We start from the raw sequence: 47,573 nt of genomic DNA on the forward strand, positions 1-47,573 counted from the left end.
TCCTTCTATCAATGGCTAAGTTTTAGTCTGAGATTGACAAAAAGCGCTCCTAGAAATAGGGGCGCTTTTTGTTTGGGGAAAATCTAATTTAACACTACTAATGCTTTGCAAAAGTTGGCTTACAGTTTACTTAAATAAATTTTTATCTGACCCTTTATGGACAACGACAAAAATTATTGAGATAGTTATAGAGTTCGCGAAATAAGGGACATTTTTTCTGGACTTCATTTGGATCGATTTCCCTCAATAGCAAAGGAGTATGATCTCCTTTAGAAAAGCGTGCTTTATCGCGATCGAGTTCATCTTGAACACTTGACTCAATTAAATATTCTGATAGTTTTTCTCGACAGCAATCTTTTTCAGCATCGTATTCACTAAATGCTTCTGGATTCTCAAAAGAAACTTTTCTTTGTGTACTTAGCCACCAACGCATCCGTTCATGTCTTTTGCCTCGACGAAAATCTGAATGTTTAGCTATTGAATTATTCCAATCAGCAATAATCCAAGCTTCGATTTCCGGCGCGGCAAACCCAACAAATTTTTCGATGTCAGCACATTCGGGTATTTTTGATAACTCTACCAATATTTTTGATTTTTGTGTCTGAGAATCGCGACAATCCAAATCGTCAAAAACTAAAATCAAGTCGCATTTATTTGCTTCCGCTTTTAAGGCGATCGGTAATTCTTGCTTTATTTGCTCGATTAAGCTTTGACCTGTTCTTCCATAACTACCTGCTTTATTAGCTTTAGGGCCGGGTTTTTGGCGAACTGGTGTTTTTCGTTCAAATCTACAGCCCGGAAAAGTTTTTTCTAAAAAAGGAAAGAATCCTCTAACCTCAGCCTCACCGCCACCAGAGAAAACCCACACTACCACGGCCATCCTCCAATACTTGGATCGCCAACACGGTATAAGTCGCCCAATTGCCATCCCTCTTCAAGTTTTGGCTTCAGCAGTTCTTTTGAAAGAGATTTGACTGAGAAATACGTTCTGTTTTCGGGATAAAAACAAAGAACATTCTCTAAACGATCGGTAAAGTGATCTAAAAGGTCGGGACTATGTGTGGTAATAATTATCTGAGTTCTGGTGGCAGCTTTTTTAATCCACTCAGCTAAAATTGGCATCCACGAGACGTGCAATCCTAATTCAGGTTCATCAATGACTATCAAAGAAGGAAGAAGTGGAGAATGTAATATAGTTGCCCAACAAAGCATCCTGACAGTTCCATCCGACATTTCATTTAGGTAGAATGCTTCATCATCAATACCTTCAAAATACCATTCTACAGTGAGAGATAGGCGACCCGAAGGTAAAGCTCTAAGGCGACGAGTTTTTGGCAGGATGGACTTCATTGCCTCGTTAATGCTATCTTCAAAATTGATAGATTTTTGGTTTAAATTGTACAATACTAAAGGCAGATTATCTCCCGATGCAGATAAGTAAATATCACTGCCACCTATTTTAGGTTCGGCGGTTATAATTGAATTCAAATTCATGTTATTGGCATTATAAAATTGCCATTTTGAAATAAATTCAATTAATTCTCTTCTAATTTTGTAAATAGGTGTAGTTTCTGGTGGTAATAGACTATTTTCAAGCAGTGTCGGAATTGTCAACAAACCAAAAGAATTGGTAGGAATGTTATCTAAAGGTTCAAACTGAGTTGGCTCTTGACCGAGAGACTTGTAAACAGATAAAACTCCTTGCCCTAATTCTCTGTTATGCAATTTATAGTAATAGAAAGGTTGCCTGCTGGAAGTTTCCTGCAAATCTTCTCCGCCATATAGATATTCTTCAGAGATGCTCGCCCTTACTTTTTGTCTATCGGTATAAAGTTTGAAATCAAGAATTGCGCTGTCTTTTTGAAGATTACCAGTGTGGTTAATTTGCGAAAAACAGCAAGCTATACTGACCTTTGCTGGACTTTCAACATTGACATCTAAAATTCTACCACCACCAATTTTAGAAACAGCATCCTCAAAACTACTCACGTCCCGATTTGCGTCAGGAATAGCTATTAGGCAATCTTTTAAAAATTTTAAACAACTGATGAAATTGCTTTTGCCTGAACCGTTTGAGCCGATAAATATATTAAGGTTGTTTAAATTTACAGATGGATCTAAGTGCAGATTTTTATAATTCTTTGTTGTCAAAAATCGAATAATTGGTTGATTCATACGATCGCTCCGGTTATACTTCAGAAAGTTAGGGCAGGCAAGATGCCTACCCTACAAAGGTAAAAAATTAATTTTTTACCTTTTAACTCTCGATTTTGGATTAGCCGTTACTGAACAAACTTCTTGAATGCCAGAGTCACGTTGTGGCCGCCAAATCCAAAAGAATTCGACAGCGCCACATCAACTTTTAGATCGCGGCTTGTATGAGGAACATAGTCCAAATCGCACTCAGGATCGGGATTTTCCAGATTAATTGTCGGCGCGATTTTGTCATTGGCGATCGACATTACCGTCGCCACCGCCTCAATTCCCCCAGAACCGCCCAAAAGATGACCGGTCATTGACTTGGTAGAACTAATTGCTACTTTGTAAGCATGGTCTCCCAAAGTCTTTTTAATCGCCTTGGTTTCCGTAGAATCGTTGGGAAGCGTGCTTGTGCCGTGAGCGTTGATATAGCTCACCATATCCGGCGTCAAACCCCCATCCTTGAGCGCTAAAGCCATGGCCCGCGACGCACCCTCTCCCCCCGGTACCGGAGAAGTCATGTGATACGCATCGCAAGTTAAACCGTAGCCGACGATTTCTGCGTAAATCTTCGCGCCACGCGCCAGAGCGTGTTCCATTTCTTCTAGAATCAGAATGCCAGCACCTTCGCCGACGACAAAACCATCACGATCGCGATCGAACGGACGGCAAGCATGAGTCGGGTCATCGTTGCGAGTCGAAAGCGCCCTCGCCGCAGCAAAACCCGCCACGCACAAAGGTGTCACCGCAGCTTCTGTACCGCCGCAAATCATGGCTTGGGCGTAACCCGCCTGAACTAAGCGAAACGCATCGCCCACGGCATTCGACCCGGCAGCGCAGGCCGTCACCGTGCAAGAGTTTGGCCCCTTAGCACCCGTTTGAATCGCCGTCAGGCCCGCGGCCATATTCGCAATCATCATGGGAATCATAAACGGGCTGCATCGATCGGGGCCGCGATTCAGATAAATCTCTTGCTGGTCTTCCAAAACCTTCAGGCCACCAATGCCAGTGCCAAGAATGACACCCACCTGTTCTGCGTTCAGGTCATTAATCTCCAACTTCGCATCAGCAAGAGCTTGTTTGCTCGCTGACACCCCAAATTGAGCAAAGCGATCCATCCGCTTTGCTTCCTTGCGCTCTAAATAGTCGTGTGGGTCGTAACCCTTCACCTCTGCGGCAAAGCGGCAGTCGTGCCGCGACGGGTCGAATAAGGTGATCGGGCCTATACCATTCTTGCCGGCAAGCAACCCGTCCCAATATTCGGACAAGGTATTGCCGATCGGTGTAATCGCGCCGAGACCCGTGATAACAACGCGCTTACGCTCTAAATTTGTCATGATTTCAGTTTCAAAAAATTAAACACCCAGAACGCAGAACTAAAGAGGAGTTTCCAGTTTTATAACTTCTCTCCTCTTAGGGGAAAAAACAGGTATTTTATGCTTTTGGAGCTGCAAGTTGGCTGCTGATGTAATCTACACAAGCTTGAACCGTAGTAATTCCTTCGGCTGCTTCGTCGGGAATTTCAATATCAAACTCTTCTTCCAAGGCCATTACCAGCTCTACTGTATCTAAGGAATCTGCTCCTAAATCGTTAGCAAAGTTGGCTTCGGGCTTGACTTCGCTCAGCTCGACTTCCAGTTGCTCTTTCACAATTTTCTGGACTCTAGTAAAAATGTCGTCTTGGCTCATAACATCGTGTCCTCATTGGTTGCTGCGTATCTAATCTTATCCGAAAGGGGGATCTGCAGGACAAAGGCTGGCCGCTTTTCTAAGTGACACGGGCCAGGGACAATTGGGACACGGACGATCGCAGCAACTCTAGGACTGTTATGGGGTGGCGATCGCTATTTGAATAGTTCTGGAGGCATAAACTCTATCTGGCGGTGCACACCGTACCTTACCGCTACCAATAGTGTTGCAAAGCAATTTTTGCGTCCCGGACTGATTGAATGACTATCTGCAAGAGATCATGCCCTAGTGACTGCTTGTCCCCTAGAAATTCTCAAAAGCAACGCCCAAACGCATACGATCCGTCTTGCTTTCCTACTTGCGCTCGCACTCAGATAACCTCAACGGACTCAATGGAAGTATCGCATCTGTACATCGCATCTGTACAACGATGGAGTTTGCCTACGCTGCGTTCCCGACAAACACAAACCACCTCTTAGCCCCTATTTAGCGCCTGCTGCACCATGTACTCCCCGAGTTTCCCGGATGCGCCTACGATAAAAACCTACACATAACGGCTGAATTGAGCGGCAAACGAGCGCCTCGATCTCAACACCAAAATATCACTTTTGTCAGAGCCAAGGATATGTTATACACCCATCACTTCACAATTACTTATGTTTCGCGATCGCCCATAGCTTCTCTGGACTCAACAACGGAGCCAACCATCTTTGCTTTTGCTTAATCTCGGCTGAAAAACGACAAATTTAACAGGCGCGATCTGTTCCGCCTAACGGTGTGCTTGAGGGGCTGTCAAAACCATTGCATCTACACCACTGACTTTCCCCAGTCGGCTCCAAGCGAATTGTTAGAAAGCTTAACATCAACTCTACTTACAAGATCAGAGATTGCACTTTGTCCATCAATTGTGGATGATTCCCGTCATTTCATGGATTTTCAGGAAGAAGCGCCTCCATATATGGGGCAATATAATTGCGACCTTTTTCGATATAGTACTTTGTAAACAGAGATTCAAACTCCTGTTTTACTAATTGAAGTGCAGCATTCAAACGTGGGCGACCGTATACTAAAAACTGAGCCGTCGAATAGGCATAGTATTCTTTCTCTTTACCGACAATATTTTTCTTGAAGGCATCTTGGTAAAGCCCACGTCCCTCCTCAATCAATTGTTGAATGGATGAAGTAAAATGAATCGACTCTCCACTTGGGAAGTCGATTTTTTTATCTTGAATAAATCCAATCACCTTCTTCATGCATTCACGGGTTTGTTCAACTGATAAGCATCCCTCATCTTTTCTTCTAAATCCCCATTGAGTGCAACCATTTGTAACTTCAAGAACTCGTAAAATTGCGAGGTTATCAAGCTCTTTTGAATCGATTTTCTGCAATTCATGAATATGATGCTCAATCCGTTTACTAAATCCGTGGAAATCAGTTTCAAAATACTCTTTGAGCTCTTCGATCATGGCTAACTGTTGCCAGTCGAACCTTATTGAGTTTAACATTATTGAATTCCCTCCAAATCATTCATGTTTAGGCAGTATGGGCGGCTAAGGACTACCTCATTCCGCTCAAAATTGTCATTTTTATCCTAGCCATACTCAAACGTTTTGAAATATCGATCGTAGCTTGCCCGATCATCAAAACTTCAAGAACGCCTTCTTGAAGTTTTGATTGAACTCCTCGGCAATACCTCTGTTGCCCTCGATATTTGTGAGGAGCTTTGTAAATTGTGACGGCTTGGGGGAATTGTGCTTGACCCGACTGCATGATTTGACATTTTGGGTGAGATGAAAGCAGTATCATAAACTACCGCTATGTCTGGAACCAGATGATTTTGCAACTACCGACAGCATTGAAGTACAATCGCACTGATAACCCAGCAAGCTAACGGTGTAGTTCAGCCACCTTGGCTTATTTACTCTTGAATCATAACACTCTAATGGGTCGGGTGTAACGATGTGTTATGCTCGATCGCCTAACAATTACTTATGCTAATGTGCTCGCCCTTCGCCTTTGCGAACTGGCAAACTTAGTAACTCATTTTTGCTTGCCCAGCAGCGATCGCAGATACATAACTTTGACGGTGCGATTGATTCCAGTGTCTAGACGAACCATCAGCGATGGGATTTTTCCAAAAGCGCCTTCAGCAAATTAGCGCGATCGCCCCGCCACCAACCTGAAAACTGCGTTTCATCTGTGCCTTAAAAGAGGGGGGCTTTCACGCTAGTTTTCTGTAAGGATATGGAGAGGAGAAACGAAGCAGGAAGCATCCCGACCTCCAGCGCTCTCGTTTCTTTTCCCTTGCCTTTTCTCCCCTGCAGAAACGATTATGCCATCCCCAAATCTCAAATATGCTTATTTTCCCGGTTGTGTCGCCCAAGGAGCCGCCCGCGAACTTTACCTGTCTACCCAAGCACTGACTCAAGCGTTGGGGATTGAACTGGTGGAACTAAAGAAAGCTTCCTGCTGCGGTTCTGGCACTTTCAAGGAAGATTCGCAGTTACTCGAAGATACTGTCAACGCCCGCAATATTGCTTTGGCTGAGGAACTTAATCTGCCTTTACTCACGCATTGCAGCACTTGTCAAGGGGTAATCGGTCATGTGGACGATCGCCTCAAGGAATCTCAGAAAACCGATCCCAACTACATAGAAAAAGTCAACGGTTTACTGGAAAAACAAGGCTGTTCGCCTTATCAAGGCAGTACCGAGGTGAAACATCTGTTGTGGGCGATCGTGGCAGATTACGGGCTCGACGAGGTGCAGAAGCGTGTCACCCGCAAGCTGTCGGGTTTGAAGTGCGCGTCTTTTTACGGGTGCTACCTGCTGCGAGCTCAGGATAAGCTGCTTTACGATGACCCGCACCAACCGGAATCGATGGAAAATGTGTTTCGGGCGATCGGGGCAACTCCGGTTTACTATCGAGGGCGGACGCAGTGCTGCGGCTGGCCGTTGGCGAGTTATGCCACTAACCAATCTTTTCAGATGGCAGGCAAACATATTCAAGATGCTCTTGACAATGGCGCTGATTGTATGGTAACGCCTTGCCCGCTTTGTCATTTAAATTTGGATTCGCGACAGCCGGAGGTAGAAAAAGTAATCGGGCGCAAATTGGGTTTGCCGGTGCTGCATTTACCGCAATTGGTGGCTTTGGCTTTGGGTGTGGAACCGAAAAAACTAGGACTCGATCGACATATTGTTTCCACAAAGCCCGTGTTAGAAAAATTAGGCTTTTAGTCGATCGATTTGCACAGATTTGTAGTAAAGAAGTCCGTCCTTGATAACTCCCCTCTAACCACAGACTTGCTCAGTAGGAACCTACTTTGATAAGACTCTCCGCGTGAATAACTGTGAAGTTTTGTCGCTTTTTCGCGAAGTGCTTCCAGGCACTGCGGTAGACTAACCTTTAATTCTCTGTGCAGGCTATAGCGGTGGCACCTCGCCGTCAAATCTGTTCACTCGCAGAGGCAGCAAATTTTTAGTGACTCGTTGGGAGCCTTTATTCAATGTCTCATTCAGTCAAAATTTACGATACTTGCATCGGCTGCACTCAATGCGTCCGCGCTTGTCCGACTGACGTTTTGGAGATGGTGCCCTGGGATGGCTGCAAAGCAGCTCAGATTGCCTCATCTCCCCGCACCGAAGACTGTGTAGGCTGCAAGCGGTGCGAAACTGCTTGTCCCACCGATTTTCTGAGCATCCGGGTTTACCTGGGAGCAGAAACCACTCGCAGTATGGGTCTAGCCTACTAAATATCGATCGACACGCCGATCGAATTACGGGCACAAAAGAGGGGGCGATTAAATTGCCCCCTCTTTTTTGTCGCGGAATCTGCATTCGGGGCCGGAAGAAGGTAAAAATGATAAAACTTGAGTTTTATTGCGATCGCTAAGCAGGAGTAGTACGTTAAATGTGCGGAATCGTTGGCTATATCGGCACGCAAGCAGCAAGCGAGATTTTGCTAGCAGGATTGGAGAAACTAGAATACCGGGGCTACGATTCAGCGGGCCTCGCTACCATCTCCGAAGGAGAAATTACCTGCATCCGAGCAAAGGGCAAATTGCACAACCTCCGGGAAAAGTTAGCAGAGATAGACTCTCTGGCTCCCATCGGCATCGGACACACCCGCTGGGCAACTCACGGCAAACCAGAAGAATATAACGCTCACCCTCACCTAGATAATAGCGGGCGAATTGCGGTAGTTCAAAATGGAATTGTCGAAAATTATCGCGAGTTGCGGGAAGAATTGAAAGCGAAGGGACATAAATTTGTCTCCGATACCGATACAGAAGTTATCCCTCATTTAATAGCTGAATTTTTGAAAGAAGCAAGAAGGGAGAAGGAAGAAGAAAAAGATAAAAAAACAGAAAAGATTGCTGATTTATCGTTTTTGGAAACGGTTTTAAATGCGGTAAATAAATTAGAAGGAGCTTTTGCGATCGCCGTTATCTGTGCAGATTTTCCAGAGGAAATAATTGTCGCCAGACAGCAAGCTCCTTTGGTGATTGGGTTTGGTGCTGGTGAATTTTTCTGCGCTTCCGACACGCCGGCCTTAGTATCTCACACCCGCACTGTTTTGTCCTTAGAAAATGGCGAATTGGCAAGGCTAACTTCGATGGGAGTGGAAGTTTACAGCTTTGCAGGGGAAAGGCTGAAAAAAAGCCCGCGCATCCTTGGTTGGAGTCCGGTTTTAGTCGAAAAACAAGGCTTCAAACACTTCATGCACAAGGAGATTTATGAACAGCCCGCCGTAGTCCGAGCTTGTTTGGAGGCTTATTTAGACAGCGATTGGCAGCCAGGAAATCCGAACTCTCCCATCAATCTCAACTTGCCCAATGAACTTTGCGCCGATGTCGAACAAATTTCAATTCTCGCCTGCGGAACGAGCTGGCACGCCTCGCTAATTGGCAAATATTTGTTGGAACAATTAGCTAATATTCCGACTGCGGTGCAGTACGCTTCTGAGTACCGCTACGCACCGGCACCGCTGACAGCAAATACTTTAACTATTGGGGTAACTCAGTCGGGAGAAACGGCGGACACGCTGGCTGCTTTGGGGATGGAACAGCAGCGCCGCGCGGGTTTTACTGATAAATTCCGGGCGAGAATGTTAGGCATTACTAACAGAACCGAAAGTTCGATCGCCCACATGATGCCGCAGGTAATCAACACCCACGCCGGTATAGAAGTCGGCGTTGCTGCGACTAAAACTTTTGTCACTCAGTTGATGGCATTCTATTTCTTAGCTTTGGATTTGGCGCACCAGCGGCAAACAATCAGCACTGAGAGATTGGCAGAAATTATTACTGGTTTGCGCCAGTTGCCGGCAGAAATTGAGAAGTTTTTGGAGATTCAAGAACAGTATGTGGAGGAATTGTCCCACCAGTTTACAGACACCCAAGATTTTATCTTTTTGGGGCGGGGAATTAACTTTCCGATTGCTTTGGAAGGGGCGCTGAAACTGAAGGAAATTAGCTACATTCACGCCGAAGGATATCCGGCGGGAGAGATGAAACACGGCCCGATCGCCCTTTTGGATGCGAAAGTGCCTGTAGTGGCGATCGCCATGCCCGGAAGCGTCTACGAAAAGGTGCTTTCCAACGCTCAGGAAGCCAAGGCCCGCGACGCCCGTTTAATTGGCGTTACGCCGAAGCAAGGTGTGGCGGAAGCCGACATTTTTGACCACGTTTTGCCCGTGCCTTTGGTGGATGAATTGTTGTCACCGATTGTAACAGTGATTCCGCTGCAATTGTTGGCTTACCACATTGCAGCGCGTCGAGGTTTGGATGTGGATCAGCCACGAAATTTGGCGAAGTCGGTGACAGTGGAATAAAGGAAGTCATTAGTCAGTAGTCATTAGTCAGTAGTTGGTTATTGGTTGTTGGTTGTTCGTTCTAATAACCAATAACCTATGCCCGATGCCCGATGCCCGATGCCCAATGCCCAATGCCCAATGCCCTATTCCCTATTCCCTCTGGCTGACTCCGCAAATTGCGGCTAACAGCAACCAGCTTGTAGTATTGAGTCGGAAATCAAACAGCGTCACGTCTACAGTGTTAAAAAGCGTACAGGCGGCGAAGGCTAATAAATAACTGAAAAAAATTAGGCGATCGCCTGAATTTTCCTGTTGACAATTCACCCGATTCGTGCTGTGTAAAATAGAATTTTTCTCAGTTTCCTCTGCGTCTATTTTTTCCTGCTTAATATCCCCAGGAAAATGCGGCCAATTTGCCAGCAGCAAAACACCCCTAGCCAAAACCCAGCCAACTAAACCAAACAACAAAAGCGTTGCCGGTATTCCCGTTTCCGCAGTCAACATTAGTATCAAACTGTGAGGATGACCAAGCCATTCTTGCATCTGAGCTTGATAGAGAGGCGTAAAATTTCGCAATCCCCAACCAGTCCAAGGACGCTGCTGCGTCATCGACCAAGCAAATTGCCATTGAGTAGTTCTCAAAGTAGCTGTCGGCCGATTTGGGAACATCTCGTCGGTGAGTCTAGCCCAAAAGAAAGCAGGGACAATTCTTCGCAAATACTGCCGTAATGGTTCGGGGCCAAAGGCAGACAAAAAAACTGTGCTAGCCACACTAAAAACCGCAGCTAATATTTTTTTATAACCCGCATAAAATGCAAAAGCCAAAACTGCAAAAACTGCCAGCCCCCAGGCATTGCGAGAATTAGTAAAAATCAAAGCAACAGCATTTCCCACCACGGCCAAACTTAAAAATAGGAATCGGTAACTGGGAATCGGTAATTGGGAATTGGGAATTGGGAATTGGGAATTGGGAATCGGTAACTGGGAATTGGTAATTTGCAATTCATTAATTATTTCCTTCTGCCTTCTTCCCTCTGCCTTCTGCCTTCTGCCTTCTGCCTTCTGCCTTCTGCCTTCTTCCATCCACAGTCCCAGTGCTAAAATAAAAGCAATTGTCAGATAGCAAGCTAAAATATTAGCGTACATAAATACAGAAGCCATACGGCCGGGGGGATTGCCTTGGGGTTCGAGTACCCAGCCAAAAACAGGCTGCAATTGAGCGATGCCGCTCCAACCGAAAAATTGCTGTCCCAGGCCTAAAATTATCACTGGAATTGAACTAATTACAATCACCCAAGACAATTGCCGCAATTGAGGCAAAGTTTGAATTAAACTGCTGAAAACGGCAAACAATATAAAGAACGGCAAGAAATTGTATAACCCTACAAAAGCCTCGATACGGTTGTTAGCAAAAACCGCTGTGATGACTAGCAGCGCGCTCAGAATTGCGAATCCTCGATTCAACGGGCGGCGACTAATTTGACGGAACTTTTGCTTGCAAGTGCCGGCCAATCCCAGGAATAAACCTAAAGCTCCCAAAATCGGAATTAAGGGAAAAATCAGCATCCCCAATTGGGCGAAATTCCAAGGAATTTGCAGGCGGGGATCTGGATGTTTTTGGAGGCGAGACTTGAGATTTTCTGCTGTCTGTTTGGCCGCTAATTTCAACCGATTTTTGATATTCACCCACACTCCCAATCTCAAATCTAAAATCTACAATCTACCATCGTTAAGCTAGTTCCCAAACGCATTCCGATCGCGTTAATCGAATTTGAGCTAGGGCAAAAATGGTCGGGATAATGCGGCCGTAGTTCGTGGAAATCGATCGCCAACCCAAATCCGCGAAAAACCAAGTCCACATCACCGGGCCGAGAAACGAGAACACGCTGCGCGTCGCACCGTAACGAGCGGCACTCACAGCCATACCGCGCCGCGCCGTCTGAATTGCGACATAATTTTGAAACTGGGTTGCTGCAGTTGCAGTGCCTGTAAGCACTCCTTGTTTTGCCATTTGATAGGTGGCAAAATGCAGCGCAAATTGATTGGCCATTAGTTTGAGCAGCATTGGTTTTAAGATGGAACTAACAGCTAAAGCGCTGCCCCCTTTGAACAGTAAACCCAGCGGGTCTTTTTCAGCAGTAATTGGCAGGGGTTCTGAGAGTTTAGAATCAACGATCGCTCGCTGTACGCGCAGTGTCAGCGCTTGCTGTTCGTCTGCTGGTAAACGCTTCCACGCGCGGCCCATTAAGTGCAGAAATACTTCTGCCTCTAAGTCGGTGGTTGACAACTGTCTGGGATAAGGGATTTTGAGATAGCGACAAACTTGAATTAGTGCTTGTCTGTAAGTTACTTGTTGGGTTCGCCCTCTGAGTACCGTCAACCCGTCTGCTGCAAGATAGCGAAACCGCTGTTCTACGGCGTCGAGCCATGCTTCGCGATCGCGACTTTGTACATCTATCGGTGCGGGGGTTTGCACGTAATCTAAAGGGTTAAACTTGCGGCTGAACAGAAGTTCTGTTAGTTGCTGCAATTCTTCTTCTGTTGTTAATTCTAGTGCTGCTCTGAGTTCGTCCAAAATTTTGCCCTCCCGTATACGATTTTAGATTTTAGATTTTAGATTTTAGATTTTAGATTGCTGCTGGTTGACAACCCGTGGGATTTAGGATTTACCTACAGTGGCATTTTTTATCGGGTCTTAATCATGGATTCGTGCTGTCCCTTATTCTACTACCGGGCGCAGGACGATCGGCAGGATTTGCACAGAAGATCCGACTGCTAGAAGCTATAACCTCAGCAGCTACATCGATCGGCGGACGCGCATCTCAATTTTACAGTCAAGTTTGGTGTCCCACCGATCCTAAAAATACAATTTGGATGCCCAACAGCAAACCCGGAACCCCTCGGTACGTCTGCAACCCCGCAGCTTGAGGAGTCAAACCGTCGCCATGAACGCCCACTATTTTATTCGCTATAAAGAAAAGAAAAATAATTTAGTGTAGTTCTGTTCAAAAATGTCAGTTAATCCTATAATGAGTTTGGTTTTTTTAGAACAAAGTAAATGATGTCTTCTTCTGTCGCACCGTCTTTTTTGCAGGGATATTGGCAAGATACTTTCAATCTCAAGCAGCATTTACAGGATTTTTTAAATTTAGATTTAGAAACAATTGAACAAGAGCTCGCTGTCGGTCAACAATCCCTAAAAGAAATAGGCCATCGGGATTTTGATTGGGAAAAAGCTAGCGAGTTTTATCGCGATCGAGTCGGCCAAGCTTACCTATTTGACCTCGGAGCTTGGCATATGTCCAATCAGGATTACATAGGAGGTACTTTAACATTAATATCAGATATGGCTGCCGGTCGAGTTTTAGATTTTGGCGGCGGTATTGGCACTCATGCTATTGCAGCAGCTCTTTGTCCTCAAGTAGAACAAGTAGTCTATTGCGATCTTAACCCCATAAATTGCAATTTTGTTCAAAGCCGAGCTGCTAAGTTAGGATTGAGTGAGAAAATTTCCTGTTGTCTGGAAGTATCGCCGACGGAAGTTTTCGATTCGATTATTTGTTTTGATGTAATGGAACATTTACTAAAGCCAAGTCAGCAATTGATGGATTTTCACAAAATGCTGGCTCCGTCAGGGAAGATTATCCTTAACTGGTATTTCTTTAAAGGTTTTAATCAAGAATTTCCTTTTCATTTAGAAGATAAGCAAGAGATGAACACATTTTTTACTAAACTTCAGTCTAATTTTATGGAGGTTTTTCATCCTCATTTAATCACCGCTCGTTGCTATCGCAAATTAACTGCAAGTTAAGAAATCATCTTAAGGCTTATTTCCTAGAAAAAGTCCGGTAAGTAATGTATCTGAAAGTCCCATTATGTTCGATGTTGCGGTGATTGGTGCGGGTATGGCGGGGCTGAGTTGCGCTCAACGGTTGCGTCAAGCTGGTTATTCTGTGGCTGTTGTTGAGAAATCTCGCGGGGCGGGGGGACGTGTTGCTACCCGCCGCGTACAGGGTGCTAGGGCAGATCACGGGGCGCGGTATCTGGAACCGCAGGGGGATGCGGTGCAGGGGTTAATTGAGGTTTTGGTCGATCGCCACATCCTCAAACTCTGGACTGATACTGTCTGGGAATTCAGACAGGGAAAACTTTCTGCTATTCCTCGCTGTTGTTATGTCGCACCTGCGGGTATGAATGCTATCGGTAAGTATCTGGCCCAGGATTTAGAGATTTGGTTTGGCCGCCGCGTACAAGCTATTTCTACTACAGATAACCAAAGGTGGCGTCTTTCCCTAGAAGTCACTGACAGCAATTTAGAGATACCTCAAGAATTGATTGCTAAGGCTGTGGTTGTGGCAATTCCTGCACCTCAAGCTTTAATGTTTTTGAGTTCGGAAATCGGTTTTCAATCTGATTTTCTTGACAAATTGCGTTCTGTGGAGTACGAGCCTTGCATTACGGTTATGGCTGGCTATCCTGCGGCAAAACAGCAAGATTTAAGTAATCTAAATCTGCAGTGGAAATCTGTTTCTTTTCCCGATAATTCTGATTTAGCTTGGGTTGGTTTAGATAGCAGCAAACGGCTCGATCCGCGGCTGCCGGTGTTTGTGGTTCACAGCAGCGCAAATTTTGCCGATCGCCATCTAGAATCGGCCGATTTGCCAACAGTCGGTCAAGAATTGCTCGATCGCACTTCTGAATATTTAATCCCTTGGCTGAAACAGCCGGAATGGTTGCAGGTTCACCGCTGGCGCTATGCTTTTTGTCGAAATCCTTTGCCTGTTTCTTGTTTGGTGGCTGATGGGAATTTGCCACTGGTTTGTGCGGGGGATTTGTGCGGGGAAGGTCAAATAGAGGGTGCTTTGCGATCTGGTTGGGCGGCAGCTAATTGGGTGAATTCTCAGTTGCAGGATTTGCCGTTAGATTCAAGCCTAAATTGGTAATATGGCTACAATTAAGGTATCAATTTTGCCTCTAACGCTATGGCCATCCCGTCTGGGTTTAGCCCCGAAGATTACCTTGCCCTCGAACATGATAATACCGTCCGGCATGAATAACGGAGGTCAATCGATTTTCGATTTTCGATTTTCGATTTTCGATTGAAGCATTGACTTGCGCGAGATAAATACGTTCGGCAAGTTTCATCGGATACAGGTTTTTTATTTCTCCACGGATGAATCCGGGGGATTGTATCCTGGATGCTTTCGGTCAGGAAGAAGGAATAAGGAAGTTCGGCAACGGATTCGCTCGACGGATGTAACGGATGTCAGGAAGAAGGAAAAAGGAAGAGGGAAGAAGGAAGAAGGGAAATGCAATGATTTCAGCAGTCAAGAACGTCGCTGGTAATCGGCCGCAGTTACTACTTCTTCCTTCTTCGTTCCGCTAGAGTTCTGAAAAATTAATCTATCGACATACAAAAAAAGGGGGAAATGGTGTAAAATCCCACTTTTCCAAATTGTTACTTTTGTGCTGTTTCCTGTTGTTGTAAGTCTTGTTCTTGCATCTGCAATAACTCGGGAACTGTTACGAAACTGTACCCTTCATTTCTCAATCGAGCAATAATATCAGGCAAAGCTTTTACAGTTCTTGCTCGATTGCCGCCGCCGTCGTGCATCAGCACAATGCCGCCCGAATTTGCCTGCCTCATCACGTTGTCTATCAAAGATTCCGTAAGGGTGCGCCAATCAAAAGAATCAGCAGACCACATCACAACTGCATAATTTTTCTTTTGAGCATAAGCTGTCAATCCATTGTTTAAAATGCCTCCTGGCGGGCGGAACATCGATGTTTGGATGCCGGTCAAGTCCTCAATTAAGGATGAAGTGCGATCGATCTCGCGAGCGGCACCGTCTTCGTTATACTGAAGGTATTGATGGTTCCAAGTGTGATTGCCGATCGCGTGACCGGCGGCTGCGACCTGTTGGCCTATTTCGGGAGAATTTTTTAGGTATTTTCCTACCCAGAAGAATGTAGCCTTAATATTATTTTCCTTGAGAATATCTAGGATTTGTGTAGTTGTTTTCGGCCAGGGGCCGTCGTCAAATGTCAGGGCGATCGCCTTGCGCTGGGAGTCGAGTTTCGCGTGACGAAGGGTTGTACCTTGAAACTGATCCGGTACGGCTGATTGAAATCGGATTGCTTGCAATTGGGTTAGAGTATTTTGGGAAAATTCAACTCGACGGGCGATCGCCTCGGAGAACTTATTAATATTGGACATCGGCGGTTGTTCTGGCGACTGGGATACGGCCAAGACTTGCGCCTGAATCGGTTGCAATGGCTGATTGGCCCGCAAGTTAATCGGCCATGTCACACCCAGCAAAAAACTTCCTGTTGCTGCCATAAAAGCAACTATTAAAGTTTTTCGCCGCCTCCACAGCAGTTTCAATTTTGTCACGTCGTTCTCTCCTTCACACCTTGTACAGTTAATTTGAGATTTTATGTTGATATCAAGTTAATCCACTTAAGAGGATAATCTTAAATTGGACAGTCAGTAAAAATGCTACTGGAAATAACCGATCGTGGGGAAGTCCGCCCGGATAAAAAAATTTAAGATTTGTGTGCCAGAAATGCCCTAATCCATGAAAACGCGGGATGGGTGAACTTTTTCCCCAGCTAGGGGGACGGCGCTCAAATCGGATTAATGGCACGATATTCTTAGGGACTGGGCTGGCTTCGACCCGCGTCCCTACCTGACACTGCAAGTTGGTTTAACGTCAGATGTTGCACTATTGTCAATAAGCTTTTTAGGAACAGGCTTTTCGGCCTGTTCCACAAGAAAATCTAGTCTTTGTGGAACAGGCCGAAAAGCCTGTTAAGCGAGAATAGTGCAAGATGTGAGTTTAACCAAATTTGATATGAGGGCGATCGCCCGCCCGCCACTCCTAAAATTAATTTTTAGGGCCAGTTCTCTCTTTGTACAAGCCGACAATCCGATCAATAACTTCAGCAACAGTCAGATTGTCTGTTTGAATTTCCACAGCATCTGCCGCTTTACGCAAAGGTGCAACCTCGCGGGTGCTGTCTTTTTCGTCCCGCAAGGCGATGTCTTGTTCCAATTGGGCCAAGCTAATATTAGCCCGATCGCTATCTTTAAGTTCTAACAGCCGCCGGCGCGATCGCTCTTGTACCGAAGCCGTCAAAAAAATCTTCACTTCCGCATCGGGAAACACGTTAGTGCCGATATCGCGGCCTTCTGCTATAATTCCGCCTTTTGTGCCGCAGCGCCGCTGTTCCTCCAGCAGAAACTGCCGCACGGCGGGAATTGCCGCCATTTCCGAGACGCGGGATGTCACTTCCAAACTGCGAATTGCCTCGGTTACGTCTTCGCCGTTAATCTTCAACATCTTTGATGCGGGATCGAGGTTGTATTCTAAATAACTGGAACTGATTAATTCGGCGATCGCGCATTCGTCGGAAATCGGCGTGTCTGTTTTCAAGGCCAGCCAAGTCAGCGCCCGATACATCGCGCCGGTATCCAGATAAAACAAGTTTAAAGCTGTTGCTGCAAGGCGAGTTACGGTAGATTTGCCTGCTCCCGCCGGGCCGTCGATCGCCACAATGGGCCGGCGGTTCCTGAGAATTATATTGTCAATCAAACGAGTAGAGCCAACTCTGGCGGCCACGGCTAAAAGTCCGGCTGTTTCCACAACCTGCAAGGGCGTCAAAGTGTGGGGATCGACGAGTTCGGCGTATTCGAGCTTGACTGCGGGCTCTCCTGCGACTGCTGCGTGGGCTGCGGCGAGTGCTGCTGCTGCGGTGCGGTCGCCTGAAGAAAAAGTTTTCGAGGCTTGTTGCAGGGCGCGGTAGAGTACGGAGGCTTGCTGTTTTTGCTCTGCTGTTAAATACTGATTGCGAGAACTCATTGCCAGTCCCGACTCTTCGCGGACGATCGGACAAGCGACAATCTCTACAGGCAAGTTAAAATCAAAGACCAGCTTCCGAATAATTGCTAGCTGCTGGGCGTCTTTTTGACCGAAATAAGCTTTTGTCGGCTGCACCAAACTCAAAAGTTTAGTAACAATTGCCGCGACGCCTTGAAAATGACCGGGCCTTGCTTTGCCGCACAAAACAGATGTCATCGCCGGTGGCGGCACTACTTGAGTTAAGGATGAAAGGTGAATCTCTATCTGTTTTTGGGCGGTTTTCTCTGTTTCTGTGTGTGAAGCGAAGCTATCCCGTAGGGAATCGACTGCTTGATGGCCGAACATTTCCGTTGCTGAGGGAGCAAATATGGCATCAATCCCTGCTTGTTCGCACAACAGCCGGTCTTGCTCGAAATTCCGAGGATAATCTTGAAAATCTTCTGTCGGCCCAAATTGCAGCGGGTTGACAAAAATGCTGACCAGGGCGATCGCATTTTCTTGCCTTGCCCGCTGGATCAAGCTCAGATGCCCTGCGTGCAAAGCTCCCATCGTCGGCACTAAACCGACTGTCAAATGAGGTGCAGCAGACTTTTGTAAATTTAAGTAGCAGCGAAGTGCTGCAATGGTAGTAAACAGGCGCACCGGTAGAATCTCCTGAAGGCATTCGGCAGAATGCAGAGTTTATTTGTCAGAATTTGTTCGAGTTGACATCTGGCACCACCGTCAAGAACAGGCTTTTCGGCCTGTTCCACAAAGAATAGTGCAAGATGTCAGTTTTATCTCACATCTTGCACCCTTCTCAATTACTTGTTTAGGAACAGGCAAGATGCCTGTTCCACAAGAAAACTCATTCTTTGTGGAACGGGCATCTTGCCCGTTGTTGACAATGGTACAAGATGTCAGTTTTATTCTACTTTCTGCCTTCTACACTGCGGATAAGTTTTGTATTCTGCCTTAGACTACCGTTCAGCGTCCACCAGTTGTTTGCTGCGGCGGTTCGATCACTTCGATTTCCACTCTGGCTACGCCACTGCTGATCATTCCTAGCACGTTGGCGGCGCCGGCGGACAAGTCAATGAGCCGATCGCCCACATAGGGGCCGCGGTCATTAATGCGGACGACTACAGTGCGGCCGTTGTCGAGATTTCTCACCATGACTCTCGTTCCAAAAGGCAAATTTGGGTGGGCTGCGGTCATATCATTTTGGTTGAAACGTTCGCCGCTGGCGCTGAGGTTGCCGTCAAATCCCGGGCCGTACCAGGAAGCCCAGCCGCTAAGCCGCACTTGAACTGGGCCCAGAGACAGCACGGAGCGTTCTGGTTGGGGTTTGCCTGCGACTTCTTCCAGGGGTGGGGCGTTGCCCAGAAGTCGCCGGAGGCGATTGGTTGCTTGCAGGGCGTCTCGGCTAAAGTTGCTGGTGGTGTCGGGGAGGATGGTTTCGGCGTTGATCTTTACCAAGTCCTCGCCGTTTGCCTGGATAATGTAGCGATCGCCTTTTTCCCACTTAACGGTAATGCTGTTGGGATCGATGTTGTTGCGGGCTAGCTGATTGAGTCTTGCTGCTAAGCTTGATGCCCGCCAAACTGGATCGGGTTCTTGGTTGCTAGAGTTGCTGGCAATGTTTCCGACTTTGGGATTTTCTCTTGCGCCCGCTACTTTTGACGGACTGCTAGCACCGACTTGGCTGTTGCCAGTTTCTCCCAAAGGGGTGTTTGTTTCCGGATTGGCGTTCAGAAAGGTGATGACTGGAATGTTTCGCACGTAGACTGTCGCTGCTTGTCGCCCGCCTAAGTCGTGGGGCTGAATTTTGGCGATCGAGTCTCGGGCAATTTCAGCTCTTGCTTGATACTGATACTGTCCGACTTTTTGCGCTTCGACCCGAGTAGCGTTTAACTGCCGGGACGGTTGGGTGGCAATTACTTGCTCGGAAACCTGAGAGTTTTGGTTGTCGGCACCTGTGGCTTGTGCGTGACAAGAGGATGCCGTTCCTACCATAGGAACTAACAGGACAGCGAGTAGACCACCAACAAATTTTTCCTTCATACGTCCATTTTTGTGAATAGCCATTGCCAACCGAGATTGGAGGATTGGCCATTTGGCGGCGGGCGTCAAGGATTTCTCTCTTGCCCTTCGCCATTCCCCCGTGAGTCAAAGCAAAGTATCCGGGTGCGTTTTTGCTTTAATGCTTCCGCCCCAAAAAAATTGGCGGAAACTTCCCTGACACTTGACAACTCATACTCGATTCGCAATTTGTGTTTTGTTCACGAACTGCAACAGACTACCACAAACTTTTGTGCTTGGGGATCGCTGGGATCGCGATTTTCACCAAATCTTCATCAAATCTTCTCAAAACCCTCTATCATAAAATCCTTTAGTTCCAAGGCTTACAGCCGTTTCAGCCATTACGGAAAACTTTACAAAACTTTACAAAACTTTAGTGTATTTTGTGGGCTGCCGAATGGCTAGTCTTAAAAAAGCTGTTTGTCAACTGTTATGGGAATAAACTAAAAATTAGAAGAAATCGATTTGGCGGACTTATGGATTATCGAGAAGCAGGTGTGGATGTTGAGGCGGGCAGAGCTTTTGTCTCGCGCATCGGGAGTATGGTTAAGAGCACGCACCGATCGGGAGTTTTGGGCGGATTCGGCGGGTTTAGCGGGTTTTTCAGCGTCCCGGAGGGCTTAAAAGAGCCGATTATGGTTTCGGGTACTGACGGCGTTGGGACTAAGTTAAAATTGGCCCACAATCTCGATCGGCACGACACGGTAGGTATCGACTTGGTGGCGATGTGCGTCAACGACGTGCTGACATCCGGGGCCGAACCCCTCTTTTTTCTCGATTATTTAGCCACGGGAAAGTTAAATCCCGAACAATTAGCTGCGGTGGTGGCCGGCATTGCTGACGGTTGCAAGCAAGCGGGCTGTGCTTTACTCGGAGGAGAAACGGCAGAAATGCCCGGTTTTTACCAAGCGGGTGAGTACGATTTGGCCGGTTTTTGTGTGGGAATTGTCGAAAAGAGCAAATTGTTGGACGGTTCGCGGGTGCAGGTGGGAGATGTGGCTGTGGGGCTGGCAAGTTCGGGCGTGCACAGCAACGGTTTTAGTTTGGTGAGAAAAATTGCGGGCGATCTGGGTTTTGATTGGCATTCCCAACCCGAAAAGTTAGGTGGCAAAAGTTTAGGAGAAGTGCTGTTAACTCCGACTACAATTTATGTTAAACCAGTCCTCGAAGCAATTAAGAGCGGTCTAGAAATTCACGGCATGGCTCACATTACGGGCGGCGGTTTGCCGGAAAATTTGCCCCGCTGTTTGGGAGTTAATCAATCTGTGAAAATTGACAGCAATAGCTGGCCAAATTTGCCCATTTTCCAGTGGATTGCTGAAGCGGGCGAAGTTGCCCCAGCAGATATGTTCAATACTTTTAATATGGGGATTGGGTTTGTGCTGTTGCTCGATTCGAGGGAAGTAGAACAGGCTGTTAAATGGTTTGAGTCTCAGGGAATTGGTGCTTGGGCGATCGGGGAAGTGATTGAGGGGAAAGGAGAATTGATCGTGGATAATTAGTAAGAAGCAATCGCAGGGGGTGAAGATTGCTTGGCTTTGTTTTATGCGTTAACAGACAATCTCAACCTGCCTTCATCTGTGTATATCTGCGGTTAAATTTATAATTATGAAAGTAACCGCAGAGGACGCAGAGGACACAGAGGAAGAAAGAGAAAAAGGAATTCACAACAGATGACTCGTTGCTACAAATTTAAATGAAAGTGAAATAAGCTGTTGTGCCTTTAAATACGGTATAATTCAAAACTAATTCCGTGAATTAGTGTAAAATTTTACCCAGAAGGTTTAAATTAATTGAACAGCTATACTATTTATTACATCGACTATAAAATGAAGGATTGTTAATTGTTGAAGTGAGAAAATATCAAAAGCCAAGGTAATGTTTGTATCACAGTTTAAATAAAAAACACCTGATTAGGCTTGTACCTGACTCAAATTTTCCAAAAACTCCTGCACAACTAGATCCGGTTCTTCGCTGCATCGGGTAGGATCGTAATGTTTGACAAGACTGATGCCAGAATCTATGAAAAGCTGGCACATTTCATCTTCTGTTGCGTTTGGATGGGATGATCCACTGTCAATTTTCAGTATCCCTAGCTTGTTTTGGTGGAAGATCAGAAAGTCAGCTTGTTGGTTTTGTCTGCAGGCGGGTGTTGTCAGTCGCAGTTGGGAGTTGGGGATGAAGAGAGTGGAAGTGCGATCGAGTATTTCGGCAATTTTCACTTGTGCGTCGGAGTGAAAGCAAAAACCGTTCCAGTCAATTTCGTTTTCTGATCCCGATAATTCAGTTTCACTATCAGCATTTATTATTTTATCTAAATCGGTTTGAACATAATCAGCTTCATTTAAGTTTGCGAATAATCTAGCTCCACTTAAGTTTGCTCCGCTGAGATTAGCACCGCTGAGGTTAACTTCTATTGTCAGATTTCGCTGTAGATTCACTGAAGTTTTTCGTATTTTTCTGTTTATTTTGGGTTCAGGTCGTACTCACTTTTTTCACTTGTGTGGGATCGCGATCGCCCTCTAGCCCACGTCAAGGTGGTGAAGAAAAACCTCAAAACCTCGAAATTTCGTTGCGGGCGAGCGGGAATAACAAGATTGATTACCGATCGCAATACAGCTAGGATGACGTAAATACGTCGTTAGGGCAGCCCCTGAAGAGGAGCGCACTCAGCTAGCGGGCTGGCGATCTCATCATATTGGAAAACTGTCCGGAGTATTGTCAATGGCAATAGCATTAAGTGGTAGTCCCAAGGATTTCATTTATGGAGGAAGCAGGTTAATGTTTAAATTGTTGCAAAAAATAATGATGAGTGGAAATAACACATCACAAAATATTGACAGACAGATCAAGAATGCCACCATAGAAATCACCAAAAATACAGTTAAATTTGGTTCAGATGTCTATCAGTTTCGTAACGTCACAGGTTTTGGCGTATGCCCTGTTCGGACCTTTAAAGTGCCAGTGCCATTGATTGGGTTATTCTTTATAGTTGGCTTTTTTCTATTTGTTTTTTATACTGATGATCGTGGAGAAAAAAGTGCAGGATTCGCTATGATATTTGTCACATTTCTCGCATTTCTTTATAATACGTTTTGGCCACTAACATACGGTCTTAAATTATACCTAAATTCAGGTTCTCCATTGCCAATATTTGTTACCAGTGATATGCGAGGGTTAAAAGGAGTAGTTTCAGTCTTATATGATTTCATGGAAAGCCATGAAGAAGGTCGTTATGTAGTCTATTCAAACGATAACTCGATCAAAATAGAAGGAGGTATTGGAGGTAATTTCATAGGACGTAATGCTATGGGAGATGTAATAAATAAGATATAAAGGTGCTGTTCTATTGAACCACATTTGAATTACATTCAAGATCGATCGTCAATTAAACTAGGAAAAAATCATGGAAGAACAATCGAAAAATTATGTTGGTGGCAGTGTTGGAGGCAACTTCATAGGAGGAAATTCTACGGGAAATGTATCAAACATTATCAACGAGTTACCTTCATCCTCTGAAGCCGATAAACCCGGAATCAAAGAGTTACTTACCCAACTCCAAGCAGCAATTGAAGCCGATCCAAACTTGATTGATGACGACAAACAGGATGCTTTAGAACAAGTAAAAGAGTTAGCTGATGCTGCTCAAAATCCTAATGATCCAGAAATGAAGAATAAAGCCAAAACAGCAAATAGGATGCTCGGACGAATTATAAAAAGTGTACCACAAGCCACACAATTCCTAGAATTCTGTAATAATCTACTGCCATTGATTACTAAAGTGTTTGGGTTTTAGTAAGCGATCGCCTTTCAGCAAACGCGCCAAATAATTACGATCGCACTTCTTCTCCTCCCTTGTTCGCAGCATTCTGTCAATTATAGCGATCGAGCTTTTTGAAGTGCGATCGCTCCCACGTCCTGTACCACATAAACAGTTATTTGTCAACATAAACATACTTCCCCAAAACCGTCAGCGGCATCATCTCCCCGCTGCCAAGTAAATCAATTGAAACCCCATCTCGACTCAATATTTTAAACACTTCTTCGTCATCTTTTATCAAACTAGCATTTAATTCAATAACTTGACCTTCTTCCCTCATTACCTCCAACAAATCAGAAGTAGATACTTGAAATATTTCCTGATTATTACACCGCGTAGTCAAGCAATTGCCGTAACTGCCCGTAGCTTCAATATCAGATATTGCCCATTGCTTTAAGAGATAATTTTTGTCTAAATACCCAACGATTTTTGCAACTCTCAATTCCATTTTTTTTTCTGCTTCGCAGCAAAGAGTCACAGCCCATTTTTGACCGATATTATAGCTAATAGCCGACTTTTCAGATTTCATAATGCTTCTGGGATTCTACGTGAATCTACTCGCTTAATTCGATCCTTATGTCCTGTCGAACTCTCGCGATATCTCGGCCGGGGCGGGTTTTTGAGATTGTTAATTATTGGCAGGTATTGTTGGTGAACCCGCCCCTACAAGAACTAGGGTAAATTGGTCGAACATAATATTACTTAATCAAATTGTTCGAGGGCGATCGCTCACTCTTCAGACTCAGATTCAAAATCCACACGATCGTAAATATCACCTAACCGCATCTCAAACTCCACGCAACTCAATCTCAACACCGAATCAGCACCATCATACTCAGACAAAACCCACTTATTATCATCGGTCTTACAAAAATGTTCGACGTGCATCTCGTATTGATCTATCAAAACATACTCTCGAAAAGTAGGAATCGTGCGAAAAAGTTTAAACTTCCCGCCCCTGTCATAATCCGCCGTCGATTCGGATAAAACCTCAGCCACCATCACCGCATTAGTAATCGTATCTTTCCTACCCTCAGCAAACTCCAACTTACCCGCCACCAACATCACATCAGGATAAGTATAAACCCGCTTCGACGGTATCCACAAACGCAAATCGTTGATAAATACTCGGTACGGTTGTCCTTTGGTAGCAAAATTTAATGTCCCATAAAAATTGCCAGCTATTTGATTGTGATTCGGTGTTCCGCCTGTCATAGGGATTATCCTGCCATCCTGATATTCACTTCTAAATTTTGCCCCCTCTTCCAGCATTAAATACTCTTCTGGAGAGTAATAAATCTGTACTTTGTCCTCAACTTTGTCTTCAACTACTTCGGCGCGAATTTCTATTGATGTTGTCATAGTACATCCTCGGACGATCGTACTTACAATGATATAGCATATGACCTGTGTATGTAGTACCTATAATCTGATGGCAAGTAAGGTGCGTCGCTATCTAGAATCTGCAAGTTATATCGAAAATCTCGCAGCGACGCACCCTACGGATTAACTACTCCGACCTTCATAACCGGGTTTTTTTCCCGAATCTGCGATGATCTAACGAAGTATTTCGTAAAAAACCCGGTTTCTGAGCCTCCATGAATCGAAACTACAGCTCACAAATCCTCATCTTGTGTTTCCATTACCTCTCCTTCAAACTCAAAACCCCGCTCCATACCATCAAAATACTTGTCAAAATTAGGCTTGATCCACAGTGCAGCTTCCCCGTGTCCCAACTCCACAGCTTTATCAATTACCTCCTTCCAATCCCTCAAAGAAAATCCCGTCGCTTCCATCGTCTTGAAACAATCCCAAACAAACTTTGGCACCGATACCGGTGACACCGCATACCTCAACAATTCCTCTGCACCCTCGGGCGAAATAATCACATTATTCTCAACCCAAATCATACCCACATCTTCTTCTCTTTCCCCCTGCCAATTCACTTCGCCATTTAAAACATAACCCCAAGGTTTAAGAAAATTGTCGATCAGATACTGCAACCATTCGACATAATCATAAAACTTTTCTACGCCGCTCCATTTAATCCCCCCGCCGTCAGCAGTAGGAATCCACTTACACCACAATCCGGGCTGAGTCTTCGGCGGGCGGTTGTAATTAACAACAGAAACTTCGGAGTCTTCATCCCATTTTTCATTGACAAAATAGCAGCCTTCTTCGCCCACAGGCAAACCCACCGCTGTTCTCGCCGGATCGGGAATACTTTGCAAAATCGCCGGATTTCTCTTCATCCGTCGAGTGCGAGAAAACTCTAATAAGTAAATAGCTTCGCTGTCTAATAACCGTTTATTTAAATGAAATATTCCGTCAAATATTGTAGTGTATCCCATGATTTCTACCTATTATAAATGTATGGTTTAGTTTTTTTTTACAACAAAGTTTATTGTGTGTGGAACGGGCTTCTAGCCCGTGGCTAATCTTGGCACAAAATGTAAGTTTAAGCTCGTATGTTCAAATATTATAAAGAACGGGCTCTCCGGCCCGTTCCACAAGAATCTTGAGTTTTTTGGGTAACGGATTGCAACCCTACTTAGTCTTGTCCAAAGTCCGCGCCTCCAACCAAATAGGAATTGCAATCCAAGCAACTGCTAACAGCAAAGCAAATACCGCAAATTGAGCAGCCCAAGCTACCAATTTTTCTAAAGACACAACTTGTCCCAAGAAGTAGGATAAACTTACCATTACAGATGCCCAGCTTGCAGCACCCAGAACATTGAACAGCGAAAATTTCCAAAAAGGCATTTCTGCAATACCTGCTAGGGGGCTAGCAAAAATTCGCAGCAGTGCGATGAAACGGCCCAAAAATACGGCTTTAGCTGCATTTTTGCTAAACTGTTCTTTTAAGTCAAACAGTTGTTCTTCTCGAAAGCGGAAAAATTGTCCCAGCTTCAGCAGCAGCGGCCAGCCGCCGTACCTGCCGATCGCATAACCAAAATTCCCGCCCAATGTAGCACCAGCGATCGCACTGCCGAGTACATACCAGTAATTCAGTTCCCCACTGCCAGCTAAAAACCCGCCAGCAATCGTAATAGTCTCGCCTGGAAGAGGAACTCCCAGATTTTCCAGCAAAATTCCCAGAAATACTGCCCAGTAGCCGTAATCACGCGCAAACTGCTGAATAGTCTCTAACGATAAAAACTCAAAAGACATTCGATACTGCCTTCGTAAACTTTTGCAAAGCTCAATACATTTATATATTGGCTCGATTCAGCCAATAGTGCAATCTTTCGCTGTGATGAAAAACACACTGTTGTCGCGATCGCTGGCCCAACTAAAAATTAGGCTTTCAGGCATACTAGATGAATAGAGAATTGTTGCAGTTGCGTTCCGCGCGATCGCCAGCCAGTTTTCCTCCTAAATTTATCACAACGGCTCTCCCCACCGATTCCCACAAGGGCGATCGCCAATCCTAAAACATACGCTGAAATCCCCTGAGTCTCTTAAGAGAGTCAGCAACTAAACAAACTTATTCATACTTTACGATCCTAGGATAACTGCTATGGAATCTCCCAACTTCAACCCACCCATCGTCCTTCAACCTCACAACTGCCTCGACTCCCAAGCCGGCAGCCTCCTCCAGCAACAGCTAGCCGAGATTGTGCCCGATCGCCACAAACTCTGGGTAATAGACATGGCTGCCGTAGATTTCATCGACAGTTCCGGGATCTGCGCCTTAGTCGGCGGACTCAACGCCGCCCGCCACCGGGGATGCCGCCTCGTCATCTGCAACCTCTCAGCGACAGTCAAGCTAATTTTTGAAATTACTCAACTCGACCAACTCTTTGAAATCTTCGACAGTTTCGAGCAAGTTATCTCCACTGAAACTCCGGCTTTAGTTGCTTGATTAAAATGAGATACCGAGTTTAAATCTCAAGTTTCCCAGAGACTTCAAGCAACCGCAGAGTGAATCTCAATATCATAAATAGGTTTATTTGTCAAGCAATACCAATGACAAAGAAATAAATCCGGCACTTGAACGCCGACAGAAGCGATCGCAGGTGCAGCAGGAAAAGGCAAAAGTCGATCGAAACAAATCCTTTCCCCTACAAACCCGAACTGCATCAAATAAGTCGCTGGCGGCGCATTTAAAAGATTCAGCAAGCGGTAAGCCAACTCATACAACTGCTGTCGCCAAACATCCGACAAATGCACCGGTTGAGAGTAACTCAACTCGCCAGACTGCTTAGAAGGTTCCCCACCGATCGCCTCAGCATACAGTGGGCCCTTTGCCGTCAACACCACAGGCAGCCAAAAATTGCCACCGCCGACGGGAAAAAGCAACTCCTGGGACACTCGATCGCGCGCTGCGGAAACATTGCTACAAAATCGAAACACATCTTGAGCAGGAAAAACCAGATTTTCTGGCACATCCAGCGTCAAAGGACAAACGATCGCCCCACCCGGAGCGATCGCGCCAGAATCGAGTTCAGAAACCCCACAGATATTGACTTCAGTTAAAGGATCAGATTGAGCGATCGCCGCGGAGAGACTTGCGGCCGAATCTTTCTCACCACCCGCCACAATCAAAACCTTAGACATTGCCAAAGCTCGGCATTTGAATTCCCCGATCGTCCGTTTCATCGACGCTCGGCAGATCCAGGCCCTTAGCCTTGCGGCTCCGCACCGCGAGACGGTAAGTTACGCTTTGCAACTCAGTGTGCAACTGACGGTTTTCCTTTTGCAATTGATCCAACTTTTCCTTAATCGGATCGAGCCGCTCGGCAAACTTCTGGCGGTAAACCCCCGGCAATTCCTGCACTACCTGTTCTAGCATCCGAGAGCGATCCGTCAATTCTTGCACCGACTGCCGCAGTTGGTAAACCTCAGCATCCCGTTCGGCGATTTGTTCCTGATAAAAACCCACCTGTTCTTCAACAGCTTGGAGTTGTTCCCGCATTGCCTGCATTTGAGCTTGGTGGCGATCGGAAACTTCCGGCGCCGGCACAAAATTAGAATTGCCCTTCACCAGCCGGAAAAGTTCTTGAGACAACTGCTGCACCAATTGGTCGCGCATTTGCAGCTCTTCGGTGAGACGAGATACCTCTGATTGCAGTTCTTTTGAGCTTACAAGTTTAGTTTGATTCATAAGAATGCTCGGTAAGTGGGAAACTCAGAGGCTTTAGCCCTGAGAGGTAAACGACACGGGCGGTTTCAATACATTCGACGGAGTTTATCCTGAGCGAAGCCGAAGGGCGAGCGTGACCACAGCCTTGAATCCGCTTTCCCCTCCGGCGAGGGGTAGAGGGGTATAATTACCCCTCTGTGGAGATATGGTTATCTCCGGCTCCCTTTCGGGGTAATGTTCGCTTCGCCAATGTTATAAGAGCTTGTTAAGCTTGCAGCACTGCCTCAGTGACCTTAAGGCTGTTTAACTACAAGCGACAGAGCGGAAAACTAGCGTCGCATTCTCCGGTGTCGTGACCCAAATAACGTAGACCTCTAAAGTCTTAGGCTGGTCAGTACAGCTTGCTCAATCAGTCGCGACCAAGCTCAGTCCCTTTAGGGCTGGGTTACTGACAATGACTCTCAGCTTTTACGATTAAATCTAGTATATATCTGCTATTTAGAATATCTTTCCATTACCACAGAGGCAAGAGGCACTTGGCAATTTTTGAGCTGGTTGCGAGAGTTTGATGCTCGATCTTTACCACAACCGAGGCGATGGATCAACCGTTCGAGAGATCAACGCTCAACTCCAATCTCATTAATCGCAGCCGAAAGCACTTTGCCAGCTTCGTCCACGGTGCCGCCAAAACAGATAATGCCGTCCTCGTGACCGGCCATCGCCAGAATTTTGCGATCGGCCAAATTCTCCTCCTCAAAAAGTCTAAACATTTCTAAGGCCATCTGGGGAGTGCCGTAAGGTATTTCTTTTCTAGTAGTAGGAATCTTAAACAGCAGTTGCTGCCATAGCTTAGGATTGTGGACATGAATTATCCCGCCCACCTCCTCTCTCTGAAGGTACAGGGCCGCGTGAGTTAGGGACTCCGACGAAGCTTGTACGGGCCCCCGGCAGCCAAGGTAATTTTGTTCTAAGTTAAATTCGGTAACAGTACAGTATGATTCTGGCCCCAGATTCCTCAAGTGTGCAGTCTGGGTTCCCGAAATCACGAATTGGCAAGAATTACCGAGTCTGACACTGACGTTGCCAAACCCTATGCCATTTTCGTAGACGCCAATTAATCCCCAAGAGTGGAGCCGATCGCGCCAGTCCATCAAATCTGTTATGTTGGTGGCAGCTACAGGGCCTGCCTCTTCCCAATCACAACGGTACTTAACGACTCCTTCATCCATTTTTTTGTTTGATCGGACACTACTGTGACACGACAGAGTTGGCTGAAGCTGAGACTTAATCGAACTTGTCAAGAAGTTGTCAAACAGCTTTTTTTGCTTGCTGCCTTATGTCTCCGTGCATAAGTGCCTTAACTAATCTACATTCCAGTGTCGCCGTAATTAGCTACCGACATTAGCAAAAAGTAAGCTAGGAAAGTTGAACCAATTATTCCAAAAATCATGATTTAGCCTCTAGGTGATTACAAAAGTTCAATATGAAAATGTACCCTTTCAGTCGGGGAGTTTGATTCTAGGCTTTTGCCCGATCGAGTTTCTGATGTGAAACTACATAACATCCCTGAATCGCTTATTGTTCTATACTACAGCATTTCTACTGAGTTGAGCTCTACCTTAAGAAATATTTAAGGATAAAGTACCCTTAATCCGGTAAGTCCGGTAAAAAGCAACCGTAGATTTACTTATTTTTTATAAGTGTACATATATTTAAGAAAAAAGCAAGCGGAACACAAAAAAAATATTTTTTAGCCAGTCTGGGACGCACTGGCACAATCTTCGGGTGTTCTACGTTATTCAACACCTCTGTCGATCGAGCAATTTTTAGCTCCGGGGCATCCTACAACCTAAGAAACCGGGTTGAGCCTAATATTATGTCACGTAAAATCACCGCAACGCCAGCTCGCGTCGGCGGGTTCACCAAAATCTGTAGTAGTAGTATAAGTTATAGATCCGGTAAACCCGCGCCTACCTAGAGGGGGATAGTCGATCGACCGAACCTGATATAAGTCCTATTAACTGAGATGTTGCACCATTCTCCATTAGTCTTTTATGAACAGGCTTTTCGGCCTGTTCCACAAGAAAATTTATATTTTGTGGAACAGGCCGAAAAGCCTGTTGCTGACAATGGTGCAAGATATCAGATTAAGAAAAAAACAAGCCGATCGAGCAGTGATGACTCGATCGGCTAAATTTTTCTGGGAAGCGCGATCGCCCCCAGCCCTTTAAATGTGGAAGTGATACAAGATGCTGCCGTCGTCTTTAATTTCGCAATTGGCATTAAAAACTTCAGCTTGTTGGTTCAAAAAACGCTGAGCGACATCCGGCGACAGCCGCGTTTCCATCGCAAACCGCACCAGAGTGATTTCGCCCCGGCCTTCTTTGATCAATCGGTACAAAGCACTTTGGAGCCTTTCGCTCTCTTCTCGCTGAAAAGCTGCTTTGTACCTCCAATCCGCCACAGAAGGAATCAAACCGCGGCTGACCAAAATTGCTAGCAGCAAGCCAATTCCCAAAATCAGAGGCACTGTCGGATCGCTCGTAGGCGTCGCCACAATTTGCGGCACTGTAGCGGCGGCCAAACTGCTAACCATTTCTTTTTCCGACGCTTGCGTATCCGCCATTGCAAGCTGAGTTTTGTTGTAAAAGTCTTGCTGAAGCTTCATTTGCTGCAACAGACGAGCGCGCTCTCTTTCGTATTGGTCGAGTTTTTGCTGAGCTTGTTTCAGGTCTTGAGTGACTTGTGCCAAGCGTTGGTTGAGTGACTGATTGACTGATTGCCACCGATATCTGTTAATCAGGCGGCTTTTTTCAACCATGCCCTTCATCAACATATCCGCCGTTTTGATTGCTTGCTCCTGATCTAGCGAGCGATACCCAACCACAATTTCTAGGGGTTGTTCCGGCTTAGAAATTTTGACAATAGCATTTTGTCGAACTTGCTGGGGCGACAGCTTAACTGCATCTGCCACTGCTTTGACAACATTATCTGCTAGGAGAACCTCCGGGGTGAGTTGCTCTCCCTGCTTGAGAATTGTCGTGCCCGTGGTCGAAAATTTGACTGGCGGATTATTAGAACTGAGAGTGCCTTGAGCCATGAATCCGGGGGGCGGGGCGAGGCGGTAGGCCAGGGCGCCTGAAATACCCATAATTACAGCAAAACTGCCTAGGGCAATCCATCTGTATTGATGTGCTGAAGATCTAAAACGTAAATTTCCCATTTTGATAGTCAAGTCATAACATTCGCTTGCCGCAGCTACTGCCAAACGCCAGAGCGATCGTTTCTTTCTGGTTAGTCAAATTGACTGCTGAAAATTTTCTCAGTTTGTACCTAAAAGCTATTAGCTTTTGAGAGTTGTCAATATTCATGAGCCCAAAAAACCGATCGCGCTTTTATTTGATCCGAGCTATAACTTCAGTTTTTGTCCTTAATAATTAATCTGTAACAAGGCTTCTGGAAGTCTACTGGCCTCAGACTAGCACTCAGGCGTGCGAGAGCCTCGCCTCCCCGTGTTTGTTGACATTCAAAACTGTCTCCTTTTCACCCTTGGCAATCCTCCAATTATCTTACGTCTTGGCGTCTTGCGGACGCGGTTGAAGAATAAAAAAAACCTTAAATAATCTGCCTAAAAACTTAACAAGCAAGAATTATACCATGCACTTAAGAGTTTGCTGCGTATTCAAAAAAATTGTGGAGCTGGTTTCGCCCCAGATCCACATATTCACATAACAATTATGGTTCGATCGGTTGATGGTTCGATCGCTCTGGCAAGGGCGACTTTTCAGAAGCCGATCGGCAAAATCAGACCCTCGCGGGCCATGACAGCCTTCGGAAAAGCAATTTGCACATCTTCGGCGATGCGATCGAGAAAATCGTCTGTGTGAGCCGGATCGTGGTGAAAAATCACCACTCGTTTCACCCGCGCCTCCTTAGCCATTCTCACCGCTTCCTGCCAAGTCGAGTGTCCCCAACCCACCTTCGGAGACTTGGGGTTGTGATATTCCTCGTCTGTGTACATCGCATCGTAAATCAGCACATCAGCGTCGAGGGCTAAATTGTAGACATTCTCATCTAGTCGATCGGGAAAATGCTCAGTATCCGAACAATAAACCACAGATCGTCCCTGCCAAGTCACCCGATATCCCATAGCAGTATTCGGGTGATTCAGAGAACCCGTCCTAATCTCAATATCGTCCAGCATCATCGTCTGGTTGTGATTGAGTTCGTAGAAATTCAAATCTGCCTGCAAACCCATCAGCGGCACCGGCGAATTCGAGTGGAGCACCCGTTCAACGAAGTGCCTTTTCATGCAATCTCCATCCGGCGGAGTCGCGCCGTAAATATCAAAGCTATTGCCGCGGATGAAAGCTGGGGCGAACAGCGGGAAACCTTGAATGTGATCCCAGTGATAGTGAGTAAAAAACATATAAGCTTGCACAGGCATTTCTTGCACCAACTGGTCTCCCAGCATCCGCAAGCCTGTTCCGCCGTCAAAAATCAAGCGTTTGCCAGCGACTCGCATTTCCAAACAAGAAGTATTGCCGCCGTAGCGAACAGTTTCCTGTCCGGGTGTCGGAACACTGCCCCGCACGCCCCAAAACTGTACTACAAAATCATCTATACCTTTTATTGATTCGGAGGGTTGAGGGCAATCAAGGGGATTTGCCGCTACTGAGGACAAGCTGATTTCCATTTTAAAATTCAGGCTTTAAGGTTCCACATTGTCCGTGATGGCGCAGCAGATGGTCGCACAACACTAAAGCTACCATTGCTTCCACCATTGGCACAGCTCTTGGCAAAACACAAGGGTCATGCCGTCCCTTGGCAGCCAGCAGCGTTTCTTCGCCTTCTCGGGTAACGGTGCGCTGCTGCTGGCGAATTGTCGCAGTCGGCTTGAATGCCGCCCGCAAAATTATATTTTCGCCGTTAGCAATGCCACCCTGAATTCCGCCAGAGCGATTCGTCACTGTACGAATTACACCCTTATCATCAGTATAGTATTCATCATTATGTTCGCTGCCCTTGAGCAGAGTCCCGGCAAACCCGGAACCTATTTCAAAGCCTTTGCTGGCGGGCAAGGACATGATGGCTTTGGCCAAGTCGGCTTCGAGTTTATCGAATACGGGCATTCCCAGCCCTTTTGGTACATTGCGGGCGACGCATTCGACTACACCGCCGATCGAATCTCCGCTGTCGCGAACTTTTTCGATCAGTTCAATCATTCTTTCGGCACATTCGGCATCGGGACAGCGAACGATGTTGCTTTCTACTTGTTCTAAGGTAACAGTGTCCGGGTCGGCGACACATTCTAAGTCTTTGATGCGTTTGACGTAGCCGACTATTTCTACTCCTGCTGCTTGTTGGAGAATTTTTTTGGCGATCGCCCCTGCTGCTACTCTACCTATTGTCTCTCTCGCCGAACTGCGACCTCCGCCTTGCCAGTTACGAATTCCGTACTTAGCATCGTAGGTAGCATCAGCGTGAGAAGGGCGGTAAGTTGTCGCCATTTCGCCGTAATCTTGGGGGCGAGTGTCTTGATTGCGGACTAAAATTGCGATCGGCGTTCCCAAAGTTTTGCCTTCAAACACCCCCGACAGAATTTCGCAGGTATCTGCTTCTTTGCGGGGCGTAGTAATTTTGCTTTGACCAGGGCGGCGGCGATCGAGTTCGGCTTGAATGAACGATGCGTCGATCGACACCAGGGGCGGGCAACCGTCAATTACTACTCCCACACCGCCGCCGTGAGATTCCCCAAATGTCGATATCCGAAATAAATGCCCAAAGGTATTGCCCATTATGCTTTGCCCTGAAACCTAATAATTTTTAGCTTAAATGGAATAGAGATTTACTGTATTTATGAAAAATATACCATTGACGAGTAGACGACGACAGGCGATCGCCTCACAGCATCACTCCCTTCCCGCCCCTAGAAGAATATCTACCAGGGAGAGAGGGAGAGACCGAGAATAGGAGATATCTGGAAACACACTTAAATTCATCCGTGTATCCGTGTCCGAATCCGTGTTGTGCCTTCCTTCTTCTTTAGTCTTCGTGTTCTTCAAAAGGATCTCTCAATTCCTTAGCGGGAGGGCCGAAAGCCGTGTAGATCGAGAAACCGGTGATAGCCACCAGACACACGCCCAGTGAAATGCCAAGAACTGCTGCAGGTTCCATATTTTTGATCGATTATGAGTGCTCCACTCTATAATATTACAAAAAATAACAATCCGTCTGAAAGTCTCGTGATTTTAGGCGCTGTACGGTATGGCAGCCAGCCCCCACTCCCCGTTTTGCGAGTCCCCCGGTGGCATTTCTGAGAAATTGCGATCGCAATTAGCGGTAGAAATATGTCAAACTTTTCTGTAGAGATTCATTTCAGGTGACTTATGGCACAACGGACTTGGTTAGGAGATATACTCAAACCCCTTAACTCGGAATACGGCAAGGTAGCCCCCGGCTGGGGAACCACGCTATTGATGAGCGTGTTCATTGGACTGTTTTTCGTGTTCTTGTTGATTATTTTGCAAATCTACAACTCTTCTCTGATTCTGGAGAGTGTGGATATGGATTGGTCGAGTCTCGGCCGCTAAAACTAGATCGCAAAACAGTAAGGCTAAAAGTAAAAGCTGAGGGTTGAGGAGAAAGGGCAAAAGCTAAGTTTTCCCGTTTTTCCTTACCCTTTCCGATTACTTTTGCCATAAATAAACAAAAAGTAACTAAACAAATTGCTGGAGAAAAACCATGAATATTTTTGGCATTGGTTTGCCCGAAATGGCCGTTATTTTTACGATCGCCCTATTGGTATTTGGCCCGAAAAAATTACCTGAAATCGGTCGGAGTATGGGGAAAGCAATTCGGGGCTTTCAAGACGCTTCGCGGGATTTTGAGTCGGAATTCACGCGGGAAGCTAAGCAGTTAGAAGAAGCAGTAGCAACTAGCAGCAAACCGGCAACTGAAAAACTCACGGCGGCTACTCCCAAGGAAGATAGCACAGAGAGTTAAATGAACAACACTCAGAAGTCGGAAACACCAGCGGAGTTAGTGATTCCCCAGCTAATTGTTGGGTTGGGCAATCCCGAACCTAAATACGATCGCACCCGACACAACATCGGCTTTAATGCTGTTGATGCCTTGGCTAAATCTTGGCAGATTTCTCTGTCGGAAAATCGCAAATTTCAAGGCATATTTGGCGAGGGAAACCGGCCGCGGGGACAGAAAATCCGCTTGCTGAAACCTCTAACTTACATGAATCTGTCGGGTCAAGCGATTCGGGCGGCGACGGATTGGTACAAGATACCTGCGGAGTCGGTATTAATAGTATACGATGATATGGATTTGCCGATCGGGAAATTGAGAATGCGGCTTGCCGGTTCTGCCGGCGGACACAACGGCATGAAATCGACAATTTCTCATTTGGGTACAGACAAATTTCCTCGCTTGCGGATTGGCATCGGCAAACCTCAAAACGATGCTGCTAAAAATGAGAAAGATACGATTTCCTTCGTGTTAGGAAAATTTTCCTCAGAGGAAAGTCAGTTAGTAGAGAAAGTGCTTAAACTGGTTGTAGAAGCTGTGGAACTAAGTCTGCACCAAGGAGTAGAAAAAGCCATGAGCCTTTACAATAGTCGCACAATTGCAGAAACAAACGCGGAAACAAAAAGGTGAGTTCGAGACGTTTGCCTGAAACAACTGCATATGTCCGGGTTACTGGCCAATCTTGGCAAAAAGGCACGATTGAGGGTGAAGTCACTGCCGGCAATTTTGAGTGGCAGTTTCAGTGGCGTTTCACGTCAGAAAAAACACTGATTCTTGAGCCTTCTCAGGGTAGGGCATTGATTCAGGAACCGCTGCACCGTTTTCTAGAAAAATGGGATTATCAGCTTGAACCGGGCGGGGATTATTCGTTTACGGTTCGGGCTGAGTTTTAAAATCTTGGTAATGGGAAATGCGGAAAAGGTAATCGGGAATAAAAGCTTCCTGTAGTAGGATATCCCGCTTCCAGTAATTCTTTAATTAATTACGGGAAAAGGCTGTAATGGGAAATTGGGAAAGGGCGATCGGGAAGGCAAACTTTCTCTAGTAGTATCTCCAGATTCCAGTGATTCTTTAATTAAAGCAGGGTTCATCCCTTCTCGGTAAGCCCCGCAATAATACATTGTCAAAACAGCTTTGTAAGCCCAGTGATTGGAAGGTACATCGGTAAAAGGATTGGGCAGAGTTTCAGCCTGATTCTGCACGCAAGCATTGATAATTTGTTCTGGCGTTTGCTGCACTTGAACTAAAGAATTATTTTGCTTTATTTGTGCTGGATTTTGCGCCTGTGCGGGAGCAAATAAACCTGGATAAGTTAACAGTGTGGCAATGGCAAAGATGCTGAGTTTCATAAGTTTATCAATTTCGTAATAAGTTGTTTGGTAGTGAGGAGTTTAGTCCTCAAAGCAGTCTGAAATAAGGACTATTCGTCCTTACTCGAAACCCTTGGATTGTTGGGACATTTTTCGCATTCCCACAGCCAAGACACTCAAAAACAACAGCCCGATCGCCCCAGCTAGCGGATTGCCGTTAACTCCTGTTACCCAATCGGGAACAGAGGCCGAATATCGCACTAACTGCCCGATGTTAATAATGTAATATCCCCAGACTAAACCTGCATGAAGCCCGATCGACAAACCGAGGCGATTTTGGCGCGATCGTTTTCCCCAAACCAGAATCAAACCCAGCAACAACAACCCCGGAAACTGCGGCCAACTCTGCAGCATGGCCGCCACAGGTTTGATAAAATGAGATAGGGCAAACACCAGGCTATTCACCCACAGAGATATTCTATAATTGTAATCCCGCTGCAACTCGTCCAGCAACCAACCTCGGAATACCAACTCCTCCGCAAAACCGACTCCAAGGGCGCTTAACAGCCCTTCTGCGATGATTCTCGGCAAATTATCAGAATTTTGCCACGCGACTAAGCCGAACAGTCCTTGCACCGCAAATAAGCTAAAAGTGAGCAAAAGCCCGATCGCCAATCCGATTAAAAGCTCAAAACCGTTTTTTCGCGTATTGATTAAACCGTAACTTTTGAGTAATTGGGTTTGTCCGTAAACCTTTTTTCCCCAGATCCGCACCAAAAATAGAAACTCTGTAAACAACAGCGCCATAGTGAGAATAGTTGCAAGGTTGCTATCTTTAACTAACAAGTAAATTGGTGCTGCTAGGGGCAGCCAAATTGCTAGCAAGATTAATAGGAAAATTATCACACGTAAAGGAAAGGGATAACTGGCTATTATTTGGAGGCGGTTAATCATTGTTGTAAATGAGTTGAAATTGGGTAAATCGGCTTAGTGGTCTGTCGCACTGTCCGACAGGGGTTAAAAACCCCTGTCTCATAGCGAAAGTCCTCTCAAAGAGGACTGAAATTTATCACAATCTAATTTAGGTTGGCAGTCGGTTTTAACCGACTTTTGCTATAAGACGGGGATTTAAATCCCCGGCGGGCTTGCGGGTGAATGCGAGAACTTTTGGCTGAGTCAGGCTTGAGTAAATCCGAGAGTTAGAATTTGGTAAATCCGAGAGTTAGAGTTGGATAAATCCGAGAGAATGTACAAAGCAGACAGAGAAAGCTAGAATAGCATTGTATTCGCTGAAACTTTAAACAAAACAGAACTATAAAATAAGGGAACAATGACTGAAGCCTCGGATTTTTCAAATGTCGATCGAGAATTAGATGACACAATTTTAAGCTTCGCAGACATTCAGGCAGAACTCAACCTGCGCCACGCTAAAGATGCTCTGCGAGATATAGTAGAAAATCTCGACTTGACAGTTCAAGAGCGAACTGGACTGGAACCGGAAATTGGCGGGTTGGAGAAAATGCTCGACAAGCTAGAGCGCGCTTGCGTGCAAATAGCTGTGTTTGGGATGGTGGGAAGGGGAAAATCTTCGGTTTTGAACGCGCTGCTAGGTCAAAATGTGTTTGAAACTGGCCCGACTCACGGGGTGACTCGCACGACGACTATCGGGCAGTGGGATGTCGGAGAGGGAATTGATGAGAAGTTGCCCGATAGACTTTCGCCAGTTATTTACCGTTTGTCGCAAGTGGAATTAATCGATACTCCGGGAATAGATGAAGTTGACGGCGAAACTCGCGAACTTTTAGCGCGCCGCGTTGCTCAACAAGCAGATTTGATTTTGTTTGTAGTTGCTGGCGACATTACGAAGGTGGAATACGCAGCACTTTCGCAGTTGCGGGAAGCCGGAAAACCGATGTTATTAGTGTTTAATAAAATTGACCAATATCCTGATGCAGACAGGCTGGCAATTTATCATAAAATTCGAGACGATCGCGTGAAAGAATTGTTGTCTCCCGATGAAATTGTGATGGCGGCGGCTTCGCCTTTGACGGCGAGGGCGGTGCGCCGTCCCGACGGAAGTATGGGGGTGCAAATGACTCGCAGTTTGCCACAAGTGCAAGATTTAAAATTAAAGATTTTGGAGGTTTTAGACCGGGAAGGCAAATCTTTGGTCGCGCTGAATACGATGCTCTGTGCGGGGGATATTAACGAGCATTTGGTGCAGCGAAAAATGGAGATTCGAGATGACGCAGCTAATCGAATTATCTGGAACGGCGTAATGACGAAATCGGTGGCGATCGCACTTAATCCAATTACTGTAGTTGATATTCTTAGCGGTGCGGTAATTGATGTGGTGATGATATTAACTTTATCTAAAGTTTACGGCATTGCGATGACGGAAGCGGGCGCGGTGGAATTGCTGCAAAAGATTGCGATTAGTATGGGGGGAATTACGGCGGGTGAATTGTTGGCTAATTTTGGTTTAAGTTCTTTGAAAGGATTGTTGGGTTTGGCGACGCCGGCGACGGGGGGTTTGGCTTTAGGGCCTTATTTGTCTGTGGCGGTGACGCAAGCTGCGATCGCGGGGGTTTCTTCCTATGGTATCGGTCAAGTTACTAAGGCTTATTTGGCTAATGGTGCTTCTTGGGGAGATGATGGGCCAAAGGCTGTGGTGAGCAAGATTTTGTCTTCTTTGGATGAGGATTCTATTTTAAATCGGATTAAGGAGGAGTTGCGGGCTAAGTTGGATTTGGGCAGTGTGGAAAAACAGAAATCTTAGCGATCGGCTGTTTTACGTTGACCCAGCAATCCTGGCGCAGCCCTGCCGCAATCCGGCAGGGGTTTCAACCCCTGCCTCAAAGCTAAATTTGTCTGAAGACAATTTAACAAATTATTAAGATAACAACCAATTACCAATTACCAATTATTACTATCGCCTTTGATGACGCAAATCGCTCGCTCGGACTTTGACAAGGGTGGCCCTGCGTACTTTACCCCCTGCTTTGACGATCGCCGGATAACTCTCACATTAGGAAGATTGGGACTTAAATTCTTGAGCTAGCGCCTCACAATTGTTCAAAAGAAACCAAAACAGCCAGATAAATCCAAGCCTCATAGCAATAACCCAAATGTTACTCAAAATAATTCCTTCTTGTAGGTAGCGGAAAATAAGTGATAAGGAGCCGAAAATCATTAGACCTATATGAATCCAGAGCACTGTGGTCACAAAGCGCAAGTTTCTTAAAAGAACTCTCTTTAAGGAGATTCCAAATCCCAAAAAAGCAATAGAAAACAGCAATTTTATTCCGACATCAATATAATTGAAAAGCGACTGAAGGAAAACTTCTCTAAATTGTGGAATAAAAATTAAAGATATTGTATTTAAGAACAGAGCCAGACCAATGTAAAAAAAGGATATCCTCATTAGTCCGGGTGTGAATGCACTTAATATACCCTTTTTAACCAGCACATTATTTCGTTTAACACTATATTCTATTACACCCGAAAAGTTGGCTTTGAAAACCACTTCATAGCTTGACATCTTTCCATCTTCACTGACTTTAAAATAGTGGTTAGAGGTCGGAGCGAGAGAGCTGCCTTTTTCGGAAATCGTTTTGTTATCATGAACAATACTTTGTTTACCCGACAGGCTTAGAATTAATTGTATTTTATGACCGCTCACATTAAAACATACTTCAGACATAGCCAATTTTCTCCTGATCTTATGCTTCAAATATTATGCTTCAAATATGCTGAGGTCTAACTATTAATTAGACTGACTTTTTCAGTATAATACCCCGATGTGAGTGATGAGACTAAAACTTTTCAGGTTATTTACCGAGTTTAATAATCATATACAGATTTTAATAATAACAAGACTTACGCAACTGGCACAGGTTGGGCGATTGCGACAGATAAGGTGCGACGTGCACACCCTACTCTAATTCCGCGAAGGCGGACTTTGTTTGTGTAGCCGCCAATTCGATTCGGTGGGTTAACATCGAATTGTTAATCCGAATTCGATTTGGCGGCTGAACATCAGGTTTTTAACCCTAATTGCCTCCTATTTGTAACCTCTATTTTTTTCCGACCAAATGCGGGTTGGTAGTCCCCAAACATAGACAAATCCTTCGGCAGCTTTGTGATCGAATTCGTCCTCTGCGCCGTAGGTTGCTAAGTCGAAACTGTACAGAGAATTGTCAGATTTGCGGCCGACAATAGTCGCATTTCCTTTGAACAGTTTGAGCCGCACGGTTCCAGTTACTCGCTTTTGCGTGTCCTGAATAAATGCGTCTAAAGCTGTTTTCAAAGGATTGTACCAAAGACCGTTGTAAATCATTTGGCTGTAGGTTTCTTCGATGCCTCGCTTGTACCGCGTTACATCTGCTGTCAGCGTCAAACTTTCTAAGTCTCGGTGCGCGTGCATCAAAACTAAAATCGCTGGTGTTTCGTAAATTTCCCGCGATTTAATCCCGACGAGGCGGTTTTCAATCATGTCAATCCGGCCGACTCCGTGGTTTCCAACTATTTCGTTGAGTTGGGTAATTAAGGCGACTGGTGATAAATTTGTGCCGTTTAAACTGACAGGATTTCCGCAATCGAAACCGATTTCTAGGTATTCGGGTGTGTCGGGAGTTTGTTCGATCGCCTTTGTCATCAAATACACCTCTTCCGGCGGTTCCGCCCAAGGATCTTCGAGGATTCCGGCTTCAATTGCCATTCCCAATAAGTTGCGATCGATACTGTAAGGCGAAGACTTTTTCACGGGCGACGGAATACCGCATTTCTCGCCGTATGCGATCGTTTCTTCGCGGCTCATTTTCCACTCCCGCGCTGGTGCTAAGATTTTAATCTTGGGGTTGAGCGCGCCGATCGACACATCGAACCGCACCTGATCGTTTCCTTTACCTGTGCAACCGTGGGCGATCGCATCTGCACCGTATTTTTCCGCAGCTTCTACTAACAATTTAGCAATCAGCGGGCGAGCGAGGGCAGTCGAAAGGGGATAACGGTTTTCGTAAAGTGCGTTAGCTTGAATCGCTGGAAACGCATAGTCTTTGACAAATTCTTCCGTAGCATCAATAACTAAAGATTCCGAAGCACCGGATGCTAAAGCTTTTTTGCGGATCGGTTCTAATTCGTCTCCCTGTCCCAAATCCGCGGCCAGAGTAATTACTTCTTCAACACCCCACTCGTTTTTGAGGTAAGGAATACAGACGGAGGTATCGACTCCGCCGGAATATGCTAGGACAACTTTTTTAGCGCGACTCATTGCTCTTTACATCCTGAATTTAACTGACATCTTGCACCCTTGTCACTAAGCTTTTAAGGGCGGGCAAGATGCCCACCCCACAAAAAAATATCATTTTTGTGGAACAGGCATCTTGCCTGTTCTGGAGAATGGTGCAAGATGTGATATTTAACCGACTTTTCATTATGCACCTAATTGAGATCGATTCTTGTCAGAAATAGTACAGATTTATATATTCTTTTTTTGATAAACTTGGCTATTTACCGGAGGAGTTGCTGCGGAAAATCTGCTACCGTGGGATACGGTAACTGTGGCGATGGGGAAAAACCGTGTTTTTTAGTGTTGTAATTCCGACGTATAATCGTAAACCGATTTTGGCAAAATGTCTACTGGCTTTGGAAAATCAGCAGTTCGGTGAGATTGTCAGAGACTATGAAGTAATTGTCGTGGACGACGGATCGACGGACGGGACGCTGGAGTGGTTGGCCGCAAATGCTGACTTGTTGCCTCATGTGCGATCGATCTGTCAATCTCACCAGGGCCCGGCCGCTGCCCGGAATTTGGGCGTTGAAGATGCTAATGGCGATACGATTATTTTTATTGACAGCGATTTGGTGGTAACAGAGCATTTTTTGCAAGCACACGCCGATGCTTTACTACAGGGTTACAAAGATACTGATGCTGTTTTTACTTACGGCAGCGTGATTAATACTTGCAATTTCGACAATCCTACCTCAGAACCTTACAAAATCACCGATTTTTCGGCGGCTTATTTTGCTACGGGAAATGTGGCGATCGCCCGCCACTGGCTGCTGGCCGCTGGACTTTTTGACACTCGCTTTCAACTGTACGGATGGGAAGATTTAGAGTTGGGAGTTAGGTTAAAAAAATTAGGTTTAAAACTCATTAAATGTCCCGCTGCGGTCGGTTATCACTGGCATCCAGCTTTTAGTTTGGAGCAAATTCCAGGCATGATTAACCGAGAAATTGAGCGCGGGAGAATGGGAGTTTTGTTTTATCAAAAACACCCAAGTTGGGAAGTACGGATGATGATTCAAATGACTTTTTTGCACCAAATTTTGTGGGGAATTTTATCATTAGGTGGGATGCTGAACGAGCGAACGATGACTCCTTTTTTACAGTGGTTGATTGACCAAGGCAAGCCCCAGCTAGCTTTAGAAATTGCTCGGATTTTTCTGAATTGGTATAACGTGAAAGCCGTTTACGCCGCTTGCGGAGAATTGCAAGCCGAGACAAAGATACCATAAATCAGCCCCATCCCGCAAATAAGATATAAGATATTGTAGGAGTTTTTTAGGGCCCATTGGTGTCAACTTAAGCTCATAATTAGTAACGGTAACAACTGTTTGACAATTATGCCTACACTGCCCTAGGGCTGCTTAATAAGGGAAATTTAGGGAACTCACAACTTGGATACCAACCAGAAAAAAATAATTTTTAGTCTTAAGTTGACACCAATGTTCCGGCTTGTTTAAATTAACCTTTTTACTGAGGATATCTAATGAAAAATCTCAACACAAAGCACCCGATCAATGGCTGCAAGCATGGTCGTATAAAGTCTAAGAATAAAAATTTTACCTTTATTTAATCAATATTGCTTGGTTAGCCTGTGATTAGAGGAATCTAGGCTGTTTTATCACCAGACTCCGATAATTTGAGCTACCAAGATTTTCAAAAGATCGTTACTTTTGATATAATGACAGATAATTTAAGAGTGTGCTAGAGAGCCAATAGTTGTGCTGGTTTATCTGAGAGTGTTAGCTACAAGCGGTTAATGACTTTAAAAATATTCCCACATATACAACTTGAATAGTTTGAGGGTTTGCTGTGAATACAACTGACGATAAAAATCCAAGACTAGAAACAGTTAGACTTGAAAACACTGTCTTACAAGAAAATATTTTAATGGTGGACGACCATCCAGAAAGCTTGCGGCTTTTATCCCAGCTTTTGTCTAAGCGGGGATATAAAGTGCGACCGACACGAGATGGCAAATTGGCTCTTAACTTTGCTATGTCGAGTCCACCAGACTTGATTTTGCTGGACATCATGATGCCCGGTATGGATGGGTATCAAGTCTGCGAAAAGTTAAAAGCTTGTCCGCAAACCAAACATATTCCTGTGATTTTTATTAGCTCTTTAAATGAAGTTTTTGATAAAGTCAAAGCTTTTTCGGTGGGAGGAGCCGACTACATTAGTAAACCATTTCAAACAGAAGAAGTGGTGAGCCGGATCGAAAATCAACTGCTTCTGAGCCGTCTTTATAAACAAATTTTAGCACAAAATGCACGGCTGCAAGCAGAAATAGAAGAACGCAAGCGGATCGAAGCAGAACTCCGAGACAGCCAACGCTGGCTGTCGGCAGTAATTAAAACACATCCTAATCTTTTGTACGTTTCCGATTTGATTGAACAGCGAACTTTGTATATCAACCGCGAAATATATAGCGATATTGGCTATTCTTTTGAAGAAATCCAGCAAATGGCAGGAGGATTTCTTCCTAACTTAATACACCCTGACGATTTGCCAGGATTCTCAGAACACCTCAGCAGGATTGAGGCAGCAAAAGACGGTGAAAGCTTTGAGTGTGAGTACCGAATTCAGCACAAAAATGGTGAATATCGGTGGTTTGTTAGCGTGGATACCGTGTTTGCCAGAACCGCAGACGACAAACCTTGGAAAATTTTGGGGACGGCTACTGAAATTAGCGATCGCAAACAAGCTGAACTAGAACTAAAAACAGCTTTATCTGCTTTAGAACGGCAAATCAAACAAAGGTTTTTAATAGAAACAATTACTCTTGAAATTCGATACAGTTTAAATCAAGATCAAGTTTTTCAAACAGCTACTGCCCAAATAGGTAGAATTTTTAATGCTGATTGCTGCTTGGTTCATACCTACACAGAACACCCTATTCCCAGAATTAATAATGTCGCTGAGTACAAAAAATCCGCATCCAAATCGCTTTTAGATTTAGAAATCCCCGTACAGGGCAATCCTCACGTTCAGTTTTTATTATCCCAAGATCAAGCTGTAGTTTCTGACGATGTTTTTTCCGACCCGCTGCTAGAAAACGCCCGAGATTTGTGCTGTCAAATAGGCTTAAAATCGATGATATCCATCCGCACTTCCTACCAGGGAAAAGCCAACGGAATGATATGCTTGCATCAGTACGATCGCCCCCGCCACTGGACGCAGGAGGAGATCACATTATTGAGCGCTGTGGCGGCACAGATGGGAATTGCGATCGCTCAAGCAACACTTCTGGAACAAGATAAACAACAGCGACTTAAACTTCAACAAAGCGAAGCTAGTCTAGCAGCCGCCCAGAAAATTGCCCACATCGGCAGTTGGGAATTTGATTTAGTCACCAATAAAATTACTTGGTCAGAAGAAGTATTCCGCATTTTTGGTCTTGACTCAAGTGCAACTGAACCGACATCTGCCAAACTTTTAAAGATGTGTCATCCCGACGACAGAGAATTATTTCAAGAAACAGTCAGCCTAACTATCTCACAAGGCATTGCCTACAAAAGAGAGTTCCGATTTTTGCATCCTAGCCGTCAAATTATATACGTGGAAGGAAGGGGAGAAGCTGTTTTTAGCGAAACCGGGGAAGTAATAAAACTGTTGGGAACAGTGATGGATATTAGCGATCGCAAACAAGCCGAAGCAGCTTTGCAAATTAGCGAAGAACGTTTTTATCTGGCATTTGAAGGCAGTGCGATGGGCTTGTGGGATTGGAATCTTGCCACGGGAGAAGTCTATTTTAATCCACGGTGGAAAATGATGCTGGGATATGAAGTAGAGGAGGTAGAAAATAGTTTTGCATCCTGGGAGCAACTGGTACATCCAGAGGATTTGTCTCCGGCTAAAGCAGCGCTAAATGCTCACCTGGAAGGCAAAAATCCTACTTACGAAGTGGAATTTAGGATGCTGACAAAATCCGGCGAGTGGAAGTGGATTTTAGCTCAAGCGAAGGTGATGGAACACGACGCTTCGGGAAATCCTTTGCGGATGACGGGTACGCATATTGATATTAGCGATCGCAAACAAGCCGAAGTAGAGTTGCAATTTAGCGAACAGCGAGAACGAGAAAAAGCGCAACAGTTAGAAAAAACTCTGGCAGACTTAAAAAAGGCTCAATCTCAGCTCATTCAAGCAGAAAAAATGTCAAGTATCGGGCAAATGGTAGCGGGAGTAGCCCACGAAATTAATAACCCCATCAGTTTTATCTACGGCAACATTATTCCCGCCGCACAGTACGCTCGCGATTTGGTAAAATTGATCGATCTCTACCAGCAATACTATCCCGAACCAGTTCCTGAAATAGCCCAAGAATTGGCAGAAGTCGAGGTAGATTTTATTGCTGGGGATTTCCCAAAAATCATGGCTTCAATGCAAGAAGGTGCTAACCGAATTAAGCAGATAGTGCTGTCTTTGAGAAACTTTTCGAGACTCGACGAAACAGATCGCAAAGTAATAGACATTCATGAAGGGATAGAGAGCACTTTGGTGATTTTGCAGCACCGATTCCAGTCACAGCCAAAACATCGGGAGATTCAAGTTATTAAAAATTACGGAAACCTGCCCAAAGTCGAGTGTTATCCGGCTCAATTAAACCAGGTATTTATGAATTTGCTGGTAAATGCGATCGACGCTGTGGAAGAGTCATCAGCAAACTGTACTTGCAAAGTTAACCAGATTCGCATTGTTACTGAAGTCAGCAGCGAAAATCAAGTGTGTGTGCGGATTTCTGACAGCGGGCCCGGTATCCATCCCGAAGTTCAGTCAAGGATGTTTGACCCATTTTTTACTACCAAACCTGTGGGCACCGGCACTGGTTTGGGGTTATCGATTAGTTACCAAATAGTTAAAGACACCCACGGCGGTAAGTTGGAGTGTCATTCAGAAGTTGGCCGAGGAACAGAATTTGCGATCGAACTGCCGATTTCGCAAAAGTTAAAAGTTAAAAGTTAGGATAAGCTGTTAAATCATGGGCGGTAAATTAACCATAATTCTTGGTAGGGGCCGGTTCACCAACCATCTATAATATTACTCACAGATGAGCGTAAACCCCCTCGACCGTCAATCGATTTTAGATTTTAGATTTTCGATTTTAGATTGACCCCAGGGATCAATGCGGGGGCAATAAGTGATTTTCGATTTTCGATTTTGGATTGATTCCACGGATAAATCACGTGGCGGGTACCACATGAAGAAATTCGTGGTCAGATGGGGGGCAATTGCAACGGATATCATATTAATTGTGTATCAGAACCTATTTTAGGGTGCGTGATAACCTGACATTTTCTCCCGTATTTCCTGCGAAGGGTCTGTCATTTAGGATCGCGAATTAAATAACTTACAATTTTAATTGTTATTGTGGGATGGGCGTCCCGCCCGTCCAAAAAGGACGG

General features: G+C 45.4%; 47 protein-coding genes. 20 read left to right on the forward strand and 27 right to left on the reverse strand.

Annotation, left to right across the window (positions count from 1 at the left end; genetic code table 11):
- Window positions 1-154: 154 nt before the first annotated feature.
- The 6 genes from QUB51_RS22740 to QUB51_RS22765 form a co-directional block, all read right to left on the reverse strand.
- Complete coding sequence (locus QUB51_RS22740) at window positions 155-880, reverse strand: DUF4276 family protein (RefSeq protein ID WP_333054560.1); 726 nt, start codon at window positions 878-880, stop codon at window positions 155-157.
- Complete coding sequence (locus QUB51_RS22745) at window positions 868-2,175, reverse strand: AAA family ATPase (RefSeq protein ID WP_333211390.1); 1,308 nt, start codon at window positions 2,173-2,175, stop codon at window positions 868-870. Before QUB51_RS22745 ends, QUB51_RS22740 begins: the two co-directional genes overlap by 13 nt.
- 107 nt (window positions 2,176-2,282) lie before the next feature.
- Window positions 2,283-3,536 carry a beta-ketoacyl-ACP synthase II gene (gene fabF / locus QUB51_RS22750; protein WP_333054562.1) on the reverse strand — a complete coding sequence of 418 codons (1,254 nt, stop codon included), beginning with the start codon at window positions 3,534-3,536 and terminating at the stop codon, window positions 2,283-2,285.
- Window positions 3,537-3,633: 97 nt separating this feature from the next.
- Window positions 3,634-3,888: an acyl carrier protein gene (gene acpP, locus QUB51_RS22755; protein WP_333054563.1), complete on the reverse strand. Its 255-nt coding sequence runs from the start codon at window positions 3,886-3,888 to the stop codon at window positions 3,634-3,636.
- 926 nt (window positions 3,889-4,814) lie between these two features.
- Window positions 4,815-5,354, reverse strand: a complete 540-nt coding sequence (locus QUB51_RS22760) for a hypothetical protein (protein WP_333233558.1) — start codon at window positions 5,352-5,354, stop codon at window positions 4,815-4,817.
- A gap of 91 nt (window positions 5,355-5,445) precedes the next feature.
- A complete protein-coding gene (locus QUB51_RS22765) occupies window positions 5,446-5,694 on the reverse strand; it encodes a hypothetical protein (protein ID WP_333054565.1) in 249 nt (82 codons plus the stop codon).
- 160 nt (window positions 5,695-5,854) lie between these two features.
- Between QUB51_RS22765 and QUB51_RS22770 the strand changes: the two genes are divergently transcribed.
- The 4 genes from QUB51_RS22770 (at window position 5,855) to glmS (ending at window position 9,722) form a co-directional block, all read left to right on the forward strand.
- The gene (locus tag QUB51_RS22770; RefSeq protein ID WP_333054566.1) at window positions 5,855-6,046 is read left to right on the forward strand and encodes a hypothetical protein; all 192 of its coding nucleotides are present in this window, start codon (window positions 5,855-5,857) and stop codon (window positions 6,044-6,046) included.
- Window positions 6,047-6,220: 174 nt separating this feature from the next.
- Complete coding sequence (locus QUB51_RS22775) at window positions 6,221-7,126, forward strand: CoB--CoM heterodisulfide reductase iron-sulfur subunit B family protein (protein WP_333246394.1); 906 nt, start codon at window positions 6,221-6,223, stop codon at window positions 7,124-7,126.
- 269 nt (window positions 7,127-7,395) lie between these two features.
- Complete coding sequence (psaC, locus tag QUB51_RS22780; RefSeq protein WP_015175986.1) at window positions 7,396-7,641, forward strand: photosystem I iron-sulfur center protein PsaC; 246 nt, start codon at window positions 7,396-7,398, stop codon at window positions 7,639-7,641.
- A 158-nt stretch (window positions 7,642-7,799) separates the two neighbouring features.
- The gene (glmS, locus tag QUB51_RS22785; RefSeq protein WP_333054568.1) at window positions 7,800-9,722 is read left to right on the forward strand and encodes a glutamine--fructose-6-phosphate transaminase (isomerizing); all 1,923 of its coding nucleotides are present in this window, start codon (window positions 7,800-7,802) and stop codon (window positions 9,720-9,722) included.
- 132 nt (window positions 9,723-9,854) lie between these two features.
- Here the strand turns inward: glmS and QUB51_RS22790 are convergent, their stop codons facing one another.
- Window positions 9,855-11,390, reverse strand: coding sequence for an O-antigen ligase family protein (locus QUB51_RS22790; RefSeq protein ID WP_333054569.1), 1,536 nt, complete (start codon window positions 11,388-11,390; stop codon window positions 9,855-9,857).
- 43 nt (window positions 11,391-11,433) lie between these two features.
- Complete coding sequence (locus tag QUB51_RS22795) at window positions 11,434-12,279, reverse strand: YaaW family protein (protein WP_333262381.1); 846 nt, start codon at window positions 12,277-12,279, stop codon at window positions 11,434-11,436.
- 134 nt (window positions 12,280-12,413) lie between these two features.
- On the opposite strand from QUB51_RS22795, the gene QUB51_RS22800 reads away from it, so the two are divergent.
- From QUB51_RS22800 to QUB51_RS22810, 3 genes are all read left to right on the forward strand, one after another.
- Window positions 12,414-12,632: a hypothetical protein gene (locus QUB51_RS22800; protein WP_333298330.1), complete on the forward strand. Its 219-nt coding sequence runs from the start codon at window positions 12,414-12,416 to the stop codon at window positions 12,630-12,632.
- Window positions 12,633-12,762: 130 nt separating this feature from the next.
- The gene (locus tag QUB51_RS22805) at window positions 12,763-13,515 is read left to right on the forward strand and encodes a class I SAM-dependent methyltransferase (RefSeq protein ID WP_333054572.1); all 753 of its coding nucleotides are present in this window, start codon (window positions 12,763-12,765) and stop codon (window positions 13,513-13,515) included.
- Between the two features lie 64 nt (window positions 13,516-13,579).
- A complete protein-coding gene (locus QUB51_RS22810; protein ID WP_333054573.1) occupies window positions 13,580-14,647 on the forward strand; it encodes an FAD-dependent oxidoreductase in 1,068 nt (355 codons plus the stop codon).
- Window positions 14,648-15,162: 515 nt separating this feature from the next.
- On the opposite strand, the gene QUB51_RS22815 is transcribed toward QUB51_RS22810, so the two are convergent.
- Together QUB51_RS22815 and QUB51_RS22820 are read right to left on the reverse strand one after the other, a co-directional pair.
- Window positions 15,163-16,098, reverse strand: a complete 936-nt coding sequence (locus QUB51_RS22815; RefSeq protein WP_333054574.1) for a polysaccharide deacetylase family protein — start codon at window positions 16,096-16,098, stop codon at window positions 15,163-15,165.
- 493 nt (window positions 16,099-16,591) lie between these two features.
- Window positions 16,592-18,208 (reverse strand): bifunctional pantoate--beta-alanine ligase/(d)CMP kinase, encoded by a 1,617-nt coding sequence (locus QUB51_RS22820; RefSeq protein WP_333211377.1) that lies wholly within the window; start codon window positions 18,206-18,208, stop codon window positions 16,592-16,594.
- Between the two features lie 43 nt (window positions 18,209-18,251).
- Between QUB51_RS22820 and QUB51_RS22825 the strand changes: the two genes are divergently transcribed.
- Window positions 18,252-18,524, forward strand: a complete 273-nt coding sequence (locus QUB51_RS22825; RefSeq protein ID WP_333262384.1) for a hypothetical protein — start codon at window positions 18,252-18,254, stop codon at window positions 18,522-18,524.
- An 8-nt stretch (window positions 18,525-18,532) separates the two neighbouring features.
- Here QUB51_RS22825 and QUB51_RS22830 read toward each other — a convergent pair whose 3' ends face one another.
- Window positions 18,533-19,609 carry a septal ring lytic transglycosylase RlpA family protein gene (locus tag QUB51_RS22830; protein ID WP_333054576.1) on the reverse strand — a complete coding sequence of 359 codons (1,077 nt, stop codon included), beginning with the start codon at window positions 19,607-19,609 and terminating at the stop codon, window positions 18,533-18,535.
- 494 nt (window positions 19,610-20,103) lie between these two features.
- On the opposite strand from QUB51_RS22830, the gene purM reads away from it, so the two are divergent.
- A complete protein-coding gene (gene purM, locus QUB51_RS22835; protein WP_333262387.1) occupies window positions 20,104-21,129 on the forward strand; it encodes a phosphoribosylformylglycinamidine cyclo-ligase in 1,026 nt (341 codons plus the stop codon).
- A gap of 411 nt (window positions 21,130-21,540) precedes the next feature.
- Here purM and QUB51_RS22840 read toward each other — a convergent pair whose 3' ends face one another.
- On the reverse strand, window positions 21,541-22,068 hold the full coding sequence (locus QUB51_RS22840) for a pentapeptide repeat-containing protein (protein WP_333262390.1): 528 nt from the start codon (window positions 22,066-22,068) through the stop codon (window positions 21,541-21,543).
- 283 nt (window positions 22,069-22,351) lie between these two features.
- On the opposite strand from QUB51_RS22840, the gene QUB51_RS22845 reads away from it, so the two are divergent.
- A complete protein-coding gene (locus QUB51_RS22845) occupies window positions 22,352-22,963 on the forward strand; it encodes a hypothetical protein (protein WP_333233551.1) in 612 nt (203 codons plus the stop codon).
- Window positions 22,964-23,033: 70 nt separating this feature from the next.
- On the forward strand, window positions 23,034-23,423 hold the full coding sequence (locus QUB51_RS22850) for a hypothetical protein (protein ID WP_333233550.1): 390 nt from the start codon (window positions 23,034-23,036) through the stop codon (window positions 23,421-23,423).
- Between the two features lie 139 nt (window positions 23,424-23,562).
- On the opposite strand, the gene QUB51_RS22855 is transcribed toward QUB51_RS22850, so the two are convergent.
- The 4 genes from QUB51_RS22855 to QUB51_RS22870 all read right to left on the reverse strand — a co-directional run bounded on the left by QUB51_RS22855 (window position 23,563) and on the right by QUB51_RS22870 (window position 26,618).
- The gene (locus QUB51_RS22855) at window positions 23,563-23,976 is read right to left on the reverse strand and encodes a hypothetical protein (RefSeq protein WP_333262393.1); all 414 of its coding nucleotides are present in this window, start codon (window positions 23,974-23,976) and stop codon (window positions 23,563-23,565) included.
- Window positions 23,977-24,176: 200 nt separating this feature from the next.
- Complete coding sequence (locus QUB51_RS22860) at window positions 24,177-24,809, reverse strand: Uma2 family endonuclease (protein WP_333262396.1); 633 nt, start codon at window positions 24,807-24,809, stop codon at window positions 24,177-24,179.
- 254 nt (window positions 24,810-25,063) lie between these two features.
- Complete coding sequence (locus tag QUB51_RS22865; RefSeq protein WP_333262399.1) at window positions 25,064-25,798, reverse strand: hypothetical protein; 735 nt, start codon at window positions 25,796-25,798, stop codon at window positions 25,064-25,066.
- Between the two features lie 196 nt (window positions 25,799-25,994).
- The gene (locus QUB51_RS22870; protein WP_333054585.1) at window positions 25,995-26,618 is read right to left on the reverse strand and encodes a DedA family protein; all 624 of its coding nucleotides are present in this window, start codon (window positions 26,616-26,618) and stop codon (window positions 25,995-25,997) included.
- 349 nt (window positions 26,619-26,967) lie between these two features.
- Here QUB51_RS22870 and QUB51_RS22875 point away from each other — a divergent pair, with 349 nt between their 5' ends.
- Window positions 26,968-27,312: an STAS domain-containing protein gene (locus tag QUB51_RS22875; RefSeq protein ID WP_333054586.1), complete on the forward strand. Its 345-nt coding sequence runs from the start codon at window positions 26,968-26,970 to the stop codon at window positions 27,310-27,312.
- Window positions 27,313-27,356: 44 nt separating this feature from the next.
- Here the strand turns inward: QUB51_RS22875 and QUB51_RS22880 are convergent, their stop codons facing one another.
- From QUB51_RS22880 to QUB51_RS22890, 3 genes are all read right to left on the reverse strand, one after another.
- Window positions 27,357-28,007 (reverse strand): hypothetical protein, encoded by a 651-nt coding sequence (locus QUB51_RS22880; protein WP_333262402.1) that lies wholly within the window; start codon window positions 28,005-28,007, stop codon window positions 27,357-27,359.
- Complete coding sequence (locus QUB51_RS22885; RefSeq protein WP_333054589.1) at window positions 28,000-28,554, reverse strand: Npun_F5560 family protein; 555 nt, start codon at window positions 28,552-28,554, stop codon at window positions 28,000-28,002. Before QUB51_RS22885 ends, QUB51_RS22880 begins: the two co-directional genes overlap by 8 nt.
- 596 nt (window positions 28,555-29,150) lie before the next feature.
- The gene (locus QUB51_RS22890; protein WP_333054590.1) at window positions 29,151-29,762 is read right to left on the reverse strand and encodes a class II aldolase/adducin family protein; all 612 of its coding nucleotides are present in this window, start codon (window positions 29,760-29,762) and stop codon (window positions 29,151-29,153) included.
- Window positions 29,763-30,587: 825 nt separating this feature from the next.
- Between QUB51_RS22890 and QUB51_RS22895 the strand changes: the two genes are divergently transcribed.
- The gene (locus tag QUB51_RS22895; RefSeq protein WP_333054591.1) at window positions 30,588-30,764 is read left to right on the forward strand and encodes a hypothetical protein; all 177 of its coding nucleotides are present in this window, start codon (window positions 30,588-30,590) and stop codon (window positions 30,762-30,764) included.
- Here QUB51_RS22895 and QUB51_RS22900 read toward each other — a convergent pair.
- From QUB51_RS22900 to psbN, 4 genes are all read right to left on the reverse strand, one after another.
- On the reverse strand, window positions 30,761-31,684 hold the full coding sequence (locus QUB51_RS22900; protein WP_333054592.1) for a hypothetical protein: 924 nt from the start codon (window positions 31,682-31,684) through the stop codon (window positions 30,761-30,763). The two genes, QUB51_RS22895 and QUB51_RS22900, sit on opposite strands and share 4 nt — an antisense overlap.
- 633 nt (window positions 31,685-32,317) lie before the next feature.
- Complete coding sequence (locus QUB51_RS22905; protein WP_333054593.1) at window positions 32,318-33,229, reverse strand: MBL fold metallo-hydrolase; 912 nt, start codon at window positions 33,227-33,229, stop codon at window positions 32,318-32,320.
- Between the two features lies 1 nt (window position 33,230).
- Window positions 33,231-34,331: a chorismate synthase gene (aroC, locus tag QUB51_RS22910; RefSeq protein WP_333054594.1), complete on the reverse strand. Its 1,101-nt coding sequence runs from the start codon at window positions 34,329-34,331 to the stop codon at window positions 33,231-33,233.
- A 247-nt stretch (window positions 34,332-34,578) separates the two neighbouring features.
- Window positions 34,579-34,710 (reverse strand): photosystem II reaction center protein PsbN, encoded by a 132-nt coding sequence (psbN, locus tag QUB51_RS22915; protein ID WP_190742515.1) that lies wholly within the window; start codon window positions 34,708-34,710, stop codon window positions 34,579-34,581.
- Between the two features lie 212 nt (window positions 34,711-34,922).
- Between psbN and psbH the strand changes: the two genes are divergently transcribed.
- The 4 genes from psbH to QUB51_RS22935 all read left to right on the forward strand — a co-directional run bounded on the left by psbH (window position 34,923) and on the right by QUB51_RS22935 (window position 36,464).
- Window positions 34,923-35,126, forward strand: coding sequence for a photosystem II reaction center phosphoprotein PsbH (gene psbH / locus QUB51_RS22920; RefSeq protein WP_015176007.1), 204 nt, complete (start codon window positions 34,923-34,925; stop codon window positions 35,124-35,126).
- Between the two features lie 151 nt (window positions 35,127-35,277).
- A complete protein-coding gene (locus QUB51_RS22925) occupies window positions 35,278-35,538 on the forward strand; it encodes a TatA/E family twin arginine-targeting protein translocase (protein ID WP_333054595.1) in 261 nt (86 codons plus the stop codon).
- A complete protein-coding gene (gene pth / locus QUB51_RS22930; protein WP_015176009.1) occupies window positions 35,539-36,201 on the forward strand; it encodes an aminoacyl-tRNA hydrolase in 663 nt (220 codons plus the stop codon).
- Window positions 36,198-36,464: a DUF3146 family protein gene (locus QUB51_RS22935; protein ID WP_332958583.1), complete on the forward strand. Its 267-nt coding sequence runs from the start codon at window positions 36,198-36,200 to the stop codon at window positions 36,462-36,464. Before pth ends, QUB51_RS22935 begins: the two co-directional genes overlap by 4 nt.
- 81 nt (window positions 36,465-36,545) lie before the next feature.
- On the opposite strand, the gene QUB51_RS22940 is transcribed toward QUB51_RS22935, so the two are convergent.
- Together QUB51_RS22940 and QUB51_RS22945 are read right to left on the reverse strand one after the other, a co-directional pair.
- Complete coding sequence (locus QUB51_RS22940) at window positions 36,546-36,920, reverse strand: S-layer protein (RefSeq protein WP_333054596.1); 375 nt, start codon at window positions 36,918-36,920, stop codon at window positions 36,546-36,548.
- A gap of 81 nt (window positions 36,921-37,001) precedes the next feature.
- On the reverse strand, window positions 37,002-37,835 hold the full coding sequence (locus QUB51_RS22945) for a type II CAAX endopeptidase family protein (RefSeq protein ID WP_333054597.1): 834 nt from the start codon (window positions 37,833-37,835) through the stop codon (window positions 37,002-37,004).
- Between the two features lie 376 nt (window positions 37,836-38,211).
- On the opposite strand from QUB51_RS22945, the gene QUB51_RS22950 reads away from it, so the two are divergent.
- On the forward strand, window positions 38,212-39,660 hold the full coding sequence (locus tag QUB51_RS22950) for a GTP-binding protein (protein WP_333211334.1): 1,449 nt from the start codon (window positions 38,212-38,214) through the stop codon (window positions 39,658-39,660).
- A gap of 249 nt (window positions 39,661-39,909) precedes the next feature.
- Here QUB51_RS22950 and QUB51_RS22955 read toward each other — a convergent pair whose 3' ends face one another.
- Window positions 39,910-40,584 carry a hypothetical protein gene (locus tag QUB51_RS22955; RefSeq protein ID WP_333233546.1) on the reverse strand — a complete coding sequence of 225 codons (675 nt, stop codon included), beginning with the start codon at window positions 40,582-40,584 and terminating at the stop codon, window positions 39,910-39,912.
- Window positions 40,585-40,944: 360 nt separating this feature from the next.
- The gene (locus QUB51_RS22960) at window positions 40,945-42,153 is read right to left on the reverse strand and encodes an argininosuccinate synthase (protein ID WP_333054600.1); all 1,209 of its coding nucleotides are present in this window, start codon (window positions 42,151-42,153) and stop codon (window positions 40,945-40,947) included.
- 308 nt (window positions 42,154-42,461) lie between these two features.
- On the opposite strand from QUB51_RS22960, the gene QUB51_RS22965 reads away from it, so the two are divergent.
- Both QUB51_RS22965 and QUB51_RS22970 read left to right on the forward strand, forming a co-directional pair.
- Complete coding sequence (locus QUB51_RS22965) at window positions 42,462-43,400, forward strand: glycosyltransferase (RefSeq protein ID WP_333054601.1); 939 nt, start codon at window positions 42,462-42,464, stop codon at window positions 43,398-43,400.
- Window positions 43,401-43,980: 580 nt separating this feature from the next.
- On the forward strand, window positions 43,981-47,133 hold the full coding sequence (locus QUB51_RS22970) for a PAS domain-containing protein (protein WP_333054602.1): 3,153 nt from the start codon (window positions 43,981-43,983) through the stop codon (window positions 47,131-47,133).
- Window positions 47,134-47,573 lie beyond the last annotated feature (440 nt).

The organism is Microcoleus sp. AT8-A3, from assembly GCF_036705675.1.
GTDB lineage: Bacteria > Cyanobacteriota > Cyanobacteriia > Cyanobacteriales > Microcoleaceae > Microcoleus.

Excerpts from the sequence above, each read along its gene's own strand:
- QUB51_RS22900 (WP_333054592.1), bottom strand. The coding sequence starts at position 31,684 with ATGGGTATTTCAGGCGCCCTGGCCTACCGCCTCGCCCCGCCCCCCGGA.
- QUB51_RS22845 (WP_333233551.1), top strand. The coding sequence starts at position 22,352 with ATGGCAATAGCATTAAGTGGTAGTCCCAAGGATTTCATTTATGGAGGA.
- glmS (WP_333054568.1), top strand. The coding sequence starts at position 7,800 with ATGTGCGGAATCGTTGGCTATATCGGCACGCAAGCAGCAAGCGAGATT.
- QUB51_RS22810 (WP_333054573.1), top strand. The coding sequence starts at position 13,580 with ATGTTCGATGTTGCGGTGATTGGTGCGGGTATGGCGGGGCTGAGTTGC.
- purM (WP_333262387.1), top strand. The coding sequence starts at position 20,104 with ATGGATTATCGAGAAGCAGGTGTGGATGTTGAGGCGGGCAGAGCTTTT.
- QUB51_RS22885 (WP_333054589.1), bottom strand. The coding sequence starts at position 28,554 with ATGAATCAAACTAAACTTGTAAGCTCAAAAGAACTGCAATCAGAGGTA.
- psbN (WP_190742515.1), bottom strand. The coding sequence starts at position 34,710 with ATGGAACCTGCAGCAGTTCTTGGCATTTCACTGGGCGTGTGTCTGGTG.
- QUB51_RS22865 (WP_333262399.1), bottom strand. The coding sequence starts at position 25,798 with ATGGGATACACTACAATATTTGACGGAATATTTCATTTAAATAAACGG.
- aroC (WP_333054594.1), bottom strand. The coding sequence starts at position 34,331 with ATGGGCAATACCTTTGGGCATTTATTTCGGATATCGACATTTGGGGAA.
- QUB51_RS22765 (WP_333054565.1), bottom strand. The coding sequence starts at position 5,694 with ATGATACTGCTTTCATCTCACCCAAAATGTCAAATCATGCAGTCGGGT.
- QUB51_RS22860 (WP_333262396.1), bottom strand. The coding sequence starts at position 24,809 with ATGACAACATCAATAGAAATTCGCGCCGAAGTAGTTGAAGACAAAGTT.
- acpP (WP_333054563.1), bottom strand. The coding sequence starts at position 3,888 with ATGAGCCAAGACGACATTTTTACTAGAGTCCAGAAAATTGTGAAAGAG.
- QUB51_RS22880 (WP_333262402.1), bottom strand. The coding sequence starts at position 28,007 with ATGTCTAAGGTTTTGATTGTGGCGGGTGGTGAGAAAGATTCGGCCGCA.
- QUB51_RS22760 (WP_333233558.1), bottom strand. The coding sequence starts at position 5,354 with ATGATCGAAGAGCTCAAAGAGTATTTTGAAACTGATTTCCACGGATTT.
- QUB51_RS22940 (WP_333054596.1), bottom strand. The coding sequence starts at position 36,920 with ATGAAACTCAGCATCTTTGCCATTGCCACACTGTTAACTTATCCAGGT.
- QUB51_RS22830 (WP_333054576.1), bottom strand. The coding sequence starts at position 19,609 with ATGAAGGAAAAATTTGTTGGTGGTCTACTCGCTGTCCTGTTAGTTCCT.
- psaC (WP_015175986.1), top strand. The coding sequence starts at position 7,396 with ATGTCTCATTCAGTCAAAATTTACGATACTTGCATCGGCTGCACTCAA.
- QUB51_RS22905 (WP_333054593.1), bottom strand. The coding sequence starts at position 33,229 with ATGGAAATCAGCTTGTCCTCAGTAGCGGCAAATCCCCTTGATTGCCCT.
- QUB51_RS22925 (WP_333054595.1), top strand. The coding sequence starts at position 35,278 with ATGAATATTTTTGGCATTGGTTTGCCCGAAATGGCCGTTATTTTTACG.
- QUB51_RS22895 (WP_333054591.1), top strand. The coding sequence starts at position 30,588 with ATGAACAGGCTTTTCGGCCTGTTCCACAAGAAAATTTATATTTTGTGG.
- QUB51_RS22775 (WP_333246394.1), top strand. The coding sequence starts at position 6,221 with ATGCCATCCCCAAATCTCAAATATGCTTATTTTCCCGGTTGTGTCGCC.
- QUB51_RS22890 (WP_333054590.1), bottom strand. The coding sequence starts at position 29,762 with ATGGATGAAGGAGTCGTTAAGTACCGTTGTGATTGGGAAGAGGCAGGC.
- QUB51_RS22875 (WP_333054586.1), top strand. The coding sequence starts at position 26,968 with ATGGAATCTCCCAACTTCAACCCACCCATCGTCCTTCAACCTCACAAC.
- fabF (WP_333054562.1), bottom strand. The coding sequence starts at position 3,536 with ATGACAAATTTAGAGCGTAAGCGCGTTGTTATCACGGGTCTCGGCGCG.
- QUB51_RS22855 (WP_333262393.1), bottom strand. The coding sequence starts at position 23,976 with ATGAAATCTGAAAAGTCGGCTATTAGCTATAATATCGGTCAAAAATGG.
- QUB51_RS22805 (WP_333054572.1), top strand. The coding sequence starts at position 12,763 with ATGATGTCTTCTTCTGTCGCACCGTCTTTTTTGCAGGGATATTGGCAA.
- QUB51_RS22745 (WP_333211390.1), bottom strand. The coding sequence starts at position 2,175 with ATGAATCAACCAATTATTCGATTTTTGACAACAAAGAATTATAAAAAT.
- QUB51_RS22870 (WP_333054585.1), bottom strand. The coding sequence starts at position 26,618 with ATGTCTTTTGAGTTTTTATCGTTAGAGACTATTCAGCAGTTTGCGCGT.
- pth (WP_015176009.1), top strand. The coding sequence starts at position 35,539 with ATGAACAACACTCAGAAGTCGGAAACACCAGCGGAGTTAGTGATTCCC.
- QUB51_RS22945 (WP_333054597.1), bottom strand. The coding sequence starts at position 37,835 with ATGATTAACCGCCTCCAAATAATAGCCAGTTATCCCTTTCCTTTACGT.
- psbH (WP_015176007.1), top strand. The coding sequence starts at position 34,923 with ATGGCACAACGGACTTGGTTAGGAGATATACTCAAACCCCTTAACTCG.
- QUB51_RS22960 (WP_333054600.1), bottom strand. The coding sequence starts at position 42,153 with ATGAGTCGCGCTAAAAAAGTTGTCCTAGCATATTCCGGCGGAGTCGAT.
- QUB51_RS22740 (WP_333054560.1), bottom strand. The coding sequence starts at position 880 with ATGGCCGTGGTAGTGTGGGTTTTCTCTGGTGGCGGTGAGGCTGAGGTT.
- QUB51_RS22955 (WP_333233546.1), bottom strand. The coding sequence starts at position 40,584 with ATGTCTGAAGTATGTTTTAATGTGAGCGGTCATAAAATACAATTAATT.
- QUB51_RS22950 (WP_333211334.1), top strand. The coding sequence starts at position 38,212 with ATGACTGAAGCCTCGGATTTTTCAAATGTCGATCGAGAATTAGATGAC.
- QUB51_RS22850 (WP_333233550.1), top strand. The coding sequence starts at position 23,034 with ATGGAAGAACAATCGAAAAATTATGTTGGTGGCAGTGTTGGAGGCAAC.
- QUB51_RS22770 (WP_333054566.1), top strand. The coding sequence starts at position 5,855 with ATGCTCGATCGCCTAACAATTACTTATGCTAATGTGCTCGCCCTTCGC.